This window comes from Azospirillum sp. UENF 111221, assembly GCF_058780625.1.
Window position 1 is genome coordinate 54,192 of the sequence record NZ_JBSNCH010000005.1, and the last position, 57,239, is coordinate 111,430.

A 57,239-nucleotide genomic window follows, 5' to 3' on the forward strand; every position below is an offset into this window, starting at 1 on the left:
GGTACAGAGGGCAACAGGACGGGGCCGCATGACAGTTTCTGTGATGGCGGGTTCTGGGTAGATACATGGTCTGGGGGTGGGGCGGACGGGCCGGGGAACCGGGACCGGGCGCTCCTTTCGTCTTTATTCACTGGGGTAATGCGGGGGCACCGATCGCATGGCCACGAAAGCTGCGAACAGCGTGGAAGTTTCCGAAACGCGGGAGGAATCCGCAGACGGTCCTCTGATGGACGGCATGGGTTTGGCCGTCAAGAAGATGATCGCCCGCGGCAAGGAGCGCGGGTATGTCACCTATGACGAGCTGAACGCAGCGCTGCCACAGGATTCGTCCTCGTCCGAGCAGATCGAAGACACGATGGCGATGCTGTCCGAGATGGGCATCAACATCGTCGAATCGGAAGAGCAGGATTCGGAGAACAGCGGCGAGGGTGCGGGCGAGGGCGAAGGCCGCTCGTCGGGCAACCTCGACGACGACGACATCGGCCGCACCGATGACCCCGTGCGCATGTATCTGCGCGAGATGGGATCGGTGGAGCTGCTGTCGCGCGAGGGCGAAATCGCCATCGCCAAGCGGATCGAAGCCGGCCGCGAGATGATGATCGGCGCGATCTGCGAATCGCCCCTGACCATCCGCGCCATCCTGGAGTGGCATGATTCCCTGATGGAAGGGAAGATGCTGCTGCGCGACATCATCGATCTGGACGCCACCTATGGCGGCGGCCCGGATGGCGAGGAGTTGCCGGAAGGGCTGGCCGACGTTGTTGACGCCACCGGCGCCCCCGGCGCCCCCGGCGCAGGCGCTTCCGCCGTTGCCGCGCCCGCCGCCGACGCTCCGCCGGCCGAAGAGGACGGCGACGAGCCGCGCCCGCCGCGCGCCGAAGGCGAGGGCGAAGAGGGCGAGGAAGGCGACGAGGGCGAAAACAGCCTGTCGCTGTCCGCGATGGAAGCCGCGCTGAAGCCGCAGGTCATCGAGACCTTCGAGAACATCAAGGCGACCTACGACAAGCTGCACAAGCTGCATGAGGCCCGCATGGGCGCGATGCAGCGCGGCGAGGACGTCGGCAAGCAGACGGACAAGAAGTACGACAAGCTGAAGCTCGAGATGGTCGAGCTGATGAACACCGTCCGCCTGAACAACCAGCGCATCGAGCAGCTGGTCGAGCAGCTCTATGGCCTGAACCGCAAGCTGACCGGCTTCGAGGGCCGCCTGCTGCGCATGGCCACCGAGTGCCGGGTGAAGCGCGAGGACTTCCTGAACCAGTATTTCGGCCACGAGCTGGACCCGAACTGGCTGGAGCGCATCCGCGGCCTGAACCCCAAGACCTGGGGCAAGTTCGCGGAGAAGTACGACGGCGAAATCCGCAAGACGCGCGAGTCGATCTCGAACGTCGCCGAGGAAGCGCGTCTGCCGATCAACGAGTTCCGCCGCATCGTCTCCACCGTCCAGAAGGGCGAGAAGGAAGCGAGCCGGGCCAAGAAGGAGATGGTCGAGGCCAACCTGCGTCTCGTCATCTCCATCGCCAAGAAGTACACGAACCGCGGCCTGCAGTTCCTAGACCTGATCCAGGAGGGCAACATCGGCCTGATGAAGGCGGTGGACAAGTTCGAGTACCGGCGCGGCTACAAGTTCTCGACCTACGCCACCTGGTGGATTCGCCAGGCCATCACCCGCTCCATCGCGGACCAGGCGCGGACCATCCGCATCCCGGTCCACATGATCGAGACGATCAACAAGCTGGTCCGCACCAGCCGCCAGATGCTGCACGAGATCGGCCGCGAGCCGACCCCGGAAGAGCTGGCCGAGCGGCTGATGATGCCGCTGGAGAAGGTCCGCAAGGTCCTGAAGATCGCCAAGGAGCCGATCTCCCTCGAGACGCCGATCGGCGACGAGGAGGATTCGCATCTCGGCGATTTCATCGAGGACAAGAACGCCGTCCTGCCGCTTGACGCCGCCATCCAGGCGAACCTGCGCGAGACGACGACCCGCGTCCTGGCCTCGCTGACTCCGCGCGAGGAGCGCGTGCTGCGCATGCGCTTCGGCATCGGCATGAACACCGACCACACGCTGGAAGAGGTCGGCCAGCAGTTCAACGTGACCCGCGAGCGTATCCGCCAGATCGAGGCGAAGGCGCTGCGCAAGCTGAAGCACCCGTCGCGGTCGCGCAAGCTGCGCAGCTTCCTGGATACCTGATTGGGATACCTGATCGGGAAGCGCATCGTTCGAGACGAAGCGGGGGCCTTTCGGCCCCCGTTTTCGTTTTCGGGTTTCCGCGTCGGAGCGGTGAACGAGGGGTTGCAATTCCCCAAAGCTTTGTCGCAAAGTGCGGCCCGCGGTAGGGCCTGTAGTTCAGCGGTTAGAACGCGCCGCTCATAACGGTGTTGTCGTCGGTTCAAATCCGGCCGGGCCCACCACGCCTCCCCGACCGACCCAACACTCTCCTTGGGGGCATGGCGGGGGGGCATATTCGTGGGCGACGTTCTCCAACTCATTCAATCGGCGGCGGCCGCTTTGCAGCGGCGGGAACCGGCAGCGGCGCGCAGGGCGCTGCGGCAGGCGCTGGCGCTCGATCCGGGGCGCGGCGACGGCTGGAGCATCCTCGGCGTCGCGGCCATCGGCAGCGGCGATGCGGTGGGTGCGCTGGCGCCGTTCAGGCGGTCGCTGTGCAGCGCGCCGGGCAATCCCGCCTATGCGCGCAACCTCGCGGCCTGCATGAAACGGCTGGGGCGGGTGGAAGAGGCCGCCGCCGTCCTGCATCGGGCGGCGCTTGCCGGTGCGCTCGCTCCCGACCTGTTCTGCGATCTCGCCGATCTGCGGCTGGGGAGCGGCGACGCATCGGCGGCGCTGCCGCTTTACCGGCTGGCGCTGCTGCTGGCGCCCGACCATGGGCGCAGCCTGAACAATCTGGCGGAGACCCTGCGCCGGCAGGCCATGCCGGAGGCGGCGACCGAACTGGGCCGGCTGGCCCGGCTTCGCGGCACGGCGCCGGCCTGGGCCTCGGCAGGGGCGGAACTGGTCGAGGCGGGGCGGATCGAGGAGGCGCAGCCGGCGCTCTGCCGGGCGCTGGCGCTCGATCCGGCCGATCCGGCAAGCTGGAGCAATCTCGGATTCGCGCATCTGCAACGGCACCGGGCGGAAGCGTCGGTGGCGGCCTTCGCCCAGGCCCGCCGCCTCGATCCGGCGCTGGCGGAGGCGGCGGTCGGGCAGGGCAGCGCGCTGATGCTGATGGGGCGCTTGCGCGAGGGGGCGGCGCTCTATGAGGAAAGGCTGCGGCTGCCGCTGTTCCAGCCGCCGCGGCGTTTCGACCGGCCGGATTGGGACGGCAGCATCCGGCCGGGGGCGACCCTGCTGATCCATGCCGACCGTGGCATTGGCGATGCGATCCAGTTCATCCGCTATGCGCCGATCCTGCGGGCGCAGGGGATGCGGGTGCTGTTCTGCGGCCAGGAGAACCTGCTGGGGCTGCTGCGGTCCTCAGGCATCGTCGATGCCGCCTTCGGCTATGACGAGGACTTGCCGCCCTACGACATGCACGCCCATGTGATGAGCCTGGTCCACCGGATGGGAACCGAACTGGACAGCATTCCCGCGGACACTCCCTATCTGCACGCTTCGCAGGCGGCGAGGGATCTCCTGGGCCGGGAGGGCCGCGGGTCTGGCGGGGCTGAGGATCGGCATCGTCTGGGCCGGGTCCGTGCATTTCCGCTATGACCGCGTCCGCTCGCCCCGGCTGGAGCCGCTGCTGCCGCTGTTCGGCATTCCGGGAACGACCGCGGTGGTGCTCCAGTTCGGGCAGGGGCGCGACGACATGGCCAAATTCCCGCTGCCCGCCGGCACCGTCGATTGGGGCTGCTCGTTGCAGGGCATGGACAACACCGCGGCGGCCCTGGGGGAGCTGGATGTGGTGGTCAGTTCCTGCACCTTCATGGCCCATCTGGCCGGCGCGCTGGGCCGGCCGGTGTCGGTGCTGCTGCATGCCGGGTCGGAATGGCGCTGGCTGAGCGGGCGAGAGGAGTCGCCCTGGTATCCGACGGCGCGGCTCTACCGCCAGGCGGCTCCCGGCGACTGGTCGGGGCCGGTGGAGCGGCTGCGGGCCGATCTGGCGGCGTTGGCGGAGCGGCGGATTGCCCTGGCCGGCAACTGACGGGGCCGCTCTGAAGCCTTTTCGGCACAAGCGTGGCCGTGCCGCACAAATTTTGCTGCAAGCCTCATAAAGTCTGGAATAAAGGATGCGCGGCGCGCGTTCGCACCCATATGCATCGGGTCTCCCATTCGGCCGCAAGGTCGAAGGAGCCGGCCCGGCCTCTGGAGTTGCGGCGCCCTCGTCGTCCCGTCCGCCTTGTCGGCAGAAGGGGAGGCCATGGCGTGAGCCGTGGCGTGATCGGTTAAGGATCGGGTGCGCGGTTGAGCAAATTCGGGGTCGATCTGGAAGTCCACATCGCGTCCTTGCGGCGCTACGCGCGTGCGCTGATGCGCAACAGCGCGGATGCGGAGGATCTGGTGCAGGAGGCGCTGACGCGCGCGGTGGCGCGTGCCGACAGCTTCCAGGCGGGGACGAACCTGCGGGCATGGCTTTTCACCATCCTGCACAACGTCCACGTCAATCAGGTCCGTTCCAAGGCGGCCCGGCCGCAGGAGGTCGATGTCGATGACGTCGAATCCAAGCTGGTCAGTCCGCCCCGGCAGGAAGAGCGTGTCGAGCTGCGCGAGATGATGCGCGCGGTCGACGAGTTGCCGGAGGAACAGCGCAAGGTGCTGCTTCTGGTGGCGCTGGAGGGCCTGAAATACGACGAGGTCGCCGACATGCTCGGCGTGCCGATCGGGACCGTCATGTCGCGCCTGTCCAGGGCGCGCGAGGCGGTACGGGCGAAACTGGCGAACGAGGGTGGCGTTACCCTCCGGCGGGTGAAGTGATGAACGCGCATCAGGGACTGGGACGGGTCACGGAGGATGAGCTCCACGCCTATGTCGACGGGCAGCTGGACGGCAACCGCCGTCTGGCGGTGGAGCGATGGCTGGCCGAGGATCCGGAGGCGGCACGCCGGGCGGAGGATTACCGCGCCCAGGCGATCCTGCTGCACGAGATGTTCGACACCGTCCTGCGCGAGCCGCCGAGCGACAAGGTCCAGGAACTGTCCGACCGGCTGAAGGGGCGTGTCGCCTTCAACGACAATCGTCCGGCCTGGCATGCCCGTCCGCTGGTGCGTTTCGCCGCGGCGGTGATGCTGGTGGTCGCCGGCGCCGCCGGCGGCTGGATGGGCCGTGGCGTCGACCAGCAGGCCGCCGTCCCCGTCGCCCAGCAGCGCCAGACGCTCGCCACCTTCGCCCAGGAAGCCACCCAGGCGCACCGCTTCTACACCTCGGACGAACGCTTCCAGGTGGAGCTCGGCGCCGACAATCAGGACGAGCTGAACGGCTGGCTGTCCAAGCGGATGGGACGCGACGTGTTCGGGCCGGACCTTGGCCGCGTCGGCTATCGCCTGATCGGCGGCCGCTCGCTGCCGACCGATCTCGGCGCCGGCGCGCAGTACATGTATGCCAACGATGGCAACAAGCGGATCACCCTGTTCGTCGGCGCCCCGCAGAGCGGCAACCAGTCGAACTTCAGCTTCACCCAGAACGGCGACGTGGCGACCTTCTACTGGGTCGAAGGGCCGCTGGCCTACGCGCTGGCCGGCCGCCTGTCGAAGGAGGAGCTGCTGGAGATCGCCAAGGCGGTCTATCAGGACGTGAAGGCCGGCCCGCCGCGGCGCGAGGCCCCGCCGGAGCAGCCCCAGCAGCAGCCCCAACAGCAGCAGCAGGAGCAGCCGGCGGGCGTGCAGCCGATCAGTGACACGCACAAGGCCAAGGAAAGCTGAGAGGCTGTTCAAGGCAGATCGAGGGGGGCGCCGGTGGCGCCCCTTGTCGTTTCGGCAGAGCTTATCGTTTCGGCATGCCTTAAGTTTCTAGGCCTCATCGCTCCAGCAGATAGGTCTTCAGCCAGTCGCGCACCTCGCGGCAGACCGCCTCCGACGCCTCTTCCAGCGCGTGGCCGGTGCCGGGGACCAGAACCAGCTTCTTCGGCTCGCCCGCCTTGCGGTGGACATGAATAGAGCAGCTGGCCGGCAGAATCTCGTCCGCCTCGCCGTGGATCAGCAGGATGGGACAGGACAGGTCGCCGACCGGATCGGTGCCGTAGCCCTGGGTCGCCAGCGTCACCACGGTGCAGACCGCACCCCGGTTCGACGCCGCCGCCTGGATGACCACCGCGCCGCCGAAGGAATGGCCGACCAGCGCCACATGGTGGATGCCCTGCTGGCCCAGGAAGCTGAGCCCGCACAGCACGTCGTTCACCGCCTCCTCCAGGTCGCGCGGATCGCGGAAGCGCAGGCGCAGCGAGGCGACCCGGTCGGCGGTGAAATCCGCGGACAGGCGCGGATAAAGCCCGCGTGCCGGGCTGTCGAACCCGCCGCCGACCCCGCCGACCCACAGCACCGCCAGTTCGCCGTCCGGCACCGGGTAAAAGCGGGCCTGGACCGGGCCGCGGTCGGTTTCGAGTGTCACCGGCCGAAAGCCCTCGGCGTCGACGATGCCCATGGTGGCGTCCAGAAGCGGCACGGCCATCCTCCCATCCGATCTTTGCTGTAGGGACTAACAACGCAGACGCCCTGCGGTTGCCGCTTACCACAGCAGGTGAGGCAACGAAGCCGCAACCCGGCTGTTCTCTGTCCATGGTCTTTGCACAGACGGGAAAGGAGCGGCGATGGCGTCGAACAGTTTGACCGGGTGGGGTGGCCGCCGGCCGCAGCCGGACTCTCTCCTCTCTGGCCTGGGGTCCGGCCTTGCGGGGGTGGGATCGGGCGATGCCGCGACCGGCGGTCGCTGGCTTGCCATGGTCGGCGGTACGGCACTCGGCGTCCTGGGATTGCAGCGGCCGGGCTGGGGCGGGGCGATGATGGCGTTGGGCGGCGCCGGCCTGTTCGCCGCTGCTGCCCTCGGGCTGCGCCCTTTCGGCGAGCGGTCGCTGGGCACGGCACCGAACCCCGGCGCGTGGCGCCACCAGGGTCCGGCCACCCGCCGCCGCTCGCTGACGCCGGAACGCACGCAGGCGGTGGTCACCATCGCGTCGGATGCCGGGACGATCTTCCGCTTCTGGCGCAACTTCGCCAACCTGCCCAAGCTGATGCCGCAGCTTGAGCGGGTCGATGTGCTGTCGGCGACCGAAAGCCGCTGGATCGGCAAATCCGCGACAGCGTCCACCGGGGGGACAGCAGGCGAGGCGCCGAACTGGCGCTGCGTGCTGGACCGCGTCGACGAGGACCGGCTGCTGACTTGGCATACGGTGGGCGAGACGGCCCTGCCGCACCGCGCCTCGCTGATGCTGAGCCCGGCGCCGGGCGACCGCGGGACTGAGGTGCGGCTGACGCTGGTCTACCGCGTGCCGGCGACCGAGGTGGCGGCGCTGCTGGGCACCACGCCGGCTGCCCAGGCGGAGGAGGCGCTGCGCCGGCTGAAGCAGCGGGTGGAGACGGGCGAAGCTGTCCACCATCGAGCGGCAGCCGCGCGGCGGAACCTCCGGTCCCTTCCGGGAGGCGACGGAATGAAGGCGCTCTGCTGGAACGGAACCAACGACCTGCGGGTGGAGCGGGTGCCCGACCCGGTGCTGGTCAATCCGCATGACGTGATCGTCAAGGTGGCGCTGTCGTCGGTCTGCGGGTCGGACCTGCACCTGCTCGACGGCTATGTACCGACCATGCGGCCCGGCGACATCATCGGCCACGAGTTCCTGGGCGAGATTGTCGAGAAGGGGCCGGAGGTCCGCTATCTCAACCGCGGCGACCGGGTCATCACGGTGTCGATCATCGGCTGCGGCCAGTGCGGGCACTGCCGGCACGGCGAAAGCTCGCTGTGCGACAACTCCAACCCGAATCCGGACTATGCCCGCACCGCCTACGGCCATTGCGGCGCCGGCATCTTCGGCTACAGCCATGCCTTCGGCGGCTATGCCGGCAGCCATGCCGAGTACATCCGCGTGCCCTATGCCGACTTCAACGCATTCCGCGTGCCCGACGGGGTGAGCGACGAGAAGGCGGTCTTCGTCTCCGACGCGGTGCCGACCGGCTACATGGCCGCCGACATGGCGGGCATCAAGCCGGGCGACGTGGTGGCGGTGTGGGGCTGCGGCGGCGTCGGCCAGATGGCGATCCGCAGCGCCTTCCTGCTGGGGGCGGAGCGGGTGATCGGCATCGACCGCGTACCCGACCGGCTGCGCGCCGCCCAGATGAAGGCAGGGGCGGAAACGCTGGATTACAGCCGGGTCGACATCTTCGACGCGCTTCAGGCGATGACCGGCGGGCGCGGTCCCGACGTCTGCGTCGACGCCGTCGGCATGGAGGCCGACAGCGGATCGAACGCGGTGGAGGATTTCTATGACCGCGCCAGGCAGGCGGTGGGGCTGCAGACCGACCGGCCGGCGGTGCTGCGCCAGATGATCGAGAGCTGCCGCAAGGGCGGCACCCTGTCCATCGTCGGCGTCTATGGCGGGCTGATCGACAAGTTCCCGATGGGGGCGGCGATGAACAAGGGCCTGACCTTCCGCATGGGCCAGCAGAATGGCCAGCGCTATGCCGAGCGGCTGTTCGAGCACATCCGCAACGGCGAGTTGGACCCCTCCTACCTGATGACGCACCGGCTGCCGCTGGACGACGGCCCGCAGGCCTACCGCATGTTCAAGGAGAAGGCCGACGACTGCCTGCGCGTCGTCTTCGCGCCGCAGGGGTGAAGCGACAAGGAGAGACAGATGGAACTGGTCTATGCCTATCCCGCGGAGCGTGGCCGGGGGGTGGAGGCCGAGATCGTCGGCAGCCTGCGCGACCGCTTCGGCACTGTCGTGCAGCGGGGGCGGGAGGAGCGGGACGCCGAGCGCGGCGACCGGTCCGACGTGGTGGTGACGCTGGAGGTCGGCGACGACAAGGCCGAGGCGGCGCTGACCGCGCTCCGCGCCCACCCGCTGGTGATCGATGCCGCCGCCCGGAGCTTCGGCGAGCGGGTGTGAGGAGGCTTTGACGCCGGAAGCGATACCTCCATCGGGTCTCTTTCCAGCGAGACCGGTCTGTCGTCCGCTCTCCGTCCTCGTGTCTCGAAAAAGGAAGGTCGGATGAGGAGGTTTCTGAGCGTCATGGCCCTGGCCGTCGCGCTGGGCGGGAGCGACGCGGCCGCCCAGCAGTCGATCATCGACGGCTGGGCGTGGAGCACCCTCGTGCCGTCGATTGCCCAGACCGACATACTGGGCACCCATCTGCGCGAACTGAGAAACGAGCAGGAACGGCGCAACACGCCGCCGCCGGATATCTCGCGGCTGGGATTCACGCCGTCGAAGGCGCGGCGCAGCGCCAATCTCGCCGCCTTCGTCGAAAAGACGCGGGCGGTCGATCCGAACGGCGCCGCCGATCTGCAAAGGCTGTTCGCCGAGGGCGACATCATCGAGCGGATCGGGGCGGCGATCGCCCCCGTCGGCCTGCGGACCGACAATCTCGCGGATGCCTATGCGCTGTGGTGGATCACCGCGTGGCAGGCGACGCGCGGCGACAACGACACGCTGGGCCGCGACATGTACGCCGTCGTCCGCGCCCAGTCGGCACGTGCGCTGAACGCCGCCGGCAGTCCGGGCAAGGCCTCCGATGCCGAGAAGCAGGAGCTTGCCGAGGCTCTGCTGGTCCAGACCATGCTGATCGACGTCGCGGTGGATCGGGCCAAGGGCAATCCCGCGCTCATGCGGCAGGTCCGCGCCGCCGTTGCCAAAGGCGCGCAGGGCATGGGGCTCGACATGGCCGGGATGGAGATCACCGGCGGCGGCTTCGTTCCCAATGGCAAGCGGTGAGGCGGCAAACGGTGAGGCGGCAAACGGTGAGGCGGCAAGAGGTGAGAAGTAGCAGGCGGTGAGGAGCCGCGGCATCGCCCGGCCGCTCATCCGGTCGTCGAACCCACCGCTAGATCCATAGTTTTCGAAACAATTCTCCACCTCCGGCGTGATCACACCGCCTCGCTCCTGTTTAGCGTAGGCACAGCGGAAATCCGCATCACTCACCGGGGGGCCGTTGCCGTGACGATTTCCGCCGCAATTCCGCTTGTCGAGCAGGCGCAGGCCACTGTCGAACGCCGCTGGCCCATCGGGGTGGAGGTGCTGCCCGGAGGCGCCCATGCCAGGGTCTGGGCGCCCGATGCCGAGCGGGTGGAACTGGTCGCCGAACCGGAGGGGCGGGCAACGGTACTGGGCGACGAGGGGAACGGCTATTTCTCCGGGGCGGTTCCGGAGTTGGAGGCTGGCGGACTCTACCGCTTCCGGCTGGACGGGAAGGAGATGCTCTATCCCGACCCGATATCGCGCTTTCAGCCGGAGGGGTCGCATGGGGCCTCGCAATTGGTCGATCCACACCGCTTCGCCTGGACCGACCAGGGCTGGCAGGGCCGCGCTATCAAGGGGCAGGTGATCTACGAGATGCACATCGGCACCTTCACACCCGAAGGGACCTGGGATGCCGCGCTGGCGGAGCTGCCGAGGCTGGCCGATCTGGGCGTGACGGTGCTGGAGCTGATGCCGGTGTCGGAGTTTCCCGGCCGCTTCGGCTGGGGCTATGACGGGGTGAACCTGTTCGCGCCGACGCGGCTCTATGGCGATGACGATGCCATGCGGCGCTTCGTGAATGAGGCCCATCGGCTGGGGCTCGCCGTCATTCTCGACGTCGTCTACAACCATTTCGGGCCGGACGGCAATTATTTGAAGTGCTTCGCCAAGGACTACTTCACCGACCGCTACAAGAACGACTGGGGCGAGGCGATCAACTTCGACGGCCCCAATTCGGAGCCGGTGCGGGAGTTCTTCCTGACCAACGCCGCCTTCTGGATCGAGGAATACCACCTGGATGGGTTGCGGTTGGACGCCACCCAGTCGATCAATGACGGCAGCGAAGCCCAGGGCAAGCCGCACATTCTGACTGAAATCTCGCGTGCCGTGCGCCAGGCCGCCGGCGGGCGCGCCACCATTGTCGTGGGGGAGAACGAGCCGCAGCATGTCAGCATGGTGAAGCCGGCCGAAGAGGGTGGCTGCGGGCTGTGCGCCATCTGGAACGACGACCTGCACCATTCGGCGATGGTGGCGCTGACCGGCCGGATGGAGGCCTACTACACCGATTATCGCGGCACACCGCAGGAGTTCGTGTCGGCGATGAAGTACGGCTTCCTTTACCAGGGACAGTGGTATCGCTGGCAGCGCAAGCGGCGCGGCATGCCGGCCTTTGGCGTGCCAAGCCCGGCCTTCGTCAGCTTCCTGCAGAATCACGACCAGATCGCCAACTCCGCGCGCGGGCTGCGGTTGCATGCCCTGACCACGCCGGGCCGACTGCGGGCGATGACGGCATTGTTCCTGCTGGGACCCGGCACGCCGATGCTGTTCCAGGGCCAGGAATTCGCCGCCAGCGCCCCCTTCCTCTATTTCGCCGACCACAAGCCGGATCTGGCGGGACTGGTCGAGAAGGGCAGGGCGGAGTTCCTGGCCCAGTTCCCCAGCATCGTTGGGCCGGCGATGCAGGCGGCCCTGCCGAAGCCGCATGCCGAGGACAGCTTCACCCGCTGCAAGCTCGACCATCGCGAGCGGGAAAGCAATGCCGCGGTCTGGGCGCTGCACCGCGACCTGCTGCGCCTGCGCCGCGAGGACCCGGTCTTCGCCGCCCAGTGCACCGGCGGACTGGACGGCGCCGTGTTGGGGGAGGAGGCTTTCGTCCTGCGCTTCTTCGGGGAAGAGGGCGACGACCGGCTGCTGCTGGTCAACCTCGGCCGCGACCTCACCTTGACTGTGCTGGCCGAGCCGCTGCTGGCGCCACCCCTCGACGGCGCCTGGACGGTGCTGTGGTCCAGCGAGGAGCCCGCCTATGGCGGTTGCGGCACGGCGGCGGTGGAGCAGCCGGACGGAGCGTGGCGGCTGCCCGGCCATGCGGCGCTGGTTTTGGGACCGGCACATGGCTTTTCGACGGAAAGCGACGATGAGGGAGGCAACACAACCCCGGTCATCGTGGTTTCCCAAGGATAGGAAACCGATAGCTGAGCATAGGTCCACCATGGCTGATTTCGTCCGCACCCTGTCACGCGAGGTCCTGAACACCGGTCCGAAAGGTGCCGAAACCCGTGAATGGCTGGTTGCCAACGGTCTTGGCGGCTACGCCTCCGGGTCGGTGTCGGGGGCGGTGACACGGCGTTATCACGGGCTGCTGATCGCCGCACTGCCGGCCCCGCTCGGCCGCGTGCTGATGCTGAGCCAGTTGAGCGACGTGGTCATCGACTCCGACGGTCACCGCTACCGGCTGAGTTCCCGCGACACTGGCGGTGATCCAGGCGGCGGTGATCCAGGCGGTGGCGATCCGGCCGGCGGCGAAGCGGGGGAGGAGGGGCAGACCGCCGCCCTGCAGGAATTCCGCATGGAGACCGGGCTGCCGGTCTGGCGCTTCCGTGCCGGCGGGGCGGTGATCGAGAAGCAGGTCGTCCTGCCGCACGGCCAGAACATCGTCCACGTCACCTACCGGGTGATGGAAGCGAAGGCACCGGTGCAGCTGCGGCTGAGGCCGGTGCTGGCCTTCCGCACGCTGGAATCGGCGGTGGACCGCCCGCTGGCCGGGGCCTATCAAATCACCGCGTCGGGGCAGCAATATGAGGTCTCGGCCGGGCCCGACCTGCCGGTGCTGCGCATGGCCATCGAAGGCGGCGATTTCCCGATGACGCTCGACGGCGGTATCCGCCGCGACGTCTATTACCGGGTGGAGGATGAACGCGGCTACCAGTCGCGCGGGTCGCTGTGGACGCCGGGCTATTTCAGCGGCGAGGTCGGGGCAGGCCAGAGCATCACCTTCGCCGCCGCGACCGAAGACTGGTGGCGGCTGGAGGCCCTGCCGCCGGCCGACGTGCTGGGCTTCGAGGCGGAACGCCGCCGCCGCATCATCCAGAACGCCCACCCCAGCTTGCGCGACGGCGCGATGGCGGAACTGGTGCTGTCGGCCGACAGCTTCCTGTTCGTGCCGGCCGGCCGGGTCGCCGACCAGATGCGGGCGCGGGCGGAGGGTGACGAGGTGCGGACGGTGATCGCCGGCTACCACTGGTTCACCGATTGGGGCCGCGACACCATGATCGCGCTGGAGGGGCTGACGCTCGCCACCGGACGCCATCTGGAGGCGGGGTGGATCCTGCACACCTTCGGCCATTACATCCGCGACGGCCTGATCCCCAACATGTTCCCCGACGGCAAGGACCGCGGGCTGTACCACACCGCCGACGCCACGCTGTGGTTCTTCCACGCGCTTCACCGCTATCTCGGCGTCACCGGCGACCGCGACACGCTGCGCCTGCTGCTGCCCAAGCTGCGCGAGGTGATCGACTTCCACCGCCGCGGCACCCGCTTCGGCATCGGCGTCGATCCCCGGGACGGGCTGCTGCGCCAGGGGCAGGAGGGCTACCAGCTGACCTGGATGGACGCCAAGGTCGATGACTGGGTGGTCACGCCGCGCCGCGGCAAGGCGGTGGAGATCAACGCGCTGTGGCACAACGCCCTGCGGCTGACGGCCGGCTGGCTGCGCGAGGAGGACGGCGAGGCCGCCGCCCGCCCGCTGGAGGAATTGGCCGATCAGGCGCGCGCCTCGTTCAACGCGCGCTTCTGGTGCCCGTCCGCCGGGCACCTGTTCGATGTGGTGGATGGCGAGCATGGCGACGACATCGCCTGCCGGCCCAACCAGATCTTCGCCGTCTCGCTCGACCATCCGGTTCTGGAGCGCGAGCGCTGGGAGCCGGTGGTGGAGACGGTGCGCAAGCACCTGCTGACCCCGTTGGGGCTGCGGTCGCTGGCGCCGGGCTGCCGCGACTACAAGGCGAAATATTTCGGCGACCTGCGGGCGCGTGACGCCGCCTACCACCAGGGCACCGTCTGGGGCTGGCTGATCGGCCCCTATGTCGATGCCTGGCTGAAGCTGCATCCGGAGGACAAGGAAGGCGGGCGCCGGCTGCTTGAGGGGTTCCTGCCCCATCTGGACGAGGCCGGCATCGGCACCATCAGCGAAATCTTCGATGCGGAGGCCCCGTTCACCCCGCGCGGCTGCATCTCGCAGGCCTGGAGCGTGGCCGAAGTGCTGCGCTGCTGGGTGAAGACGGAAAGCTAGGCGGCGCCGGGGGTTGCGGACGTCACCCACCCGAAGGTCATAGGGCGGCCGATGGGGGCCGCCTTACCCGCATCGATGGTGCAATGCCCTTGGGAGCAGTTGTCAACAGGGCACAACAGGGTGTGAAATCGCAGGGTCCGGTGAAATGTGACAGATTTCAGTTGACACGCCCCTGGGGCCCCGACAGCCGGAAAAACGTGATTATTCTTATAAATCAGGTGGTTGCGTAGATTGCCTGATTTTTGGGCAAACACAGCAGGCCCCTTGAATCGCCTTGCGCGAATCGGGACTGCCCACGGCTTGCCCACACAGTTATCCACAGCCTCTGTGGAGACCGCAGGCGAGGCCGGCGGCCAAGCCCTTCGTCGTGCCTATCCAATGAACCTGTCCATAAGATGCCTTTACTTTGGGCAGGGATCGGTCCGGCGCTCAGCGTAAGGGGGTAACCGTATTGGATTTTGGCCAGACCGGAGAAAGCACCCTATAGTTCCCAAACCGGTTCCTTCGGCAATCCGAAGGGGCCAAGCGAATGAGACCGTACGGGGTGCGGGGAGAACAGCCAGAGCGGAGGTGCCAATGCGGAGCGTTGTGCGAGGCGTCGCCGGCTTGCCATACCCGGCAGTCCGGCCTGGGCTGGTCCCGACTGGGCTGATCCGGCCTGGGCCGGGCCGGGCCGGATGGGCGGACGGCGATGCCGTCGCCAAGCCGACCGAAGCGCCGGCACGGGGCCTCCTGGGCGGGCTGCCCGCCCTGGTCGGTCCGCTGCTGGGCGCGTCGGTGCTGGGGGCGCTGATCCTCCATCTCATGGCCAGCCTGGTTGCGCAGCTTCCGGCCACCGATGCGCTGGGGGCCCTGTCGGTGATTGTCGGCATGGCGGTTGTCCTCGTCACCCTGCTGCCCTTCACCTTGCTGTCCTTCAGGCGGGCGCAGCGGGCATGGGCGGCAATGCAGGGCTTCGGGCAGGAGACCGGGCAGGGCAGCGGCCGTCCCTGAGGCATCAGGCTTTTCCCTGACGGAAACCCGGCAGGATTTCGTTGCTACGCGAAGCGTGCCCGCGTTTAATCGCGGGCGGGGGCGGCATTCGCCCTTCCGTCCGTCGCAAGCGGGGGCGGCTTTCCGGGGGCAGGGTATGGGGCTTTTCGATTTTCTGAAGGTCTCGGTGGCCGACAAGAAGGCGGCCAAGCCGGCGGCCCGCATGCCGGTCAGCGTCATCCAGTGCGACGGAAAAAGCTATCCCATCGTGTCGCTGACGCCCAAGGGCTTCGTCGCCCGCGGTTTCGACGGGTCGCTGGTGGTCGGGCAGAACGCCAAGGTTGCGGTGCGCGTCGACGATGCCGCCGGCAAATTCACCTTCAACGCGACCGTTTCGGTGGTCGAGGTGAAGGGCGACAATGTCGGTGCGACCTGGAGCATCCTGCCGACGGAAGTCGATGCGGTGATCCGCCAATACGCCCAGAACCGCAAGAAGCAGGACGGCAAGGGCGCCCGCTGAAACACGGGCTTACAGGCGGTCGTTACTGGCGGCCGTTCGCCTCGTCCCCGCCCGCCGAGGGCATGCCGGCATTGACGATCTTCGGCAGCGCCAGGATGCGCGCCCGTTCCAGCCATTCCGACAGGGTGACGAACTCGCAGCCCTTGGCTTTCAGTTCGGCGATGACGCGGGGCAATGCCTGCGCCGTGCTGGGATAGGTGGAGTGCATCAGGAAGACGTTGCCCGGCAGCCCGCCCAGCTTGATCTGGCTGACGATCTTGTCGGCGTTGCGCACCTGCCAGTCGCGCGTGTCCACCGACCACAGGACGGATCCCATGCGCTCGTCCCGCGCGATGGTCAGCAGCTCTTCCGAATAGCGGCCGTAGGGAGGGCGGAACAGCACCGGATTGGCGCCGAAGCTGCGCAGGATGCGGTTGGTCTCCGCGATCTCGTAGCGGGCGCCGGTGGCGTCCATCTTGCGCAGGTCGGAATGGGTCAGGCTGTGGTTGCCGATCTCGTGCCCGGCGGCGACGAAATCATGGATCAGGTCGCCCTGCCGCTCGGCGATGCGGCCCACCGGGAAGTAGGTGGCGCGCACGCCTTCCTGGTTCAGGATGTCCAAGATCTGGCGGGTGACCGTGCGGTGCGGCCCGTCGTCGAAGGTCAGGGCGCAGAGGTTCCAGTTCTCCCGCTTCAGCGTCGCCGGCATCACGTCATAGCGCGAATCCGGCATCACCGAGCGCAGCCGGCCCTTGCGGCGGCTGTGCTGCTCGATGTCCGCCATGGTGCGGGCGTCTTCCTCGTTGTAGATGATCAGCCCGTCGGCTGGCGGCGTGGCGTTGGCCACCGACGGCGGCGGCGGAGCCAGCGGAGCGGCGACAGCCGAACCGATCGGCGCCAGCACGGAAGAGGTGGTTGTCGTCACCGTCTCGCGGTTGCCGGCCGGCTGCGGCGGCTTGGCCTCGGCGGCTGCGGCAGCCGGCATGGGGGCCGGGGCGACCGCCAGGGTCACGGCCGGCGGCTTTGCCGTTGCAGGGGCCGACGCAGCAGGCATAGCAGGGGCCAATCCCGGGATTGCCGAGGCGCCGCCCGCCGCCGGCGCGGACGGAGCAACGACAGTGGCAGTAGCGGCTGTCGCCGCCTTCTCTGCCGGCTTTTCGGCCACGGCCGGCCGGTCCACGAGGAGACAGCCGAAGCCGGCGCCGACGATCCGCCGGCACAGCGCCCGCGCGTCCGTGCCCTTGCCGACCTGGGCGTAGAGCGCCACGCCGGCACCGCTCTTCCCGTCCAGCGGCAGGACCGAAGCGGTCAGACCCGCGGTCAGGTCCCGCTCGCGCTGCTGCAAATTCTTCCAGCTCAGCCACGCATCGCCGTCGCGGGAATAGATGCCCAGCTGTAGAATCGGACCATCGGGCGCCGGGGCCGCCGCGGGCGTGGCGGCCTGCACCGGGACAGCAGGCTTCGCCTCCACCTTTACGGCGGACGGGCGCTTCGCGGCGGGCTCGGCAGCGGCTGCGGGCAGGGCGGGCAGGCCGAGCACGCAGGCCAGCAAAGCGACCTTGAGCAGGCCGGCGCGGTCACGCGGGGCCAGGGCGCCGCCTTGGCTTCGGACGGCATCGGCCGCCCGGGTCCGGGTGCTGGTTGAGGCGGGATTCGGCCAGAAAATGCGCAACATATCGGTCCCGTCGCTTGGCCCAGCCACTGTCTGCGGACCGCCGGTTGATGGCGGTGCAATATCATCACGATGGGGTTAATTCAAACGACAAGCGGCGGAATTGTGGCGGCTTCGCCGCTTTTCACAGGGGCGTTGCCGTTCGGAAACGGTAGCGGATGCGGGCAGTACGAAAGCATAGGGCGGAAGCGCGCCGGAACCGCCGGGGGAGCGGCGGGGTTCACTACAGGACCGGCGGGATGGGCCTGGGCGGCGACTGCCGCCGGGCGCCGTTCCCGCCTCCCCCCGCAAGCCCCACCCGTGAAGGAGACGACCCGTATGGCCGAGGATTTGGAAAGCCGCATCCGTCGGCGCGCGCACGAGATCTGGGTCAATGAAGGCCGGCCGGAGGGTCGTTCCGAGGCCCATTGGGAACTGGCCAGCGAAGAGATTGCCATCCAGGACAATTATCGTGACACGCTGAAGCCCAACCCCGCCGGCGGTCCGGAAGCGACCGCGATGCGAACCGAACCGGTCGAGCCGGTGCTGAGCATCGCCAATCAGGGCGAACAGCCCGGCCTCGCCGACCAGGGCGAGGAGATGGGCATCCCGATGCGCGGCGACCGCGACGTCTGGCCGACGCCGGAAGAGGCCGCATCGACCGCCGTGCCGCCCAACCGCAGCAAGAAGACGCGGCGCCGGGCCTGACCCTATAGGCAGGCGCCGCGCGGTCCGGCCTTCCTCAGACGCTGGACCTGCCTGCCGACTGTTCCGCCGTGCCGCTCTTGTCCAGCGGCATGGCGGCGCGGCCCGCGTCGGGCTGCCCGCCGCCGGGCGGCAGGGCAGCCGGAGCCGGCGCGGGGGCCGCGGCGGGCGTGGTGCCCGGAAGCGCACCGGGCAGCGGCGCCGGAACGGACACCGCGGCCGGCGCGTCGTCCAGCCGGTCATAGATGTCCGGATGCAGGCGGACCGCCCCATCGGCCTCAACGGTCGCGATCCAGTAGACGAACTGCACCGGCATCGGCGTCGCCAGCTTGACCCATTGCGGCTGCTGCCTGCTCAGCAGGCGGTCGATCCGCTCCGGCGTCACGCTGGTGCCCTGCAACAGCAGTTCGGCCAGCTTGCGCGGATCCTCCAGACGGACGCAGCCGGAGCTGATCGAGCGCAGCTCGCGGGCGAACAGCCGCGGCTCGTTGGTGCCGTGCAGATAGATGTCGTACGGGTTGGTCAGGTTGAAGCGGAAGCGGCCGAGCGCATTGTGGTCGCCCGGCTGCTGGACGATGCGGACGCGGCCCGGCGTGACGTCGTGCCAGTCGACCGTTTCCGGCGCCACCTCCTGCCCGTCGAGATAGACGATGGCGTTCTGGATGCCGGGCGTGCCCTTGGCGCGCAGGTTCGGCAGCTTGTCTTCCTTCAGGACGGTGGGCGGCACCGTCCAGGTGGGGTTGACGATGACGTGGGTGATGCGGTCGGTCAGCAGCGGCGTCTCGCGCGACGGCCGGCCGACGATGGCGCGCATCGTCAGCTCCTCCTCCCCGCCGCGGACCAGGGTGGTGGTCTGGTTGGTCAGGTTCACCACCAGGATATTGTCCGGGGCGGTGTCGCGGAAGCTGCGCATCGCGACGGCGCTCTGCCGCATCAGCGCCGCGGCCTCGGCCGGCGTGCGGTCGAGCGCCGCCCTCGTGCCGGCGCCGATCAGCCCGTCGGGCTTCATCCGCTGGGCGAGCTGGAAGGCCTTCACCGCGCGGTCGACGTCGACGGTGAACACCTCCGACACCTTGTCGGCCGGCAGCAGGCCGAGTTCGGCCAGACGCTGAGCCAGCCGGCCGACACGCTCGCCGCTGCTGCCCAGCTTCATCAGTCCGCCTTCCCCGATCCGGGTGGAGGTCTGCACGGGCGCGCTGTCCAACTCCACCGCGGCGGCGTCCAACCGGTCGGCCCACTGGGTCAACGTGTCGCGGTAGGGCAGGGCGTCCGCCGGCCCGGCCCCGAGCAGCGCCATCGCCGATGCGGCGGTCAGCGCCAGCAGGGCCAGCTTGCGGGACATGCGGAGGTCGGCGGAAGCGATCATGGCGGCACCTTCTGTCACTGTGGTCCAGCGCAGCATCGGAATGGATGCACCGCTGCCCTTCTGATCAATTTATGCAACGCAATAATGGAAGGCGAGGCGCGCGGCGAGAAATCCGGTCGATCATTCTTCCGGTGTGATCTTCCTGCCGCCGTCCTATGACCCGCCTATGCAAGAAGGTCACACTGCAAAATTTTTTAATTGCCTCAGCCGATGACCTTCCTTATACGAATATCCGTCCGGAGACGATTCACACCAGACGGGACGCTTCGGATCAGCGTTGGTCCTAAGGCTGATACTATACACCGCGGGCGCCGCGCGACCCGCCAAACGCCGAACGGCCACAGCGTAGAACGGCAAAAACGTAAGACGACGAGGTTCGGGGATGCATTTGGGGGATGATGAGCGTGCCGCACCGGCAATCGGGCGGCGCGGGTTCCTTGGTTTTGCCGCGGCGGCGGTATCTGCGGCTCTTCCGGCCGCATCGGGGATGATGACGGGGGTCGCCACCAGCGTGGTGACTGGTGTGGCGACGGCGCCGGTCCTTCTGGGATCGGGCTCTGTGGAAGCCGCTCCCCTGGCCGGCAGTGTCCGGCGCCTCAGCCTGCACAACATCAACACGCAGGAACGGTTCGACGGCGTCTATTGGGCTGACGGCAACTACAAGCCGGACGCGCTGCGCAAGCTTGACGTACTTCTGCGCGACCATCGCGCCAAGCAGGTCTGCCACTACGACCCGCGCCTGTTCGACCTGCTCGCCCGCGTTCACCAGAGCGTCGGATCCGACGATCCGTTCGAGGTGATCTGCGGCTACCGCTCCCGCCGCACCAATGCGATGGCCCGGCGCCGGTCGCGTGGCGTCGCGAAGGAGAGCTATCACACCCGCGGCATGGCCATCGACATCCGCCTTCCCGACACCCAGCTTCGCGCCATTTCCGAGACGGCGAAGGGGATGCAGTCCGGTGGCGTCGGCTTCTATCCGCGCAGCGGCTTCGTCCATCTCGACGTCGGTCCTGTCCGCAGCTGGTAAGGTCGGCAGCTGGCAAGGCCACGGGCAACCGTGCCCGTCCTGGTTTGAAAAAGGCTCCGCATCGGCCGATGCGGAGCCTTTTCCCATGGTGGCGCTTCGATGTGCTGTTGCTTCCGATCTGTTGGCGGTGAAGCGCTGCATTCTGGAATGCCGGACCGGATTCCGGTCCTGGATCAGCTTCTCGGCGACGGCTTGGACGCGCGCAGGATGTCGGTCGGGTCCCACACCGCGCCATGACGCCGGCGCGACTTGCTCTGGCTGGCGGCATCGGCCGACTTCACCGGCTTGACCCGCGGTGCATCGCTGCGCACCGGACGGCCGGCCTTGCGGACGCTTTCCCCCTCCGGACCGGTGGCGACGATCTCGGTGCCGGCGAGGCGGCTTCCGCCGTTGACCGGCGATTGCGAGCTGCCCGATCGGGGGGAGGCATCCGGTTCGCCGTCCTCACCCTCGCCGGGGCCTTCCGGCGGCTCCCTGATTTCGGGAGAGAGGGCGGAGAGCAGCGACAGCATCTCGTCCGACACATGGGAGGGGGCGGCGCGCCACAGGCGCAGCAACCGCGCCTCCCGCCGGCTGATCTGGCTGTCGCTGTCGTCAGAACTCCTCGAAACCGCTGCGTGGGCGGCGTGGGCTGTCGGCATCGTTGTAGGTATCGAAAAAGAAACTGACGGGAACGTCCAGAACCTGGCTCAGCCGGTACAGGGTACCCGCCGAAATACGGTTGGAGCCGCGTTCGTATTTCTGGACCTGCTGAAAGGTCAGGCCGATCGCTTCGCCCAGTTTTTCCTGGCTCATTCCCAGCAGGGTTCGGCGCATCCGCACGCGCTGCCCGACATGGGCGTCCACAGACCAGGATTCCGGCGATCCGCGTCGTCCTCTTTTGCGCGCCGTCGGTTCACTCATGTCCATCGGTCTCCGCTGCCCAGTCTTCCGCGGCTTGTCTTTGCGAGAATGAAAATATTGTTTACACATTCGTTGAAGCGATTCAAGAGAAAACTTCTGAATATTGGTGTGTGTTTGCCATATGCCGATAGGCGCTGGTGGTGGTGCAGCATTCGCAGGGGTTGTCATATTACAGCTTTGTATTATTTCAGCCGCCGGTGAGAATCAATTGCGCCGAGGCTCTGCCGGAACCCTGTGCTCATCCCTTTGCGGAAATCACCGAGTCTTTGGGATCATCCATTGGTTGGGTCGATAGCTTTTCGATTATAGAAATTCCGTGATCGGGAACCGATAAGATTTGTACCGCCACAAATGGTGGTGGAAGGCCTTCTGGTTGTAATAAATAAACCGAAGGACAGAGAGAAACTTTCCTCTCCCAAGGCCGATACGGTCCGTCACGCTGCATGTCGACCCGGCCGGTCGGGCCGCATGGTTGGCCAGACAAGCGTTAATACTTAATTAACCTTATTAAGTCGCCGTTAACCATGGCCGAGAACCGGCGATTCAGGGGCGCGGGGGCCGTGGTGCGTGACTATCCGTATCGGCCTTCCGCGGGTTCCTCGTCCGGGCAATGCCGGACGGGTGGGAGGCCTCCATGGCCCAGGGGCCGCCGGCCATGGCGAAGCCTTCCACATGGTCGCGCAGCTTCTGGACCTGGGACGGCGTGACGGTGCGGCCGAAGCGGGACTTCAGCAGGGCGGCCAGCGCCCCGCGGGTCGGCCGGACGCCGCCGGTCGACAGAACGCGGTAGGCGACGAAGGCCTCGGCATAGAGCCGGATACGGTCCGGCCGTCCGCGCAGCTGCGCCGCCTGGGCGGACGGGTTGCCGTCCAGATGGTCGGCGAGCAGCGCCTCCGCCCGCGCCACGGTCAGATCCGGCAGGTCGGCGGCGACCGGCTCCGGCGGTTCGGGCCGGCCGATGGAATCGCGCCGCCGCCGCCGGCGCTGGCGCTCGCGGTCGCCGGCCCGCAGCCGCTCGGCATAGGCCGGGTCCGCCGCCCGCCGTTCGGTGCGGCTGCGGTTGGACTTCGCGGCACGCTCCGCCTCCCGCGCCCGCAGCATCGGGTCGCGCAGCAGGAAGGCCAGCTCGTCCGCGGTCAGCCGATGCGCCTGATCGGCGCCCGCCGGCAGGGGCCCGCCGTCGCGGCTTTCCCCGAGGCCGCCATCCTTGCCTCCGCTCTGGCCGTCGTCCTGATGGTCGCTGTCGTCCATCGCCGGGAAACGCGCGTCCGCCCGGTCCTGTTCCCGCGGCATTTCGCCCGGCCCCGTCCGGATTCCGCGCCCCGGCTCCCTGCCCGGATAATCCCGGACGGAAGATGAGGGAGATTTCATGTCCGGTGCCGGTCCCGCCCGTGCTAGAGAGGGGCCGTTCTTTTCGGCCCGTGCAACAGTGGAATTCGCCCGCCATGACCCCCCGGCAAGCCCTTCAGCAGCGCCTTGCGGCTTTGGATGCCCATCTGCGGGCGGAAAATCCCAACCTGCTGCCGGTCCTCCCGACCTTCCGCGCCTTCGACCGCATCCTGGCCGGGCTGGGGTTGATCGACCGCCATGAATCGCTGACCACCCGCATTCCCTGGTGGCCGATGGTCGCGGTGCTCGGCACCTTCTCCGCCGGCAAGTCGACCTTCCTCAACGGTTATCTGGGCGAGGTGCTGCAGAACACCGGCAATCAGGCGGTGGACGACAAGTTCACCGTCATCTGCCACGGTCCGGAAACCCGCAAGGAGGCATTGCCCGGCACCGCGCTGAACGCCGACCCTCGTTTCCCCTTCTATCGCATCGCCGACGAGATCGAGAAGGTCGCCGCTGGCGAGGGCAAGCGGATCGACAATTACCTGCAATTGAAGACGCTGGCCGGGCCGCGGACCAAGGGCAAGATCTTCATCGATTCGCCGGGCTTCGACGCCGACGACCAGCGCCGTTCGGTCCTGCGGCTGGTCGACCACATCGTCGAGCTGTCGGACCTCGTGCTCGTCTTCTTCGATGCCCGCCATCCGGAACCGGGCGCCATGCAGGACACGCTGCGCCATCTGGTCGCCAAGACGGTCAACCGCGCCGACGCCCGCAAGGTCTGCTACATCCTCAACCAGGTCGACACCACCGCCAAGGAGGACAATCTCGAGGCGGTGTTCGGCGCCTGGCAGCGCGCCATCGCCCAGGCCGGGCTGGTGTCGGGCCGCTTCTATGCCATCTACGACCAGCGCTCCGCCGTCGACATCGAGGATGACGGCCGCCGCGCCCGCTACCAGGCGCGCCGCGACCATGATCTGGCCGAACTCCAGACCCGCATCAACGAGGTCGAGGTCGCCCGCGCCTATCGCATCATCGGCTCCATCGACAGCCTGACCAAGGAGGTCGAGGGCGAGGTGCTGCCCAAGCTGCGCGAGGCGATGGCGAAGTGGCGCCGCCGCGTGCTGATCGGCGACGCGGTGTGGGGCGTGCTGCTGCTGGGGCTGCTGGGCACCGTGGTGCAGACGCTGGGCGGCGGTTTCGGCGCCTTCCTCGGCTGGCTGTCCGAGTCCGGCGACAGCGGGCTTCCGCTGCACCTGATCGGCACCGCCCTGCTGCTGGGCGGGCTGTTCCTGGCCGGGCATTTCAAGCTGCGCCAGTTCTTCGCCCGCCGCATCGCCGCCACCTTGAGCGACCGTTTCGGCGACGTCGACCTGAACCTGCGGCAGGCCTTCCTGCGGAACACCCGCTTCTTCCGCTCGATCTTCGCCACGCAGCCGGCCGGCTGGGGCGGGCGGGCGCGCAAGGCGATCTTCGCCATCCGCGAGGCGACGGCGGTGCATGTCCAGCGCATCAACGACCTCTACACCGATCCCGCCGGCCGCCGTGCGCGGGACGCCGCCGCCGGCCCGGCTGCCGCGGCCGAGTGACCGCAAGCCGGCGGCGAGTATCGGCGGCTCTTTACAGTGCGGCGTCCAGGCCGTTAGATCTTGGCCGTTAGATCTCAGCGCTTAGATCTTGGCCGGCGCCGTGCGACCACGGCGCCGGACCCACCAGCGGATGGCCAACGGACTTGCGGGATTCGGCAAACGGAGCGATCGGTACGGTGGAGATCCTCGGCCGCGGGCGCCGCCCTGGCCGGGCTGCTGCTGTGCGTCGCCCCGGTCCAGCCGCAGGCGCAGGTGCCCGGCGCGGAGGCCGGCGGCACGGCTCCCGCTCCGGCTCCCTATACCGGCCTGGATCTGGTGACCGGCGGCGACTATGCCCCCTACACCGGCGACGACCTGCCGGGGGGCGGGCTGGTGACCGATCTGGTCCGCCGCGCCTTCGCGGTCGGCGGGCGCCGCTACGATGTGCGCTTCATGCCGTGGAAGCGGGGCTACGACGGCGTGGTGGCCGGCCGTTTCCTTGCCACCTTTCCCTATATCCGCACGCCGGAGCGCGAGCGGGAGGTGCTGTTCTCCGACCCGGTGATGGAGGTGCGGCAGTTCGTCTATCTCTCGAACCGGTCCGGGATGGAGTTCAACGGCCGGACCGGCGGCGGCGACTCCGGCGGCCTGGAGGATTTCCAGGGACGGACGATCTGCCAGCCGGTGGGCTATGCCCTGCCGGCCGGGCTGGAGGCGATGGTCGGCCAGGGCCGACTGACCCGGCAGACCCCGTCGGACCTGGGTGCCTGCGTGCGGATGGTGGCGACCGGGCGGGCCGACGTCCTGGTGATCGACGAGTTCAGCGGCGCCGCGGCGATTTCAGCGCTCCGGTCTGGCCGACGACATCCGGGTGGCGGACCGGCCCTTCGCCGTGGTCACGCTGCATCTGGTGGTCGGGCGCGGCACGCCGGGGGCGGAGACGGCGGTCGCGGTCTTCAACGACGGGCTGAACGCCCTGAAGCGGCAGGGCGTCTACGACCAGCTTCTCGTCAGCCACACGCTTCAGCCTGCTCCCTGATATTGCTGGGGTTTTCCCCGGGGGTCCGCGCGGTCTTCCGGCCCAGCCGCGGCGATATTCCGGATTCCGGCGCGCTTTTCCGCGCGGAAGGCCCCCGTCGCCATGGACAGGACGGTGCTTCGTGATATAAACGCGCGGTTTCGATCATGGAAAAGGGGCGCGGGCTGTGGCCATCGACGCGTCGATTCTGGTCCTCAACGGGCCGAACCTCAACATGCTGGGTGTGCGGGAGCCGCAAATCTACGGGTCGATGACCCTGGACGAGCTGGAGGCCGCCTGCCACGAGCGTGCCGACACGCTGGGTCTGACCGTGGATTTCCGGCAGTCGAATCACGAAGGCGAACTGGTTTCGTGGATTCAGCAGGCCCGCACGGAGAATGACGGCATCGTCATCAACGCCGGCGCCTACACCCACACCTCGGTCGCGATCATGGACAGCCTGATCCTGTCGGATCTGCCGGTGATCGAGGTCCATCTGTCGAACATCTTCAAGCGCGAGCCGGTCCGCCATCACTCCTACATCTCGCCGGTGGCGAGGGGGATGATCTGCGGGTTCGGGCCGCACGGGTATCTTCTGGCGCTGGACGCCATCGCGAACATCATCGACCGCGATTAAGGAAACGGGAACGACTGACATCATGGCGAGCTTCGACATCGACGGCGATCTGGTCCGCAAGCTGGCGGACCTCCTGCGTGAGACGGGCTTGAGCGAGATCGAGTTCGCCGAGGGCGAAAAGCGTATCCGCGTCACCCGCCCGACCGCCGCCCAGACGGTCGCCGTCCAGGCAGCCCCGGTCCTGGCGGCCGCTCCGGTCGCCGTGGCGGCGCCGGCCGCCGCAAAGCCGGCCAGCCATCCGGGTGCGGTGACCTCGCCGATGGTCGGCACCGCCTATCTGGCGGCCGAGCCGGGCGGCACCCCCTTCGTCCGTCCGGGCGACGTGGTCAAGGCCGGCCAGACCATCATGATCATCGAGGCGATGAAGGTCATGAACCCGATCAAGGCCCCGCGCGGCGGCACCGTCGCCGAGGTGCTGGTGTCCGACGCCCAGCCGGTCGAATTCGGCGAAGTTCTCCTCATCATCGAGTAAGCGGGGCATTCCCTTGGCGATGTTCGAAAAGGTCCTGATCGCGAACCGTGGTGAGATTGCGCTCCGCATCCACCGCGCCTGCCGCGAGATGGGGATCCAGACCGTGGCGGTGCATTCCACCGCCGACGCCGACGCCATGCACGTCCGCCTCGCCGACGAAAGCGTGTGCATCGGTCCGGCGTCCGCGCGCGACAGCTACCTCAACATTCCGGCCATCCTGTCGGCGGCGTCGATCACCAATGTCGACGCCATCCATCCCGGCATCGGCTTCCTGTCGGAGAACGCCCAGTTCGCCGAGATGGTGGAGGAGCACGGCTTCACCTTCATCGGCCCGACGCCGGAGCATATCCGGATCATGGGCGACAAGGTAACCGCCAAGAAGACGGTGATGGAGCAGGGGCTGCCGGTGGTGCCCGGCTCCGACGGTCCGGTGACGTCGCTGGAGGAGGCCGAGAAGGTCGCCCACGAGACCGGCTACCCGGTGCTGATCAAGGCGGCGGCGGGCGGCGGCGGCAAGGGCATGAAGGTCGCCCGCAACCCCGACCAGCTGAAGGAAGCCTATCAGCTGGCCCGTGGCGAGGCGCGCGCCGCCTTCGGCAACGACGAGGTCTATCTGGAGAAGTATCTCGGCCATCCGCGGCACATCGAGATCCAGCTCCTGGGCGACACCCACGGCACCTGCGTGCATTTCGGCGAGCGCGACTGCTCGGTCCAGCGCCGGCACCAGAAGGTCATCGAGGAGGCGCCGAGCCCGGCGCTGAACGCCGAGCAGCGCGCCTTCATCGGCGATCTGGCGGCCAGGACGGCGGCGGCCATCGGCTACCGCGGCGTCGGCACGATGGAGTTCCTCTACGAGGACGGGCAGTTCTATTTCATCGAAATGAACACCCGCCTTCAGGTCGAGCACACCATCACCGAGATGATCACCGGCATCGATCTGGTCCGCGAGCAGATCCGCGTCGCCGCCGGTGCGCCGCTGGGCTATGGCCAGTCGGACATCCGCTTCGAAGGCCATGCCATCGAATGCCGCGTGAACGCCGAGAACCCGGAGACCTTCATCCCGTCGCCGGGCAAGATCGACGGCTATCACGCGCCGGGCGGGCTGGGCGTTCGCGTCGATTCCGCGCTGTATGACGGCTACCGCGTGCCGTCGCATTACGACAGCCTGATCGCCAAGCTGGTCGTCCACGGCACCACCCGGAACGAGTGCCTGATGCGCCTGCGCCGCTCCATCGAGGAGTATGTGATCGGCGGCATCCAGACCACGCTGCCGCTGCATGACCGCATCATCGCGCAGCAGGCCTTCATCGACGGCAATTACGACATCCATTGGCTCGAACAGCTGATGGCGAAGTCCTGACCTGACCGTTCGCGGCATTTTCACATGCGCGGAAATGCTGCGGCGGAATGTCGCAGTCATGAGGCCCCTCTCTCCAAGTCGAGAGAGGGGCTTTTTCTTTATTAATGTTTTCTGATGTTGTGATTGACGCTTCCCGCGGGGACTCTGTTCTTTTGCAATTTGATAATTTCTCGGATGACTCGCGTTTTCATTCGCAAATTGCGACTCCGGACGTGACGAATCCCGGTGGAAGCGCCTGCCCGGTCATCAGGGTTTTACCGGAACGGCGGTTTGCGAAGAATTCAGTGTGCATGGCACGCCCCTTGCTGACTTGATCTGTGTCAGTGCGGACATGGGCTACCCAGAGTAGATGAAACGCCATTCCGTTAGCTGTGCCGAACCATCGCTTTTTCCAGGCGGTGCGCTGGCCTCTGTCTGTCCACCGGTCGCGACCCGTCGTGCCGGCCTGCCTGCCCGAACCTGCCCTTTGTCTGACGAGGCCCCGTCCCATGCGTCTCAACGAACCGATCACCGACCGTGAAATCGTGATGGAAGACGGTGTCCTGCTGGTGTCGCGTACCGACACGGGCGGGCGCATCACCTTCGTCAACAAGGCATTCGTCGACATCAGCGGCTATGCTGAATCCGAGCTGATCGGGGCTCCGCACAATCTGATCCGGCATCCCCACATGCCGAAGGAGGCCTTCGCCGACCTGTGGGCGACCATCAAGGACGGGCGGCCGTGGGAAGGGCTGGTGAAGAACCGGACCAGGGACGGCGACTTCTATTGGGTCCGCGCCAATGTCACGCCGGTGATCGAGGACGGGACGGTGACCGGCTTCATCTCGATCCGCACCAAGCCGTCGCGCGATCAGGTGGCGGCGGCGGAACGGCTTTACGCCGATATCCGTGAGGGCAGGGCTCGCCATCTGACGGTGCGCGACGGGCAGGCGGTCGGGCGCGGCGCCGGGGCGGGGTTCCGCCGCTGGATGGCGACGGTGACCGGGCGGCTGACCCTGATCTTCGCCTTCATGATCCTGTCGATGCTGGCGGTCGGCGGCGTCACGCTGCGCGGCATGTCCGACAGCAACGCGTCGCTGAAGATGGTGTACGAGCACCGCACGGTGCCGGCGGTCCAGATCGGCGAGATTCTGGACCACATGCGCGACAATGTGCAGACCTTGCAGCGCCTGATCATCGACACCCGCGACGGCACCGATCCCAAGGCGATGGCGCAGCGCGAGGACCGCATCGCCAGGAACGCCGCCACCATCGACCGGCTGTGGGCGGACTATCTCACCACCTTCATGACGCCGGAGGAGACCACGCTGGCGGACCGCTTCGCCAAGCAGCGCGCCGCCTTCCTGAACGAGGGGCTGAAGCCGGCGGTGGAACTGGCGCGCCAGGGCGATTCGCTGCGGCTGGAGGTGCTGGTCCGCGACCGCATCGACCCGCTGTTCCAGGCGGCGTTCCAGACCAACAAGGACCTTCTGCAATTGCAGCTGACGGTCGCCAAGGGCGAGTATGAAGGGGCGCTGGAGGATTTCCGCTGGCATCTGGTGTTCGCCGTGGCCGCCGGGCTGGCCGTCCTGCTGGGGGCGGTGTTCTGCGGGCTCCTGCTGCTGCGCACCGTCCGCCGCCCGCTGGCCGCTTTCTCGGTCGATTTCGACGCCATCGCCCGCAACGACCAGACCCACATCATCGACCTGCCGGCCGCGGCTGAATTCCATCTTATCGCCGGCCAGCTGCGCGGCTTGAAAGCGCGCCTGTGCTATGCCGTGCAGGAGCGTGTCGAGCGGGCCCGCCATGCCGACGAGGAACGGCGCCGGGCCCTGGAAAACATGGCCTCGACGGTGGAGCGGGAGGCCGGCCGCGCGGTGGAGGAGGTCGCCCAGCGCACCGGCGCCATGGCCGACGATGCCGAGGGCATGTCCGGCTCGGCCGAGCGGGTCAGCATCAACGCCCAGACCGTGGCGTCCGCCGCCGGGCAGGCGCTGGCGAACGCCCAGACCGTCGCCGCCGCCAGCGAGGAGCTGGCCGCCTCGATCCGCGAGATTTCCTCGCAGGTCGCCCATTCCAGCGCGGTGACCCGCCGCGCGGTGGAGAGCGGCCACCACACCCAGGCCACCATCCGCTCGCTGTCGGAAACGGTGGCGAAGGTGGGCGAGGTGGTCAACCTGATCCAGTCCATCGCCGGCCAGACCAATCTGCTGGCGCTGAACGCGACCATCGAGGCGGCGCGGGCGGGAGAGGCCGGCAAGGGCTTCGCCGTGGTGGCGCAGGAGGTGAAGAACCTCGCCAACCAGACCGCGTCCTCGACCGAGGAGATCACCCGCCAGATCACCGCGATCCAGGCGGTGACCGACGAGGCGGTGCAGGCGGTGGAGGAAATCGGCCGGACCATCGCCGAGATCGACCACATCGCCGGGTCCATCGCCGCGGCGATGGAGCAGCAGGCGGCCGCCACCCAGGAGATCAGCCGCAACGTGGTGGAGACCTCCACGGCGGCGCAGGAGGTGTCGCACCGCATCGCCGCGGTGTCGGAGGAGGCCGACCGCACCGGCGAACAGGCCACCCATGTCAAGAACGGGTCCGGCGATGTCGCCCGGTCCATCGAGAGCCTGCGGCAGGTTCTGGTCCGCATCGTCCGCACCTCCACCGGCGATGCCGACCGCCGGCGCAAGCCGCGTTTCCAGGTGGACGAGACGGGAACCCTGCTGATCGGCGGCGACCGGCTGGCGGTGACCGTGCGCAACCTGTCCATCGGCGGGGCCATGATCGATCCGGTGACGGCGACCGACGGCCGCTCGCTGGCTGGGGCAATCGGACATCTGCGGCTCGACCGCTACGCAGCGGAGGTGGCGGTGGCGGTGAAGGCGGTGGAGCACAGCCGCATCCATCTGGCCTTCGACGCGGAGAAGATGGCGGGCGATTTCGCGCGGGCCGTGGAAATCGCCACCAAGGACCGTCCGCCGGTCGACGTGGCGGCCTGACCGTATGCCGGATAAGCCCCGCGGATAAAGCTGCCGCTCCGTCATCGATCCGCCGCGCCGAACGTCACGCATCTTCTTCATCCTCCAGATTGAGGACTTATCCCCTGTGACACTTTCACAGGGGAATCCTTGCTGGGTGAACGGATATGATTGCGGTCACCACCGGCGGTGCATGCGGCTTGAAGCATCCCGTCCCCTGTACGGAACCCTTCGACGGAAAAGAGGCCGGGACGCAGTGATGGCCGACACCACACCCTTGTCTTGCTCGTCGTCCTGGCGGTCGTCCCGCTGGCCGGGATGTTTCCAATCGCGTCCCTGGGGCGGCCTGTGCCATCTGGTCCTGCCGGCCCCGGATGGCGGGATGGGGCGGGCCGGGGCAGGGCAGGTCAGGACAGGGCAGGCCGGATTTGCACACCCTTGGGAGGCCCGGATCCGATCATGACGGTGCAGCCATTGACCGCGCCGCGCCATCCGGTCCCGGCCATCCTGCGCCGCCTGCTGGCCGGCGGACTGCGCATCTGGAAGCCCGCCGCCGTCCAGGCGGTGGTGACGCTGGTGCTGCTGGTCGGCTATGTCTGGATGGCCGACGTCTATGTCCGCGTCCTGACGGCCGAACATCGCGCCACCGCGGCGCTGACCGCCTCGTCGCTCGCCAGCACCCTGTCGAGCGCGCTGAACGAGCGCATCGCCCTGGTCAGCGGCCTGACCGCCTTCGTCGAGGTCGCGTCCGGCACCGGCAGCCTTGCCGACCAGTTCCCGCGCTATGCGGAGGGGCTGCGGCGGTCGGTGGTGGGGGTGCGCACCATCTCCGCCGCGCCCGAGTTCGTCGTCCGCATCGTCTATCCGATGGAGGGCAACGGGAAGCTGCTGGGCAACGACCTGCTGCGGGACGCGCGGCCGGGCTTCGCCGATACGGTGCAGCGCGCCATCGTCAGCCGCGACGTGACCGTCCATGGTCCGGTCAACCTGTTGCAGGGCGGGCAGGGACTGATCGCCCGCCAGATCGTCCATGCACCGGGCAAGCCCTGGGGAGCCGTCGGGATGGTGTTCGACGTCGGTGCCATCCTGAACGAGGTGCGGTTCGACCGGGTTCCGGCGCATCTGGGATTCGCCGTGGTGACCGACGGCGGCCAGCAGGTGGCCGGCGACGCTCTGGCGTTGAAGGGCGACCCGCTGGTCGAGCGGATCAACCTGCCCGACGGTTACTGGCACCTCGCGCTGGCCCCGCGCACCAGCTGGGAGGGGCTGGCCCATGGCGACCCGACCTTCCGCGGCTTCCAGCTGGCCTTCCTCCTGCTGTCGCTGCTGATCGAAATGGTGACCGTCATGGCGATCGGCCGCCGCCACACGCTGGAGCGTCGGGTCGACCTGCGCACCGCCGAGCTTGGCCGCGCCAAGAACGAGCTGGAGCAGTTCGCCTATGCCACCGCCCACGATCTGCAGGAGCCGCTGCGCGCCATCTCCAGCTACGCCCAGCTGCTGGAGCACCAGCAGAAGGGCCGGCTGGACGAGGAGAGCGAGGGATTCATCCGCGAGATCGTCGACGGCGCCGGGCGGCTGAAGATGTTGCTGCGCGACGTGCAGCTTTTTCTGGCGGAGGACCGGGTGCCGCTCGGCTGCGGCGTCATTCCGGCCGGCGATCCGTTGAAGGCGGCGCTGGCGGCGCTGGAGCGGCGCATCGCCGATGCCGGCGCTGCCGTGACCGTGGCGGACCTGCCGGCGGTGCAGGCCGACGAGCGCCGGCTGCGCGAGATCTTCATCGTGCTGATTGCCAACGCCATCGACTACCGCCATCCCTACCGGGCGGCGGAGGTGCGGATTTCCCACCGGCGGGTCGACGGCTATGACGTGATCGACGTGCGCGACAACGGCATCGGCATCGAACCGCGCCACCGCGACCAGATTTTCGAGGTGTTCCGGCGCCTGCATCCGCGCGACGAGCATCCCGGCACCGGCATGGGGCTCGCCATCGCCCGCAAGATGGCGGACCGGCTGGGCGGCCGTCTCACCGTCCTGTCCAGCCCCGGCATCGGCAGCACCTTCTCCATCCATCTGCCGCCTCCCTCCTTCCGAGGGTTCCCCTGATGCAGGATCCGACGGCCCCCTTCGAGATCCTGTCGGCAGAGGACGAGGACAAGGACGAGGATGCTTGGCCGCGCCGACCGCGCGCTGTATGAGGCGAAGGCGGCGGGCCGCAACCGGGTGGTGATCGGCGACGGCCATCCCGGTCCTGCCCGTCGCCGCGGCCTCCGTTTCCACATCCATCGCCGGCTGGCGGTTCGTTCGAGGGAAAATGGCAGAAGAACTTAAGGCCCAACCCATGATCCGACCCAGCTTGGCGGAAAATGATGCGGTGCTTCTGGTGTCCCGGGCGATGGCGCTCGCCGGGGGGCTCGCCCCGTTCTTCCCGGAGCTGGTGCGGGTGGATACGGTGGCTGCCGCCCTGGACCGGCTGGGCGGCGGCGGTGCGGCGGCGGGGGAATCGGTGGTGCTGCTCGACGCTCCCGCGGTGGCGGCGGTCGAGGCGCTGGCCCGGCTGGAGCCGGCCCCGGCGGTGGTGGTTCTGCTGGCGGAGGGGCAGGACAGTGCGGGCTTCATCGCGGCGGGCGCGCAGGATGCGCTGCCGGCCGGTGACGGCGATGCCCTGCGCAGCGCGGTGTCGGCCGCCCGCCGGCGCCAGATGCGGGAGAACCGGTTGCGGACGGCGTTGGCCGAGGCGCAGCGGAACCGGGCCGAGGCTGCATCGCTGCTCGACGCGGCGGGGGCTGCGGTTGCGGCGGCGCTCGATCCGATGATGGCGCTGACGGCCGCCGCGCTGGAATCGCCGCTGCTGCCGCGCCAGCAGGACCGGCTGCTCGCCGTCCAGGCTGCGGGCGCCGCCCTGCGGACCACAGTGGCGGCCTTGCGCCCGGTCGGGCCGGGCGCCGCGGTGGAGGACAGCCTGACGCTGGCGGCGCTGGCCGCCGATGCTGAAGCGGCGACGGCAAGGGTGGTGACGGCAAGGGTGGTGACGGTCGAAGGCGGGGCGGACGAGGAGTTCACCGGCGATGCCGCCGGCCTGCGGGGTCTGCTGACTCTGCTGGCCGCGGAGGGGGGCGCGTCCCTGTCGCTGTCCCTGTCGCTGCGGCCGGCGGGCGAGGCCGCCGAGCTGACGCTGCGGCGCCGGGGGACGGCGCGCCTGCGCCCGTTGGTGCTGGCGGCGGTCCAGCCGCTGCTGCGGCGACTGGGCGGGCATCTGCTGACCGACGGGCCGGATGGCGCGGCGGGGGAGGGGCTGACCGTCCGCATCCCGGTGCGGGCGGTGCTGCGCCCCGCCGCCCTGTCGGTCCTGCTGGTGGAGGACAACCCCATCGGCCGTCTGGTGGCCGCCGGCTTCTTCAAGGCGCTGGGCCACACGGTGACGACGGCGGAGGACGGGGCGCAGGGGCTGGCCGCCGCGACGGACAGGCGGTTCGACCTGATCGCGATGGACGTGCAGATGCCGGTGATGGACGGCCACGAGGCCACCCGCGCCATCCGCGCCCTGCCGGGGGAAGCCGGCCGCGTGCCCATCGTGGCGTTGACCGCCGGGACCGATGCCGAGGACGACGCGCGGTGCCGCGCCGCCGGGATGGACGATTGCCTGCACAAGCCGCTGACCATGGACCGTCTGCGCACGGTTCTGGAGCGCCTGTTTCCCGGCCGGGTCCAGGCCGGCGGATGACGGCTCCGGCACTACAAATTGTCGGAAAATTTACAGAACCAAAATCATATTCCATCCGCCGGTAACCGACCTTCGATTGCCCGCCACCGGTTCGGACGGTATCAGTGGGATGCGGCGTATTGGCTGGAGACATGGGAGTGGATATGCAGGCGATCGACTATTCCCAGTTTCGGATCCTGGTCGTGGAGGATCAGCCCTTCGTCCGCCGCACCATCGTCCAGATTTTGGGCCAGATCGGCTTCCGCGACGTGACCGAGGCCGACAACGGCGAGTCGGCGATGTACGAGTGCATCCGCGTCAATCCCGACCTGATCGTCTGCGACATCGACATGAAGCCGGTCTCCGGCCTGCAATTCCTGGCCCGCCTGCGCGCCAGCGCCGAGGCCGCCAATCCCCGCGCCCCGGTTGTGTTCCTGACCAACCACACCGAATCCGAGATCGTGAAGCAGGCGATGGCGCTGGGCGTCAACGGCTTCGTGGTCAAGCCGCCCTCCTTCGCCGCGCTGAAGGAGCGGGTCGACCGGCTGCTGGGCGGGCGGTGAGGCGCCTCGTTCTTCTCGCCGCGCTGCTGCTCGCCGCCTGTTCGGGCGAGCCGTCGGAGGGCGACATGCGCAAGCTGGTGGAGGCGCACACCCGCCGCGCGCTGGAGCGCCAGGGCAATGCCGCCTTCCGCGCCTTCGACAATTTCCGCAAGCAGGGCTGTGTCGAGGCGAAGCCGAAGGGCGGACCAAGCGGCGGCCCAACCGGCGGCAGCCAGGACGGCAGCGGCCAGTATGACTGCTACTACGCCGCCACCTTCGTGCCGCAGCCGGGCCAGCCGCCGCTGACCGTCAACGGCAAGGGCCGCTTCCGCCGCACCGACAAAGGCATGGCCTTCGAGGATCTGGGCGCCCAGCCGCGCTGAGCCTCCTTACCCGTTGCGCGCGAGGCGGGAGAGGGTGGACAGCGGGTCCCCGGCCTCCTCGCCGAAGCAGACCTCCACGTCGTCGCACACCTCGCAGTTCGGCGACTTGCAGAGCATCAGCCCCTCGCGCTCGCAAAGCTGGCGGTAGAAGAACTTCTTCCATTTCATGTCGCCGGAATTCAGCGCCACCAGCGCCGGAAAATGCCGACGGAACATGGCGTTGAGTTCGCCGCGGTCGTGGAAGCCCATGTCCTGCCACAGATGGTTGGGCTCCAGCGACCGGCGGGCCAGGATGGCGGCCAGCCAACGCTCCTCGTCGGCCCCCGAGGCGCCATGCTCGACAAGGAAGGCCCGCAGATCGGCCTCTTCGATGGCGTCCTCGCCGGCCTCGTCCCCGCCGGCCTCGCCCTTATCGGGGAGCGCGGCGACGGCATCGGCGAAGTGGGGGGCGTATCTTGCGGCAAGCTCGGTCAAGTCGGCCTTGGTCAGTGCCAGCGATCCGGTCATCGTCCGCGCCGGATCGGCGGCGGCAAGCGCCAGGATGCGGCCGAAGATCATGCGGTCGGCGTCCGCAGCGGGATTCTGGTCAAGGCTGTGGGCAGTGGGCTGAGACAGGACCACTCGGCATCTCCACCGGCAAAGAGCACCCGCGACGCCTGCTATCCTGACCCATGATGCTGCACCTGCGAAAGCCACTCTCCGGTCCCATGACCTGCGGCATTGCGCCGCAGCGACTGTCCCATCCCCTGTCCGGTCATTCCGGGCGGCCGTCGACCTCCTCCGCGAAGCGCTCGAAGAAGCCGGCGAGCACGCGGTCGGTCTTGGCCTGGACCAGCTTCACCGCCAGCCGGCCGACCGCACCGCCGAGCGCCACCGACAGGCTGTAGGTCAGCCGGGTCTGCCCCTCCTCCTCCTCCAGCACCACGACCGCCTCGCCCTTCACCGCGCCGGCCAGCCCGCCACTGCCCTGGGCGACCAGCCGGTAGCGGTGGGCGCCATCCTCCGGCTCCAGCCGCAGCCGGCCGGAGAAGCGCGCCTTCATCGGCCCGAGCGTGGTGCGGACCCGGGCCGCATAGTCGGTGGCCGACAGCCGCTCCATCTCTTCCAGCACGGGGATGCAGCGCATCAGCACCGCCGGGTCGCAGAGCGCCGCGAACACGCGGTCGCGCGGTCCGGGAACGCTGTGGGTGCCGGTGATGTCCATGCGCCGTCTTCCTCCTTGGCCTTCCGACAGAAACAGGGCGCCCTTCGATTTCATTCGGGCGACACCGTTGGGGTAGAGACATCTGGTATTGCCTGTCGCCGGAACCAAGCCGGCGAAAACCGAAGGAGACCGCAAGCCATGCGACAAGCCGTCACGACGCTGACCGTTCCCACCCGCGGCGCCGGGCTGGTCGAGGTGACCGCCCAGATCCGGCGCTGGGTGGCGGAGCAGGGGATGGACACCGGGCTGCTGACGGTGTTCTGCCGCCACACCTCGGCCTCCCTGACCATCCAGGAGAATGCCGACCCTGACGTGCAGGCGGACCTGTTGCGCTTCTTCCGCCGTCTGGTGGCCGAGGATCCGTCGCTTTACGCCCACACCACCGAGGGGCCGGACGACATGCCAGCCCACATCCGCTCCGCCCTGACCGGCGTCAGCCTGTCGATACCGGTGATGGCGGGGGAGCCGGCGCTGGGCACCTGGCAGGGCGTCTACCTGTTCGAGCACCGCGCCCGGCCGCACCGGCGAGAGATCGCGCTGCATCTGATCGGGGAGTAGGCCCGCAAGACCGATCCGGCCGATCCGGCCGGCCAGCCTGAAATTTCTTTCATCCGGTCGCAAGGCGGCGGTCAAGGGCGGGTTCCTATGTTGGAGACAACAGCGGTGAGGTGCCGCGGCGGTCGGACCGCCGGTGCCACCTCCCCACAGTCGGAATCGCCTGATCGGAGTGTCGCCGTCATGACCACCCTTCCTCCCGCCAATTCCCAGTCGAAGCCCCAGCGTGAGATCGGGCGTGCGGGCCGCCTGCGCCGGACCGTCGCCGCCCTGCTGCTGGGCACCACGGTGCTGACGGCTCCGGCGCTGGCCGGCTGGGCGGCATCGCAGGCCCAGCAGAACGCCACCCCGCCGGCCGTCGCCATGGTGCAGGACACGCCGGCCAGCTTCGCCGACCTCGCCGCCAAGGTCAGCCCGGCCGTGGTCAACATCGCTGCCACCCAGGAGGCAAAGGCCGAAACCCGGGCACAGCGCGGCCCGGCGATCCCCGGCGTCCCCCCCGGCACGCCGTTCGAGGAGTTCTTCCGCCAGTTCCAGGACCAGATGAACCGGAATGGCGGCCCCAATGGCGGTCCTGACGGCGACCAGGATCAGGACCAGGGTCCGCGCGGCAGAGACCGGGGCGCTGGGGTCCGGCTTCATCATCGACCCGGCCGGCTATGTCGTGACCAACAACCACGTCATCGACGGCGCCAGCGAGATCACCGTCACCCTGCAGGACGGCACCGCCATGCCGGCCAAGCTGATCGGCCGCGACGCCAAGACCGACCTCGCGCTCCTGAAGGTGAAGTCGGACAAGCCGCTGCCGTCGGTCGACTGGGCGGACAGCGACAAGACCCGCGTCGGCGACTGGGTGATGGCGGTCGGCAACCCGTTCGGGCTGGGCGGCACCGTCACCAAGGGCATCGTGTCGGCGCGCGGCCGCGACATCCACAGCGGCCCCTACGACGATTACTTCCAGCTCGACGCCGCCATCAACCGCGGCAACTCGGGCGGCCCGACCTTCGACCTCAGCGGCCGGGTGATCGGCATCAACACCGCCATCTACTCGCCCAACGGCGGGTCGGTCGGCATCGGCTTCGCCATCCCCTCCAACCTCGCCAAGGAGGTGGTCGCCCAGCTGAAGGACAGCGGCAAGGTCGAGCGCGGCTGGCTCGGCGTGAAGATCCAGGAGGTGACGCCGGACATCGCCGACAGCGTCGGGCTGCCCAGCGCCAAGGGCGCCCTGGTGGCCGAGGTGACCGCCGACAGCCCGGCCCAGCGCGCCGGCTTGCATCAGGGCGACGTTGTGCTGTCCTATGCCGGCAAGCCGGTCAACAACCTGCGCGACCTGACCCGCCATGTCGCGGATACCAAGGCCGGCGACACGGTGGACCTGAAGATCCTGCGCGAGGGCCGCGAGAAGACGGTGCCGGTGCGCATCGACCGCCTGTCCGAACAGCAGCAGATGGCCGCCGCCGAGACCGACTCCGGCAAGGGCTCCGCCGAGCATGAGGATGTGGCGCCGGTGAAGGGGCTGAAGCTGGCCCCGCTGGACCGGGCGGCGCGCAAGCGGCTGGGCATCGGCGAGGATATCCAGGGCGTCGTGGTGACCGGCCTGTCCTCCAGCGTCGATGTGCCGATCCGTCCCGGCGACGTGATCGAGCGGGTCGGCGACACCCTGGTGAAGAGCCCGGCCGACGTCCGCCATCAGGTGAGCGAAGCGGAGAAGGCTGGACAGAAGGCGCTGCTGATGCTGATCAACCGGCAGGGCAACGAGTCCTTCGTCGCGCTGAAGCTGAAGGCGTGAGGCAACGCGCTCTCTGAGTGACGGAAAGTCCGGCCGGGCATGACACCCTCGTGCTTGGCCGGGCTGTTTTGGGAGGCTACACTCGTGCTCATGAAGATTCTCGTCATAGAAGATGATCGCCAGGCCGCCAGCTACCTTGCCAAGGGGCTGAAGGAGGCCGGCCATGTGGTGGACGTCGCCAACGACGGGAAGGAAGGCCTGTTCCTGGCCGGGGCCGAGCATTACGACGTGATGGTCGTCGACCGCATGTTGCCCGGCCGCGACGGCCTGTCGCTGGTCCAGGTGCTGCGGGCAGCCGGCAACGACACGCCCGTCCTGTTCCTGTCGGCTCTCGGCAGCGTCGACGACCGGGTGAAGGGGCTGAAGGCCGGCGGCGACGACTACCTGACCAAGCCCTTCGCCTTTTCCGAGCTGCTGGCGCGGATCGAGGTGCTGGTCCGCCGGCGGGGTGCGGCCCAGCCGCAGACCCGCCTGTCGGTCGGCGATCTGGAACTCGACCTGCTGTCGCGCAGCGTCAGGCGTGCCGGCAAGGCCATCGAGCTGCTGCCGCGCGAGTTCTCGCTGCTGGAATATCTGATGCGCAATGCCGGCAGCGTGGTGACCCGCACCATGATGCTGGAGAATGTGTGGGACTATCACTTCGATCCGCAGACCAACGTGATCGACGTGCACATCGCCCGTCTGCGCCAGAAGATCGACAAGGATTTCCCCACCCCGCTGATCCACACCGTGCGCGGCGCCGGCTACAGCCTGCGCGCGGCGGAGGCGTAAGGGTCTCGATGGAATTGCGTGACGCATGAAGCATGAGGGCGCGGCCGCCGCCGGCCTGCACGGCTTCGTCGCCGCCGGGCTGCGGCTGGTGCGGACCACGGCCTTCCGGCTGGCGCTGCTCTATCTGGCGATGTTCGTCCTATCGGTCGGGCTGATCCTGGGCGTCGTCTACCGCACCACCGCGGGCTTCCTGGAGCAGGAGATCGGCGAGACCATCGCGCTGGAGGTCGCCGGCCTGCAGGATCATTACCGCAACTATGGGCTGCCCGGCCTCGTCGATGTGGTGCGGACGCGCAGCGCGGTTGCCAACAACAACTCCATCTATCTGCTGACCACGGCGGCCGGGGTGATCCTGGCCGGCAACCTGTCGGGCTGGCCGGCGGCGGTGCCCAACGCCAGCGGCTGGACCCATTTCAAGGTCGCCGACTATGGCGGGGTGACCGACCGGCCCTCCACCGCCCAGGCGGTGACCTTCACGCTGCCGGGGCAGTTCCGTCTGCTGGTCGGCCGCGACATGAGCGAGATCGACCAGCTGCGCACCCGGATGTTCCGCTCGCTCGGCTGGATCCTGGGCGCGACCGCCCTGCTCGGGCTGGGCGGCGGGCTGCTGATGAGCCGCGGCGCCATGCGGCGGATCGAGGCGATCAATCGCACCACCCGCCAGATCATGAGCGGCGATCTGACCGACCGGGTGCCGCGATTCGGCGGCGGCGACGAAATGGACCGGCTGGCCGGCAACCTCAACGCCATGCTGGACCGCATCGAACGGCTGATGACCGGCATGAAGCAGGTGACCGACAGCGTCGCCCATGACCTGCGCACGCCGCTGACCCGGCTGCGCTCCCGCATCGAACTGGCACTGCTGCACGAGACGGAGGACCCGGAGGTCTATCGTTCCGTGTTGCAGGACACCATCGTCGAGGCCGACCGGCTGCTCGCCACCTTCACCGCCCTGCTGTCCATCGCCGAGGCGGAATCGGGCGCCAAGCGGCAGGACTTCGTGCCGGTCGATCTGGCGGAGGTGGTGGAACTGGCCGCCGACCTCTACGAGCCGGTGGCGGACGAGCGCGGTCAGCGCCTGTCCGTCGACATCCGCGGCAGGCCGGTCGTCCATGGCAACGGGCAGCTTCTGGCCCAGGTGGTGTCGAACCTGCTCGACAACGCCATCAAATACACGCCGGACGGCGGCAGCATCACGCTGGTCCTCGACGGTCCGGCTCCCGGCCGCGCCGCCTGCATCGAGGTCGCCGACAGCGGCCCCGGTATTCCGCCGGACATGCGCGACAAGGTTCTGCAACGCTTCGTCCGGCTCGACACCGCCCGCGCCTCGCCCGGCAACGGGCTGGGGCTGAGCCTCGTCGATGCGGTGGCGACGCTGCATGGCGCGAAGCTGGAGCTGAGCGACAACCAGCCCGGCCTGAAGGTCAGCCTGCTGTTCCCGCCGGAAGCCCGCCGCTAAAAGGGGGCCGCCAAGGGAGCCGGTATCGGCCCAAAAAAAAAGCCCGCTGTGAGGCGGGCTCTTAAAGTGACATCAGCGAGAATGACTCCTTGGCGTCCCTGCTGATATGGGGCGGTTCGGGGCAGCTTCCATACCGATCTTCGGACTACCGCCGACGGCCTAGCCTGCCGAAATTGCGCAACGTCTGCCGACTCCGCGCGTTCTTCCCGCGAGGCTGCCCCTCCGGCGGCCGCGAGTGCGGGAGTTTGAACAGATGGCGACACCCAGCCGGCCCACCGCCTATCAAGCGACACCCCCCGGCGGCGGGGCGGCGCAGACCGAGCCGCCGGCGCGGGCCGGGCGCGGCGAACTGGCCGTCTTCACCTGGAAGGTGCTGATTGTCGCCGGGGTGGCGGCGCTCAGCATCTTCCTGTGGCGGATCTCCGGCACGCTTCTGCTGATCTTCACCGGCGTGCTGTTCGCCATCCTGTTGCAGCGGCTGACCGGCTATGTGCAGCGGGCGACCGGGCTCGGCCATGGCTGGTCGCTTGCCATCGTGCTGCTGACGCTGGTCCTGCTAGTCGGCGGCGGCGGCTGGCTGATGGGCACCTCGATGGCGGCCCAGCTCGGCCAGTTGCAGGAGCAGGTGACCAAGGCGATGGGCATGCTGCCCGACGGCTGGCGCGACCGCATCATGGAGCAGGGCAAGGAATGGCCCTGGATGAACCAGCTGAGCAGCTTCGCCTCCGGCCTCGTCTATGTCGTCGGCGACGCGGTGGTGGTGATGTTCGCAGCGCTTTATCTGGCGGCATCGCCCGGCCTATATCAGCGTGGCGTCGTTCTGCTGGTGCCGCCGCGCGGCCAGAAGCGGGCCTGCGAGGTGATGGATGTGGCCGGCGACAGCCTGTGGAAGTGGCTGATCGGGCAGCTGGTGGCGATGGCGGCGGTCGGCACGATGATCGCGGTCGGGCTTTGGCTGCTCGGGATCCCTTCGGCGCTGGCGCTGGGTATGGTCGCTGGGCTGATGGAGTTCATCCCGCTGGTCGGTCCCTTCCTGGCGGCGGTGCCGGCCCTGCTGATCGGCTTCGCCCAGTCGCCGCAGGATGCGCTTTGGGTCGCCGGGCTCTATCTGGTCATCCAGCAGATCGAAGGGAATGTGATCACGCCGCTGTTGCAGAAGCGGGTGGTCGATTTGCCGCCGGTGGTCACCATCGGCGCGATTGCCGCCGGCGGCGTGCTGTTCGGCATCATGGGCATGTTCCTGGCGACGCCGCTCGCCGTCGTCGTGCTGGTGCTGGTCAACCTGCTCTACATCGAGGACAAGCTGGGGCAGCCCAGGCACTTCCCCAGCGATCATTCCTGACCGGCCGCAGACTGTTCCGGCCGGTCAGCCCGACCCGTCAGCCTTCCGTGGCCGGGGCGGTCTCCGCCCGGCCGGGGTGGGCGGAGCGCAGCGGCAGTTCCTTCAGGAACAGCGTCATGGCGAAGGAGACGACCGCCAGCGCGGCGGCCAGCAGGAACAGGGTGGCGAAGCCGTGCTCCAGCGTCGCCACCACCCCGCTGCGGGCGGCGGCGGGCAGGCCGGCGAGGGCGGCGGCGCCGTGCTCCAGAACCGCGCGGCCGGACAGGCCGGCCCCCTCCAGCCGTTCGGAGACCACGGCGTTGAAGACGGCGCCGAACACCGCCACGCCGACCGACCCGCCGAGCGAACGGAAGAAGCCGACCGCGGCGGTGGCGGCGCCCAGGTCGCGATGCTCCACCGCATTCTGCACGGCGACCGTCATCACCGGCATCACCAGCCCCAGCCCCATGCCCAGCGGCACCAGGATCAGCGTCGACCACAGCCCGTCCGCCGCCAGCGCCGGCAGGCTGCCCAGCAGGGCGTACATCGCGCCCGACAGGGCCAGGCCGGCCAGCGGGAAGGCCTTGTAGCGCCCGGTCTTGGCGATCAGCCGTCCGCCGCCGACCGACCCGACGGTCATGCCCAGCACCAGCGGCAGGAGCAGCAGGCCCGACACGGTGGCGCTGGTCCCCTGCACCAGCTGGAGATGCAGCGGCAGATAGACGATGCCGGCGAACAGCACCATCGCCGACACGGCGACCACCGGCGTCGCCACCGCCACCACCGGGCGGCGGAACAGGTGCAGCGGCAGGATCGGCTCCTCGATCCGGCGCTCGTGCCACAGGAAGACCGCCAGCATGACGAGGCCGGCCGCCAGCAGGGCCAGCGCACCCGGGCTGCTCCAGCCCATGGCGTCGCCGCGGGTGGCGACGACCAGCAGGCTGGTCACCGCCCCGGTCAGCAGCGCCGCCCCGGCCAGATCGATGCGCGGCCGGGCGCGGCCGGCGGGCAGGCGCGACAGGGTGCTGCGGGTCATGGCGAGCGCGGCGACGCCCAGCGGCAGGTTGATCAGGAAGATCCAGTGCCAGCCGATGGTCTCGGTGAAGATGCCGCCCAGCAGCGGCCCGGCGACGCTGGCCAGCGCGAAGACGCCGCCGATCATGCCCTGGTACCGCCCGCGCTCGCGCGGGGCGACGACATCGCCGATGATGGTGAAGGCCAGCGACATCAGCCCGCCGCCGCCCAGGCCCTGCAACCCTCGGAACAGGATCAACTGGGTCATGCTCTGCGCCGCCGCGCACAGCACCGAGCCGACCAGGAACAGCAGGATCGCCGTCTGCAGCACGCGCTTGCGGCCATAGAGGTCCGACAGCTTGCCGTAGATCGGCGTCGTCGTGGTGGAGGTCAGCAGATAGGCGGTGACCACCCAGGGCAGCATCTCCAGCCCGCCGAACTGGCTCGCCATCGTCGGCAGCGCGGTGGCGACGATGGTCTGGTCCATCGCCGCCATCAGCATCGCCAGCGCAACCCCGCTGAACACCCGCAGGATTTCCTGGTGGGTGAAGACGGGATGGGCCGGATCGAGCTTTGAGGCATCGGGCTCTGCGGCGCGGGTGGCGGTCTCGGTCATGGTCAGGCGTCTCGGACGTGGAGATCTTCGAGCGGTGAAGCAGGGAGTTGGGTCGGGCCGGCGCTGTTCACCGCCCCAGCGACATCGGCGGCATGCGGGCCTGCACGCCGTCGCCCTGGGTGGCGGCCAGCAGCGGGCGGAGCTGTGCCAGCAGCGGCCGCAGTTCGGCAACGGCAGCGAGCGCGCCGACCAGCTCGCCCTTGCGGGACACCAGATCGAGGATCTGGTCGGTCACCGACTTAGGCGGCGGGTAGGGGACCAGACTCACCGGGGCGTCGGCGGAGAGGCCGGCGGCGGTGCGGGCCAGCGTCAGCGCCTGCTCCTGGCCGCCCAGATCGTCGACAAGGCCGAGTTCGCGGGCCTGGGCGCCGGTCCAGACGCGGCCCTTGGCGATGCCGCGCGCCTGTTCCGGCGTCATCCGCCGGGCCTCCGCCACCCGTTGCAGGAAGTTGGCGTAGGTGTCCTCGATGATGGCGTTCAGCCGCTCGGATTCGCCGCCTTCGAAGGGATGCAGCGGCGACCACATGCCGGCATTCTTCGCGCCCTGCACCCGGTCCCAATGGATGCCGAGCTTGTCGGACAGGCCGCCGATGGCGAACTTGCCGGCGACGACGCCGATGGAGCCGGTGACGGTGGCGGGGGAGGCGACGATGCGGTCGGCGGCCAGAGCGATCCAGTAGCCGCCCGACGCGGCGGTGTCGCCCATGCTGGCGATCACCGGCTTGCCGCTCTGGCGCGCCTTGACCAGGGCCCGCCGGATCGCCTCCGACGCGGAAACCGCGCCGCCGCCGCTGTCGATGCGGAACAGGATGGCGCGCACCTCCGGATCGTCGGCCGCCTCCTCGATGGCCTTGACGATGGTGTCCGACCCGGCTGACATCCCGCCCAGCGTCGGCTTGCCGCTCTCGCCGCCGGTGATGGTGCCGACGGCATGGATCAGGGCGATGGTCGGCCCCTCGCCGTTGGGGCTGCCGGCGACCGACAGGTAATCGGCCGGGCTCAACGTCTCCGCCCCGGCCCCGGCCCGCTTCAGCGCCTCGTCCCGCGCCTCGTCGGCATAGCCGAGCCGGTCGACGAACTTCTGGTCGAGCGCCTCCTTGCTCAGCAGCGGCGCCTTGTCCATGGCGGTCCGCACCGCGGCGGGGGCGAGGCGCCGGCTCTTGGCGATGCCGTCGACCAGCTGGTTGCCGAGGTCGCCGACCAGCGCCTCCATCATCTCGCGGTTGGCCGGGGTCATGCCGGACTTGGTGAAGGTCTCGGCGAAGCTCTTGTATTCCTCGCGCTGGGCGAAGCTCGGCTGCACGCCCAGCTGGTCGAAGGCGTCGCGGGCGAAGGGCAGCTCCGCCGACAGGCCGGTGATGCCCAGCGTGCCCAGCGGTTGCAGCCAAACCTCGTCGAAGGCACTCGCCAGCAGGTAGGAGCGGTTGCCCGCCCCGGCCCCGCCATACTCCTCGGCGAAGGCGACGGCGAAACGGCCCGAGGCGCGGAACCGCTCGATGGCGGTCCGCAGCTCCTGGGTCTGGGCGAAGCCGATGCTGTCGTCGCCGAAGCGGGCCAGCACGCCCTTCACCTTCGGATCGCGCCGGCCGCCGTCGAGCGCGTCCAGCACCTCGCGCAGCGTGGTCTGGTGCTCGAACAGGCTGCCGAACTTGCCGTCGTCGCTTTCGGCCAGCGGCTTGGTCAGGTCGAGTTCCAGCACCACGGCGGCGGGCAGGGTGGGCTCGTGACGGACCGCCAGCACCACCACCGCCACCGCGCCGACCACCAGCAGCAGGCCGATGAGCGCGAACAGACGGACGAAGAAACGGACGATCGCCATGATACCTACCCTGTGTGGCCATGAAGACTATCGATAAGGCTGCCGATTGCGATGCCGGCGGAAGCCTGCGGCTTTCCGGGCCTTAACGGTCCTGGCTGTGGTACTCGCGGTTCGGGATCATGTCCACCGCGGTCGCCACGCGGTTGGACATGTTGTAGAAGCCGACCGTGTCGGCAATGTCGAAGATGTCCTCGGCGCTGAATCCGGCGGCGCGCAGCGCCTCGCGGTCGGGCTCGCCGACCGACATCGGCTCCTTGGTCAGCTTCCAGGCGAAGTCGAGCATGGCGCGCTGGCGCGGCTCCAGCGGGGCGACACGGTAGTTGGCGACCAGCATCTCGCCCAGCTCCGGATCGCCCGACAGCTTGCGCACCGCCTGCCCATGGGCGACCAGGCAGTAATAGCAATGGTTGGCGGAAGAGACGACCACCGCGATCATCTCGCGCTCAAGCTTGCTGAGGCCGCTCTCGCCCAGCATCAGCTCGTTGTAGACCATCGCGAAGTTGCGCAGCTTCTTCGGCCGCAGGGCGTAGGCCTGGAGCACGTTTGGCACGAAGCCCAGCTTTTCCACGCACTTGTCGAACAGGGCCTGCATGTCGGGGTCGAGGTCCGGCTTTTCCGGCAGGGGCAGGGCCATGACGTGATCGGGTTGCGGCATCGGGCGAGTCCTCTCTTTTGATTGCTGGGCCTTTTCGGCCGGGGGAGGGTAACCGCGGCCGCGCGCTTTGTCTTCCGTTCCGCTTGTCGCTCGCCAATCGGGCCTGGTTGTGCCAGAAGTGGAAACTGAATGCGGGAATATGTCCCGGTTGGCGAAACAGAAGGCGATGACCCAGCCGAAGCTCGATCTTCTTTCGGTCCTGGTGGTGGAGGACAGCAGCTTCATCCGCACGGTGCTGACGGCGACCCTGCGCACCATCGGCATCGGCCGGGTGGAGGGGGTGGCGAGCGGCGCCGACGCCATCCGCTGGCTGGAGGAGCGCCGCGCGGCCTTGCCGCCGGGCACCGCGCCGGTCGACCTGATCCTGTCCGATCTGGTGATGCCCGAGGTCAACGGGCTGATGCTGCTGCGCTGGATCCGCTACAGCCCGAAAAGCCCCGACAAGTTCCTGCCGGTGCTGATGCTGTCCGGGGCCGCCGACCGGCATTATGTCGAGCAGGCCCGCGATCTCGGGGCGACCGACTTCATCGCCAAGCCCTTTTCCGCCCAGACCATCGCCAGCCGGCTGCTGTTCGCCATCGCCCGGCCGCGCCGCTTCGTCCTGGCCAAGGGCTATTTCGGCCCCGACCGCCGCCGCGCCGACAAGCCGGTGGCGATGGATTGCCGGATGACCGCGCCGTCGGAGATCCTGATGGTGCACAGCGCGTCGAAGGCGCGCGGCATCGACCGCTTCCCCGTCATCTATTTCGACCTGCCCAACCGGCTGGGCGCCAAGGCCGGCCTTGCCCCGCGCGACCCGGTGCCGACCCTGCCGCCGGAGGTGCTGGCCGCCGCGGAGGAGGAGATCCTGAACCGCGCCGGCGACTATGCCGTCTGGATCGGCGCGGAGGTGGACGAGATGGGCCGCCGTGTCGAGCGCCTGCCGCGCGAGCCCGAGGCGGTGGCCGGCCTGCTGGCCCAGGTCAACCGCTCGGCCCACGAGATGCGCGGGCAGGGCGGCATCTTCGGCTATCCGCTGATCACCCACATCGCCAAGTCGCTCTACGAGGCCACCCGCAGCGGCCTGACCACGGTGACCGCCAACGAGCATCTGCTATTCAAGGCCCATGTCGACGCGATCAGGGCAGTGATGACCGGCCGCGTCAGCGGCGACGGCGGCGCCACCGGCCAGCAGCTGCTGGCTTCGCTGGAGGTGGCGAAGCGGAAATACGCGAAGGCGACCGGGGTGGGGTGAGGGGGCGCTAGGTCCTGTCTGACGGCCTACTGACGCGCAGGCATCGCTGGATCATGGCGAGCCTGATGAAGGTCATGTAGTTGACGGCAAGCTTGTCATGTCGCGTGGCAACGGATCGGCATCCTTTGAGCCATCCGATGCCACGCTCGACGACGTTTCGTCGCCGGTATGCCTCCCGATCGAACCGAGGCGGCCTGCCGCGGTGGGTTCGCCTGCGTTCGTCCTTGCGCATGGCAATGACCGGTTCGATGTGGCGGCGTCGCAGGTACTGACGAAAGCGATTGGCGCTGTAGCCCTTGTCGCCAGCCAGCTTTCGAGGCTTGGTGCGTCGGCGCCCTCGGCGGGTGGGCAAGCTGACCGCCTCCAAGGCGGCGACGGCGAAGGAGATTTCCTGAAGCTGACCTGCGCTCAGCACGGCGGCCAGCGGCAGGCCGTTGCCATCGGTCACCAAATGGATTTTGGTCCCGAAGCCCCCGCGGGAGCGGCCGAGTGCGTGGTCGGCCGGCTCGTCCGAGCCCCCCTTTTTCCGCCCCCAGCCGCCGAGCGACTGGCCCGGATGCTGGTGCCGTCGATGCACCAGAGGTCCACATCGATCCGACCATCCGCATCAAGCTGCAAGCGCAGCCGGTCGAGGATCCGCTCGAACAGCCCGTCGCAACGCCATCGCACAAAGCGTTCGTAGATCATCTGCCAGGGGCCGTAGCGTTCGGGAATGTCCCGCCATTGGGCGCCGGTGTTCAGCTTCCACATCAGCCCATCAACCACTTGACGGTGATCCCGCCACACACCGCCACCTCGCGGATTCGACCGCGGCATCAAATCCGCGATCCGATCCCACTGCGCATCGCTCAGTTCGTAGCGTCGCAGCCCTGTCGCATCGTAAGCCATCAAACTGACCTTGGGCTCTAAACCACAACGTCAATAGGCTCGTCAGACAGGACCTAGTCTCGCATCACGTGCGGCAGGTCGCGGGCGCCTTGGCATATTTGGCGATCAGACGCTCGAACAGCATCTCGCCGTCCGTCGTCCGCCCTGCGTCCGCGTCCTCCAGCCCGACAGCAACGTCATCCATCAACGACTGTCGGCGTTCCTCTTCGCTCTCATCGGCCGGTTCGATGGTCACCCGGAAGCGGGTTCCGGCCGGCGGGCGGACGGGGAGGGCGGCGGTGATCGCTCGCGGCAGTTCCTCCGCCGGAATTGTGGCCGTCACTTTGGAGGGGCGTGCCGGCGGGGTCGGCGAAACGGGCATCGCGGGAGCCTCCGGGAGAAAATCGCTACGCTCTCAGGATACATGCCTCCCTCTTGGGTGGAAAGCGGCGACCGCCACGCCGCTCCCCGCCCCCCTCACGCCGCCCGGATTTTCCCGATGAAGTCGGCGACGTCGCTGCGCAGCCCGTCGGCGTTGCGCTTCAGCGCGTCGGCCATCGACAGCACCTCCTTCGCCATGGCGCCGGCCCGGCTGGCCTCGGTGCCGACCAGGGAGGCGTTGTGCGACACCCGGTCGGTGCCGTCGGCGGCCTGCCGGACGTTGCGGCCGATCTCCGCGGTGGCGGCGTTCTGCTCCTCCACGGCGGCGGCGACCGCGGAGATGTTTTCCTCGATGTGGGTGACAATGCCGCCGATGTCGTCGATGGCGCTGACGGTGTGGCCGGTCGCCGCCTGGATTTCGGCCACCTTGGCGGTGATGTCCTCGGTCGCCTTCGCCGTCTGGTTGGCGAGGTTCTTCACCTCCTGCGCCACCACCGCGAAGCCCTTGCCGGCCCCGCCCGCGCGGGCGGCCTCGATGGTGGCGTTGAGGGCGAGAAGGTTGGTCTGGCTGGCGATGTCGGTGATCATCCGCACGATCTCGCCCACCTGCTGGGCGGCGCCGCTGAGATCGGCGATGACGTCGGCGGTGCGCCGGACGTCGCCGACCGCCCGCTCCGCCATCTCGGTCGAGCCCGCCATCTGGCGTCCGATCTCGGCGATGGAGGCGGTCAGCTCCTCCGCCGCGGCGGCGACGGCCTGGACATTGTCGGATGCCCCTTCGGACGCGCGGGCGACGGAGAGGACATGGACTTCGGTCTCCGAGGCGATGTGGCTCATCTGCTGGGCATTGCCGCGCAGGCCGGTGGCAGCACCCGCCAGTTGCTCCGCGACCATTTCGATGTGGCGGTCGAACGCATCGACCAGCTGCTCCAGCCGCTCGGCCTCGCGCAGCCGGTCCTCCTGGTGCTGCCGCTGCTCCGCGGCGAGCCGGTCGGCTTCGGCGAGGCTGAGGCGGAACTGGTCGAGGCTGCGCGCCATGGCGCCCAGCTCGTCGGCGCGTCCGGCACCGTGGATGGTCAGTTCGCGCTCGCCGGCTTCCAGCCGCGCCATGTCGCCGTTCAGGCGGGCGATGGGCCGGGTGATGTTGCGGGCGACCAGGACGGCGATCAGCGTCATGGTCACCAGCAGGATCGCCAGACCGGCGGCCATGCCGACCAGCCGGTTCATCGACTCCTGCGCATCGAGGGTGGCAAGCCCGATCAGGTCGTCGGCCACCCGGGTCTCGACGCTGCGCAGCATGTCGATGGCGATGGTGATGGTGTCGAACCATTTCCCGGCATCGATCCGCTCGCCCGCGGCGCCATAGGCCGAGGCGATGCCGGTCCGCCGCATCCGCTCCACCTCCGCGATGGCCGGTCCGGCGACGGTCCGGTCGAAATAGCCGGCCTGCTCGGCGGTCAGCTTGTTCTTCAGCCCGCCCATCAGCGCCTTGTATTCGCCCGACAGCTCGATGAAGCGTTCATGCGCGTCGATGGGGAAACGGTCCTTGCGGAAGGCGCCGCCGCCGACCGCACGCTGCTGGCCCAGCCGCTCCTTCGCCTCCGACAGGGAGACCAGGGCATCGGCGGCGCGCAGCTGGTCGCTGCCGTCGGACAGGGACCGGGCCTGCCCGGCGGCGTCGAGCAGCCTGCGGATCACGGCGGTGTAGCTCGCCACCACCTCCATCGAGGATTGCGCCATGCCGTCGACGCCGGTGCGCAGGCCGGACAGCTGCGACAGTGCGTCGCGGGCGCCGCCGATCGCCGCGGCTACCCGGGAATCGCGGACCCGGGCCCCGGCGATGTCCTGGGCCAGCTCGGCCATCCGGGCGTCGGCGGCGGTCCGCACCGTCTCCAGGCGCTTGCGGTCTTCGGCGAGCTTGCCGGCGAGGAAGATGGAGGAGGAGCCGCGTTCCTTCTGAAGCTCGTGCACGAGGCTGGTCATGCCGACCGACAGGCGGGTTACGGAGGCGAGATCGGACGCCCGGCGGCTCGCTTCGACCTGTTCCCACACCAGCAGCGACGACAGCACGACCACGCCCGCAATCGGGACCGACAGGGCAAGCGCCATCTTGCGTGAAAAGCGCATGTCGCCGAGCAGCCGATCTGCGACCTTCAAAAGCGAAACCATCTTACGACTCCAACAGCCTTCACCGATGCGGCATGGCTACGAAAGTGCCAAGCCGAAGGTATGAAATCTAATGGGTTAAAGCACAGTTAGGTTTAACCACGACGTTGGTAGGGAGATTGTTAAGTCACTCCATCACCGCGTCTCACGGGGCCGTCGCGGCCAAAGCGCCGTGCCGGACGGTCCGAACACGAAATTTGCCTCGCTTCCGTCGCGTCAGGGCGGTAGAACGTCAGTCCCGGTCCGCAGGTCTCTTGGGTTCGTGGCGTGACCGGAGCGGTCTTCCGGAGCGTCCATGTCCAACACCGAATTCCATCGCATCAAGCGCCTGCCGCCCTACGTCTTCGCCGAAGTGAACGCGATGAAGGCGCGAGCTAGGGCCAACGGCGCCGACATCATCGACCTCGGCATGGGCAATCCCGACCAGGCGACCCCGCAGCACATCGTCGACAAGCTGGTCGAGGCCGTGCGCGATCCGAAGACGCACCGCTACTCGAACTCCCGCGGCATCCCCGGCCTGCGCAAGGCCCATGCCGCCTATTACAAGCGCCGCTTCAACGTCGACGTCGATCCCGAGACCGAGTGCATCGTCACCATCGGCTCGAAGGAAGGTCTGGCGAACCTCGCCCAGGCGATCACCAGCCCCGGCGACATCATCCTGGTGCCGAATCCCTCATACCCGATCCATCCGTTCGGCTTCATCCTGGCCGGCGCCTCGGTGCGCCACCTGCCGGTGGGCATGGAGAACGGGGCGTCGACCGACATCGACAGCTTCATGATCATGCTGGAGCGCGCCGTGCGCCACAGCGTGCCGAAGCCGCTGGCGCTGGTGCTGAACTACCCGTCGAACCCGACGGCCGAGGTGGTCGGGCTGGACTTCTACCGTCCGATCGTCGAGTTCTGCCGCAAGCACGGCATCTACATCCTGTCCGATCTGGCCTATGCCGAGATCTTCTTCGACAACGACCCGCCGCCCTCGATCCTCGAGATCCCGGAAGCGCGCGAGATCGCCGTCGAGTTCACCTCGATGTCGAAGACCTATTCGATGGCCGGCTGGCGCATCGGCTTCGCCACCGGCAACAAGACGCTGATCACGGCGCTGGCCCGCATCAAGTCGTACCTCGACTACGGTGCCTTCACGCCGATCCAGGTCGCCGCTGCCGCCGCGCTGAACGGTCCGCAGGACTGCGTGCAGCAGGTGCGCGACATGTACAAGCAGCGCCGCGACGTGATGATCGAGGGGCTGGCCGCCGCCGGCTGGGAGGTTCCCAGCCCGAAGGCGTCGATGTTCGCCTGGGCGCCGATCCCGCCGCAGTTCGCCCATCTGGGCTCGCTGGAATTCTCCAAGCTGCTGCTGCAGCAGGCGGAGGTCGCGGTGGCGCCCGGCATCGGCTTCGGCGAATACGGCGACGGCCATGTCCGTCTGGCGATGGTGGAGAACGTCCACCGCATCCGCCAGGCGACCCGCAACATCAAGGAGTTCTTCCGCTCCAACGCCGGCGGCGTTGCGGCGAGCAAGGACCCGGTGGCCCGCGCCGCCCTTCTGGAATCCGAGAAAGCGAAAGCCTGATGCCGAACGCCCAGCAAGCCCCCCTGAAAATCGCCGTCGCCGGCCTAGGTACGGTCGGTGCCGGCGTCCTGAAGCTGCTGGAAACGCAAGGCTCGCTGATCGAACAGCGCTGCGGCCGCCGGATCGAGGTGGTCGCGGTCAGCGCGCGCTCGAAGGGCAAGGACCGCGGCGTCGATCTGTCGCGCGTCCAGTGGTTCGACGATCCCGTCGCGATGGCCGCCGAGGCCGGCGCCGATCTGGTGGTGGAGCTGATCGGCGGGTCGGAAGGCCCGGCGCGCGACACCGTCGCCACGGCGCTGGAGACCGGCAAGCATGTGGTCACCGCCAACAAGGCGCTGCTGGCCGTCCACGGCACCGAGATCGCCCGGAAGGCCGAATCGCGCGGCCTGACCGTCGCCTTCGAGGCGGCGGTCGCCGGCGGCATCCCGATCATCAAGGGGCTGCGCGAGGGTCTTGCCGGCAACGCCGTGTCGGAAATCCACGGCATCCTCAACGGCACCTGCAACTACATCCTGACGGAGATGCGGACCACCGGCCGCGACTTCGCCGATGTGCTGGCCGATGCCCAGGCTCTGGGATATGCCGAGGCCGACCCCAGCTTCGACATCGACGGCATCGACGCCGCGCACAAGCTGGCGATCCTGGCGTCGGTCGCCTTCGGCACGCCGGTCGATTTCTCCTCGGTCTATGTCGAGGGCATCCGGCAGGTGTCGGCGGTCGATTTCGACTATGCCGACCAGCTGGGCTTCCGCATCAAGCTGCTGGGCATCGCGCGGCGCACCGAAGCGGGCGTCGAGCAGCGCGTCCATCCCTGCATGGTGCCGGTGGCCGCCCCCATCGCGTCGGTGGACGGCGTGTTCAACGCCGTGGTGGCTCAGGCCGACTTCGCCGACCGGGTGCTGTTCGTCGGCCGCGGCGCCGGCGCCGGCCCGACCGCCTCGGCGGTGGTCGCCGACCTGATCGACATCGCCCGCGGGCGGTCTACGCCCACCTTCGGCGTTCCGGCCGATCGGCTGGGTGCGGCAACCCCCTCGCCGATGGAAGCGCGCCGCGGGTCGTACTACGTCCGCCTGATGGTCGTGGACCGTCCCGGTGTGATAGCGGATATCGCAGCGGCGATGCGCGACCAGAACGTCTCCATGGAGCAGTTCCTGCAGCGCGGCCGCTCGCCGGGCGAAGGCGTTCCGGTGGTCCTGACCACCCATGACACCGACGAGGCGGCCATGCAGCGCGCGCTTGCGACCATCGCGGCCAGCGACAGCGTGCTGGAGCCGCCGCGGATGATCCGGATCGAGCAGTTCTGACCAGGGCAGTTCTGATCGGGACCGTTTCCCACAATAACCAAGCACAGCCTGACCAAACACAGCCTGATACGACCGAAGAGTCGGGGGAGCACACGATGTCTACGCCGTCTACGCATGTCGACCTGTCCCACATGGACCGCAACCTCGCGCTGGAGGCCGTCCGCGTGACCGAGGCCGCCGCTCTGTCGGCCTCGCTGCTGATGGGTCGCGGCGACGAGAAGCTGGCCGACCAGGCCGCGGTCGACGCCATGCGCCAGGCGCTCAACACGCTCTACATCGACGGCACCGTCGTGATCGGCGAGGGTGAGCGCGACGAGGCCCCGATGCTGTACATCGGCGAGAAGGTCGGTGCCGGCATCGGCTCCGGCCCGAAGGTCGACATCGCGCTCGACCCGCTGGAAGGCACCACCATCTGCGCCACCGGCGGCCCGAACTCGCTGGCCGTGATCGCCATGGCGGAGGAGGGCGGCTTCCTGAACGCCCCCGACGTCTACATGGACAAGATCGCCGTCGGTGCCGGCCTGCCGGACAATGTCGTCGACCTGGACGAGACCCCGGCCAACAACCTGAAGGCGCTGGCCGCCGCCAAGGGCACCGAGGTGCAGGAGCTGCTGGTCTGCATCCTGAACCGTCCGCGCCACGCCGAGCTGATCGCCCGCGTCCGTGAAGCCGGCGCCCGCATCATGCTGATCAACGACGGCGACGTGTCGGGCGTCATCGCCACCAGCCAGGCCGGCACCGGCGTCGACATGTATGTCGGCTCCGGCGGTGCGCCGGAAGGCGTGCTGGCCGCTGCCGCGCTGCGCTGCATCGGCGGCCAGTTCCAGGGCCGTCTGCTGTTCCGCAACGACGACGAGAAGGCCCGCGCCGCCAAGTGGGGCGTCACCGACCTCGACAAGAAGTACAGCCTGCACGAGCTGGCGCGCGGCAACGTCATGTTCGCCGCCACCGGCGTGACCGACGGCGCCATGCTGAAGGGTGTCCGCCGCGTTCCGGGCGGTGCCTACACCCACTCGGTCATCATGCGCTCCAAGTCGGGCACCGTCCGCTACATCGAGGCGCACCACAACCTGTCGCGCAAGGTCAGCGTGAAGTAAGGTTTTTGCCGCCGGTCCCTTGCGGGGCCGGATGCTGTGGGAAAGGGCGCGCGGGATTGTCTCCCGCGCGCCCTTCTCTTTGCCGCCTTCCGAAAGGACGGTTACGGCTTGTTGCTGGCGGTCGTCTGCGCCGCGGCCGGATAGACGCCCAGTGTGTTCCACAGAGCCGAGCAGTTGCCGGCCTGATCCATGCCGGAGATCGGCGTCGTCTTCGCAGACGTCCGGCTGTTGAAGAGGTTCAAGACGCCGGTGGGGGTATAGGCGGTCAGTCCGGCCGGGGCCGCCGGGTTCTTGGCGAAGCTTGCCCAGGTCGAGGTCATCGTGCCGGCCAGCGCGGCGTCCGCCTGGGGCGGGTTGGCGAACAGGATGCCCAGCGTGCTGAACACGTAGGGCAGCTCGTTGGCATGGCAGACATTGCCGTTGCTCGGCGCGCAGGCCGCGACCGGCTGGCCCGACGCCGTCTTGTAGAGGTCGAAGATCGGCTGCTGACTGAACAGGTAGCCATAGATCGGCGAGGTGCCCTTGGTGTTGGCGATCTGGCCATAGGCCTGTCCGGCCATCCACAGGTTCGCGCAGTGGAAGGCGAAGTCGTCTATCAGCAGATCGGTCGTCTGCGCCGTTCCGTTGGTGATCTTGTCCAGGCCGTAATAGGTCGGCGGGTTGGCGGCCGGCGCCACATAGGGCTTCTGGCCGGCACTGTTCTGGTAAGCGGCGATTGCGGTCCGCGCGGTGGTGTCCGGGATCGCCTTGGCCAGGATCTTGTTGTATTCCGCCGGCAGATAGGGGCCGGGGATTGCGGCGGCGATCATCGCGGCGAAGACGGCGCCTTCATCGGCATTGACGCCGAACAGGAAGGGCTTCTGCGGCATGCCGGTGGCGAAGCCGGCGATCGGCTGGGCGACGACGTCCTTGCCGTCGACGGTCGGCGCCCAGGGCAGGGAGTCGGCCAGCGCCCCGGCCGCCGGAACGGGGCCTCCGCCGCCGTTGCCGTTGCCGATTCCCAGATTGAGGAAGTCGGCCTGCGCCTTCTGGATGGTGTCGGGCGACAGGCTCTGCAACCATTCCATGTTGCCCGGACAGCTCAGCAGATGGAGCGTCTTGGTGCACAGCCAGCGGATGAAGTTGGTGCCCTGGCTCTGGGTGTCGGCCAGGGTGCGATACAGCGATCCGATGGGGTTGCTTTCCATGATCGCCGCCTGGAACAGCGGGGCGCTGGCCGGAGAGGCGAAGAGATGCAGCCCGGTGGACATCGCGCCGGCGCTCTCTCCGAACAGCGTGACCTGCGTCGGATCGCCGCCGAAGCGGGCGATGTTGGACTGGACCCAGAGCAGGGCGTTGCGCTGGTCGTCGAGACCGAAATTGCCGTTGATGTCGACGGTCGGCGCATCCTTCTTGCCGGTCGCCGGCACTTGTGCGGCCATGAAGCCCAGCGCACCCAGCCGGTAGTTCAGCGTGACCACGATGACGCCGTTCTGCGCCAGTGCCGATCCGTTGTAGACCGGCGCGCCGCCCGAGCCGGCGATGAAGGCGCCGCCATGGATGAAGACCATCACCGGCAGCTTGGCCGCCGGGTTGTTCAGCGAGGCCGTGGGCGCCCAGACATTCAGATACAGGCAGTCCTCGCCGGTCGCCGGCGGCTGGGCGTCCCAGGCCGGCAGCTTCTGGATGCATTGATTCTGCACGTTCACCGCCTGCATGGCGGGCGCGGGCGGCCAGCTTGCCGGCGCGCTGGGCATCCAGCGGTTCGGCGGCACCGGCTGGTTCGCCACATAGGGAATGCCGAGATAGGAGGCGATACCCCCCGTCCCCTGGCTGCCGCAGAGTGCCGCGGTCGATTTCGCATTGTCGGCCCAGACCGTCGTCGGGTCGGACGAGGTGCAGGCGGGGGCGGCCGGCGGTTGGGGGTTCGGCGTTGCCGGCTTGGGGGAAGCCGCCCAGGCCGACCCCGTGACCGATGCGGCAAGGAGGGGAAGGGCAAGCATGCCGGCGAAAAATGCACTCAAAGGTTTCTTATTGCGGACCATCTGCATTGAGCTAATCCTCTAAAGTAGAAATAATGACGCTATACTATCGGTAATTTCGGATGATTTCTATCCGATGGGAGGATTGCGGGAACATTTTCCCGCAGTTTGTCCATGAATTGCCGGATCGCGGCGCGG

General features: G+C 68.5%; 49 protein-coding genes, 1 tRNA gene and 2 pseudogenes (1 of these 52 only partly in view). 36 read left to right on the forward strand and 16 right to left on the reverse strand.

Going from position 1 to position 57,239, the window contains the following annotated elements; all coding sequences use genetic code 11:
• Positions 1-157 precede the first annotated feature (157 nt).
• The 6 genes from rpoD (at position 158) to ACWPN3_RS14655 (ending at position 5,856) form a co-directional block, all read left to right on the forward strand.
• A complete protein-coding gene (gene rpoD, locus ACWPN3_RS14630; RefSeq protein WP_109095489.1) occupies positions 158-2,191 on the forward strand; it encodes an RNA polymerase sigma factor RpoD in 2,034 nt (677 codons plus the stop codon).
• A gap of 145 nt (positions 2,192-2,336) precedes the next feature.
• A tRNA-Ile gene (locus tag ACWPN3_RS14635) sits at positions 2,337-2,412 on the forward strand.
• Between the two features lie 55 nt (positions 2,413-2,467).
• Positions 2,468-3,709, forward strand: a complete 1,242-nt coding sequence (locus ACWPN3_RS14640; protein ID WP_492261531.1) for a tetratricopeptide repeat protein — start codon at positions 2,468-2,470, stop codon at positions 3,707-3,709.
• Positions 3,693-4,142: a hypothetical protein gene (locus tag ACWPN3_RS14645; protein WP_492261532.1), complete on the forward strand. Its 450-nt coding sequence runs from the start codon at positions 3,693-3,695 to the stop codon at positions 4,140-4,142. Before ACWPN3_RS14640 ends, ACWPN3_RS14645 begins: the two co-directional genes overlap by 17 nt.
• Positions 4,143-4,402: 260 nt before the next feature.
• A complete protein-coding gene (locus ACWPN3_RS14650; protein ID WP_042703142.1) occupies positions 4,403-4,912 on the forward strand; it encodes a sigma-70 family RNA polymerase sigma factor in 510 nt (169 codons plus the stop codon).
• Positions 4,912-5,856 (forward strand): anti-sigma factor family protein, encoded by a 945-nt coding sequence (locus ACWPN3_RS14655; RefSeq protein ID WP_492240292.1) that lies wholly within the window; start codon positions 4,912-4,914, stop codon positions 5,854-5,856. Before ACWPN3_RS14650 ends, ACWPN3_RS14655 begins: the two co-directional genes overlap by 1 nt.
• 94 nt (positions 5,857-5,950) lie before the next feature.
• Here ACWPN3_RS14655 and ACWPN3_RS14660 read toward each other — a convergent pair whose 3' ends face one another.
• Positions 5,951-6,601: an alpha/beta hydrolase gene (locus tag ACWPN3_RS14660; RefSeq protein WP_492240293.1), complete on the reverse strand. Its 651-nt coding sequence runs from the start codon at positions 6,599-6,601 to the stop codon at positions 5,951-5,953.
• Positions 6,602-6,932: 331 nt separating this feature from the next.
• On the opposite strand from ACWPN3_RS14660, the pseudogene ACWPN3_RS14665 reads away from it, so the two are divergent.
• The 8 genes and pseudogenes from ACWPN3_RS14665 to ACWPN3_RS14700 all read left to right on the forward strand — a co-directional run.
• Positions 6,933-7,445: pseudogene (locus ACWPN3_RS14665) on the forward strand (SRPBCC family protein); the annotation flags it as partial.
• Positions 7,446-7,577: 132 nt separating this feature from the next.
• Positions 7,578-8,759: a zinc-dependent alcohol dehydrogenase gene (locus tag ACWPN3_RS14670; RefSeq protein WP_492240295.1), complete on the forward strand. Its 1,182-nt coding sequence runs from the start codon at positions 7,578-7,580 to the stop codon at positions 8,757-8,759.
• A gap of 18 nt (positions 8,760-8,777) precedes the next feature.
• Positions 8,778-9,032 carry a hypothetical protein gene (locus tag ACWPN3_RS14675; RefSeq protein WP_492240296.1) on the forward strand — a complete coding sequence of 85 codons (255 nt, stop codon included), beginning with the start codon at positions 8,778-8,780 and terminating at the stop codon, positions 9,030-9,032.
• 102 nt (positions 9,033-9,134) lie between these two features.
• Positions 9,135-9,857: a DUF6683 family protein gene (locus tag ACWPN3_RS14680; protein ID WP_492240297.1), complete on the forward strand. Its 723-nt coding sequence runs from the start codon at positions 9,135-9,137 to the stop codon at positions 9,855-9,857.
• 222 nt (positions 9,858-10,079) lie between these two features.
• A complete protein-coding gene (treZ, locus tag ACWPN3_RS14685; protein WP_492240298.1) occupies positions 10,080-12,062 on the forward strand; it encodes a malto-oligosyltrehalose trehalohydrolase in 1,983 nt (660 codons plus the stop codon).
• 28 nt (positions 12,063-12,090) lie between these two features.
• Positions 12,091-14,172 carry an amylo-alpha-1,6-glucosidase gene (locus tag ACWPN3_RS14690; RefSeq protein ID WP_492261533.1) on the forward strand — a complete coding sequence of 694 codons (2,082 nt, stop codon included), beginning with the start codon at positions 12,091-12,093 and terminating at the stop codon, positions 14,170-14,172.
• A 576-nt stretch (positions 14,173-14,748) separates the two neighbouring features.
• On the forward strand, positions 14,749-15,165 hold the full coding sequence (locus ACWPN3_RS14695) for a hypothetical protein (RefSeq protein WP_492240300.1): 417 nt from the start codon (positions 14,749-14,751) through the stop codon (positions 15,163-15,165).
• A gap of 136 nt (positions 15,166-15,301) precedes the next feature.
• The gene (locus tag ACWPN3_RS14700; protein WP_492240301.1) at positions 15,302-15,664 is read left to right on the forward strand and encodes a hypothetical protein; all 363 of its coding nucleotides are present in this window, start codon (positions 15,302-15,304) and stop codon (positions 15,662-15,664) included.
• A 22-nt stretch (positions 15,665-15,686) separates the two neighbouring features.
• On the opposite strand, the gene ACWPN3_RS14705 is transcribed toward ACWPN3_RS14700, so the two are convergent.
• Positions 15,687-17,318, reverse strand: a complete 1,632-nt coding sequence (locus tag ACWPN3_RS14705; RefSeq protein ID WP_492240302.1) for a polysaccharide deacetylase family protein — start codon at positions 17,316-17,318, stop codon at positions 15,687-15,689.
• A 315-nt stretch (positions 17,319-17,633) separates the two neighbouring features.
• Here ACWPN3_RS14705 and ACWPN3_RS14710 point away from each other — a divergent pair, with 315 nt between their 5' ends.
• Positions 17,634-18,002, forward strand: a complete 369-nt coding sequence (locus tag ACWPN3_RS14710; RefSeq protein WP_109095500.1) for a DUF2934 domain-containing protein — start codon at positions 17,634-17,636, stop codon at positions 18,000-18,002.
• Positions 18,003-18,036: 34 nt separating this feature from the next.
• On the opposite strand, the gene ACWPN3_RS14715 is transcribed toward ACWPN3_RS14710, so the two are convergent.
• Positions 18,037-19,365: a L,D-transpeptidase family protein gene (locus ACWPN3_RS14715; protein ID WP_247872714.1), complete on the reverse strand. Its 1,329-nt coding sequence runs from the start codon at positions 19,363-19,365 to the stop codon at positions 18,037-18,039.
• 487 nt (positions 19,366-19,852) lie between these two features.
• Between ACWPN3_RS14715 and mepK the strand changes: the two genes are divergently transcribed.
• Positions 19,853-20,392 (forward strand): peptidoglycan L,D-endopeptidase MepK, encoded by a 540-nt coding sequence (gene mepK / locus ACWPN3_RS14720; RefSeq protein ID WP_492240303.1) that lies wholly within the window; start codon positions 19,853-19,855, stop codon positions 20,390-20,392.
• Between the two features lie 173 nt (positions 20,393-20,565).
• Here the strand turns inward: mepK and ACWPN3_RS14725 are convergent, their stop codons facing one another.
• The 3 genes and pseudogenes from ACWPN3_RS14725 to ACWPN3_RS14735 form a co-directional block, all read right to left on the reverse strand.
• Positions 20,566-21,033 carry a hypothetical protein gene (locus ACWPN3_RS14725; protein ID WP_492261534.1) on the reverse strand — a complete coding sequence of 156 codons (468 nt, stop codon included), beginning with the start codon at positions 21,031-21,033 and terminating at the stop codon, positions 20,566-20,568.
• Positions 21,032-21,295: pseudogene (locus tag ACWPN3_RS14730) on the reverse strand (helix-turn-helix domain-containing protein); the annotation flags it as partial. The gene ACWPN3_RS14725 and the pseudogene ACWPN3_RS14730, both read right to left, overlap by 2 nt.
• A gap of 543 nt (positions 21,296-21,838) precedes the next feature.
• Complete coding sequence (locus ACWPN3_RS14735) at positions 21,839-22,588, reverse strand: hypothetical protein (protein WP_492240304.1); 750 nt, start codon at positions 22,586-22,588, stop codon at positions 21,839-21,841.
• A gap of 152 nt (positions 22,589-22,740) precedes the next feature.
• Here ACWPN3_RS14735 and ACWPN3_RS14740 point away from each other — a divergent pair, with 152 nt between their 5' ends.
• From ACWPN3_RS14740 to ACWPN3_RS14790, 11 genes are all read left to right on the forward strand, one after another.
• Positions 22,741-24,213: a dynamin family protein gene (locus ACWPN3_RS14740; protein WP_492240305.1), complete on the forward strand. Its 1,473-nt coding sequence runs from the start codon at positions 22,741-22,743 to the stop codon at positions 24,211-24,213.
• A 252-nt stretch (positions 24,214-24,465) separates the two neighbouring features.
• Complete coding sequence (locus ACWPN3_RS14745) at positions 24,466-25,356, forward strand: substrate-binding periplasmic protein (protein ID WP_492261535.1); 891 nt, start codon at positions 24,466-24,468, stop codon at positions 25,354-25,356.
• Between the two features lie 41 nt (positions 25,357-25,397).
• A complete protein-coding gene (gene aroQ, locus ACWPN3_RS14750) occupies positions 25,398-25,847 on the forward strand; it encodes a type II 3-dehydroquinate dehydratase (RefSeq protein WP_098740164.1) in 450 nt (149 codons plus the stop codon).
• Positions 25,848-25,869: 22 nt separating this feature from the next.
• Complete coding sequence (gene accB, locus ACWPN3_RS14755; RefSeq protein WP_098740163.1) at positions 25,870-26,319, forward strand: acetyl-CoA carboxylase biotin carboxyl carrier protein; 450 nt, start codon at positions 25,870-25,872, stop codon at positions 26,317-26,319.
• 19 nt (positions 26,320-26,338) lie between these two features.
• Positions 26,339-27,679, forward strand: coding sequence for an acetyl-CoA carboxylase biotin carboxylase subunit (accC, locus tag ACWPN3_RS14760; protein WP_109452067.1), 1,341 nt, complete (start codon positions 26,339-26,341; stop codon positions 27,677-27,679).
• A gap of 488 nt (positions 27,680-28,167) precedes the next feature.
• Entirely contained in the window at positions 28,168-30,651 is a 2,484-nt protein-coding gene (locus ACWPN3_RS14765; RefSeq protein ID WP_492240307.1) for a methyl-accepting chemotaxis protein, read from the forward strand.
• Between the two features lie 438 nt (positions 30,652-31,089).
• A complete protein-coding gene (locus ACWPN3_RS14770; protein WP_492240308.1) occupies positions 31,090-32,736 on the forward strand; it encodes a sensor histidine kinase in 1,647 nt (548 codons plus the stop codon).
• 60 nt (positions 32,737-32,796) lie between these two features.
• Positions 32,797-32,961 carry a hypothetical protein gene (locus ACWPN3_RS14775; protein ID WP_492261536.1) on the forward strand — a complete coding sequence of 55 codons (165 nt, stop codon included), beginning with the start codon at positions 32,797-32,799 and terminating at the stop codon, positions 32,959-32,961.
• Between the two features lie 43 nt (positions 32,962-33,004).
• Complete coding sequence (locus ACWPN3_RS14780) at positions 33,005-34,354, forward strand: response regulator (protein WP_492240309.1); 1,350 nt, start codon at positions 33,005-33,007, stop codon at positions 34,352-34,354.
• 143 nt (positions 34,355-34,497) lie between these two features.
• Positions 34,498-34,896, forward strand: a complete 399-nt coding sequence (locus tag ACWPN3_RS14785) for a response regulator (protein ID WP_492261537.1) — start codon at positions 34,498-34,500, stop codon at positions 34,894-34,896.
• Entirely contained in the window at positions 34,893-35,258 is a 366-nt protein-coding gene (locus ACWPN3_RS14790; RefSeq protein WP_109452056.1) for a hypothetical protein, read from the forward strand. The genes ACWPN3_RS14785 and ACWPN3_RS14790 overlap by 4 nt, the downstream gene beginning before the upstream one ends.
• Before the next feature lie 6 nt (positions 35,259-35,264).
• Here ACWPN3_RS14790 and ACWPN3_RS14795 read toward each other — a convergent pair whose 3' ends face one another.
• Entirely contained in the window at positions 35,265-35,879 is a 615-nt protein-coding gene (locus ACWPN3_RS14795) for a nitrogen fixation protein NifQ (RefSeq protein ID WP_492240310.1), read from the reverse strand.
• Positions 35,880-36,012: 133 nt separating this feature from the next.
• On the reverse strand, positions 36,013-36,462 hold the full coding sequence (locus ACWPN3_RS14800; protein ID WP_109452054.1) for an SRPBCC family protein: 450 nt from the start codon (positions 36,460-36,462) through the stop codon (positions 36,013-36,015).
• 138 nt (positions 36,463-36,600) lie between these two features.
• On the opposite strand from ACWPN3_RS14800, the gene ACWPN3_RS14805 reads away from it, so the two are divergent.
• From ACWPN3_RS14805 to ACWPN3_RS14825, 5 genes are all read left to right on the forward strand, one after another.
• On the forward strand, positions 36,601-37,020 hold the full coding sequence (locus ACWPN3_RS14805; RefSeq protein WP_109452052.1) for a secondary thiamine-phosphate synthase enzyme YjbQ: 420 nt from the start codon (positions 36,601-36,603) through the stop codon (positions 37,018-37,020).
• Between the two features lie 562 nt (positions 37,021-37,582).
• Positions 37,583-38,806, forward strand: coding sequence for a Do family serine endopeptidase (locus ACWPN3_RS14810; RefSeq protein WP_492261538.1), 1,224 nt, complete (start codon positions 37,583-37,585; stop codon positions 38,804-38,806).
• A 90-nt stretch (positions 38,807-38,896) separates the two neighbouring features.
• Positions 38,897-39,577, forward strand: coding sequence for a winged helix-turn-helix domain-containing protein (locus tag ACWPN3_RS14815; RefSeq protein ID WP_109452048.1), 681 nt, complete (start codon positions 38,897-38,899; stop codon positions 39,575-39,577).
• Between the two features lie 25 nt (positions 39,578-39,602).
• Complete coding sequence (locus tag ACWPN3_RS14820; protein ID WP_492240312.1) at positions 39,603-41,036, forward strand: sensor histidine kinase; 1,434 nt, start codon at positions 39,603-39,605, stop codon at positions 41,034-41,036.
• Between the two features lie 253 nt (positions 41,037-41,289).
• A complete protein-coding gene (locus ACWPN3_RS14825; protein WP_492240313.1) occupies positions 41,290-42,378 on the forward strand; it encodes an AI-2E family transporter in 1,089 nt (362 codons plus the stop codon).
• A 37-nt stretch (positions 42,379-42,415) separates the two neighbouring features.
• On the opposite strand, the gene ACWPN3_RS14830 is transcribed toward ACWPN3_RS14825, so the two are convergent.
• The 3 genes from ACWPN3_RS14830 to ACWPN3_RS14840 all read right to left on the reverse strand — a co-directional run bounded on the left by ACWPN3_RS14830 (position 42,416) and on the right by ACWPN3_RS14840 (position 46,461).
• Positions 42,416-43,987 carry an MDR family MFS transporter gene (locus ACWPN3_RS14830; RefSeq protein WP_492240314.1) on the reverse strand — a complete coding sequence of 524 codons (1,572 nt, stop codon included), beginning with the start codon at positions 43,985-43,987 and terminating at the stop codon, positions 42,416-42,418.
• 67 nt (positions 43,988-44,054) lie between these two features.
• Complete coding sequence (gene sppA / locus ACWPN3_RS14835; RefSeq protein ID WP_492240315.1) at positions 44,055-45,806, reverse strand: signal peptide peptidase SppA; 1,752 nt, start codon at positions 45,804-45,806, stop codon at positions 44,055-44,057.
• A gap of 82 nt (positions 45,807-45,888) precedes the next feature.
• On the reverse strand, positions 45,889-46,461 hold the full coding sequence (locus tag ACWPN3_RS14840; RefSeq protein ID WP_492240316.1) for a peroxidase-related enzyme: 573 nt from the start codon (positions 46,459-46,461) through the stop codon (positions 45,889-45,891).
• 148 nt (positions 46,462-46,609) lie between these two features.
• On the opposite strand from ACWPN3_RS14840, the gene ACWPN3_RS14845 reads away from it, so the two are divergent.
• Positions 46,610-47,695: a response regulator gene (locus ACWPN3_RS14845; protein ID WP_247873335.1), complete on the forward strand. Its 1,086-nt coding sequence runs from the start codon at positions 46,610-46,612 to the stop codon at positions 47,693-47,695.
• A 7-nt stretch (positions 47,696-47,702) separates the two neighbouring features.
• On the opposite strand, the gene ACWPN3_RS14850 is transcribed toward ACWPN3_RS14845, so the two are convergent.
• From ACWPN3_RS14850 to ACWPN3_RS14860, 3 genes are all read right to left on the reverse strand, one after another.
• Positions 47,703-48,583, reverse strand: a protein-coding gene (locus ACWPN3_RS14850) for an IS5 family transposase (RefSeq protein ID WP_492240317.1) whose coding sequence is annotated in 2 segments (ribosomal slippage) — positions 47,703-48,206 and positions 48,209-48,583 — 879 coding nt in all. Because the reading frame shifts where the segments join, the coding sequence is not laid out codon by codon here.
• Positions 48,584-48,647: 64 nt separating this feature from the next.
• Positions 48,648-48,944, reverse strand: coding sequence for a hypothetical protein (locus ACWPN3_RS14855; RefSeq protein ID WP_492240318.1), 297 nt, complete (start codon positions 48,942-48,944; stop codon positions 48,648-48,650).
• A 95-nt stretch (positions 48,945-49,039) separates the two neighbouring features.
• Complete coding sequence (locus ACWPN3_RS14860) at positions 49,040-51,112, reverse strand: methyl-accepting chemotaxis protein (RefSeq protein WP_492261539.1); 2,073 nt, start codon at positions 51,110-51,112, stop codon at positions 49,040-49,042.
• A gap of 292 nt (positions 51,113-51,404) precedes the next feature.
• Between ACWPN3_RS14860 and ACWPN3_RS14865 the strand changes: the two genes are divergently transcribed.
• From ACWPN3_RS14865 to glpX, 3 genes are all read left to right on the forward strand, one after another.
• Positions 51,405-52,679 (forward strand): LL-diaminopimelate aminotransferase, encoded by a 1,275-nt coding sequence (locus ACWPN3_RS14865; protein ID WP_109086512.1) that lies wholly within the window; start codon positions 51,405-51,407, stop codon positions 52,677-52,679.
• The gene (locus ACWPN3_RS14870; protein WP_492240320.1) at positions 52,679-53,983 is read left to right on the forward strand and encodes a homoserine dehydrogenase; all 1,305 of its coding nucleotides are present in this window, start codon (positions 52,679-52,681) and stop codon (positions 53,981-53,983) included. The genes ACWPN3_RS14865 and ACWPN3_RS14870 overlap by 1 nt, the downstream gene beginning before the upstream one ends.
• Before the next feature lie 95 nt (positions 53,984-54,078).
• Positions 54,079-55,080, forward strand: coding sequence for a class II fructose-bisphosphatase (glpX, locus tag ACWPN3_RS14875; RefSeq protein ID WP_174471837.1), 1,002 nt, complete (start codon positions 54,079-54,081; stop codon positions 55,078-55,080).
• 101 nt (positions 55,081-55,181) lie between these two features.
• Here glpX and ACWPN3_RS14880 read toward each other — a convergent pair whose 3' ends face one another.
• Together ACWPN3_RS14880 and ACWPN3_RS14885 are read right to left on the reverse strand one after the other, a co-directional pair.
• Positions 55,182-57,062 carry a carboxylesterase family protein gene (locus tag ACWPN3_RS14880; protein ID WP_492240321.1) on the reverse strand — a complete coding sequence of 627 codons (1,881 nt, stop codon included), beginning with the start codon at positions 57,060-57,062 and terminating at the stop codon, positions 55,182-55,184.
• 85 nt (positions 57,063-57,147) lie between these two features.
• Positions 57,148-57,239, reverse strand: the end of a protein-coding gene (locus ACWPN3_RS14885; protein ID WP_492240322.1) for a hypothetical protein. Its footprint extends 373 nt past the window's final position; 92 of the gene's 465 nt are visible here — the last part of the coding sequence; its start codon lies beyond the right edge, outside the window; it ends in the stop codon at positions 57,148-57,150.

Bases quoted from the DNA above. Each gene is read 5' to 3' on its own strand.
- rpoD (WP_109095489.1), top strand. From the start codon at position 158: ATGGCCACGAAAGCTGCGAACAGCGTGGAAGTTTCCGAAACGCGGGAG.
- ACWPN3_RS14655 (WP_492240292.1), top strand. From the start codon at position 4,912: ATGAACGCGCATCAGGGACTGGGACGGGTCACGGAGGATGAGCTCCAC.
- ACWPN3_RS14660 (WP_492240293.1), bottom strand. From the start codon at position 6,601: ATGGCCGTGCCGCTTCTGGACGCCACCATGGGCATCGTCGACGCCGAG.
- ACWPN3_RS14670 (WP_492240295.1), top strand. From the start codon at position 7,578: ATGAAGGCGCTCTGCTGGAACGGAACCAACGACCTGCGGGTGGAGCGG.
- ACWPN3_RS14675 (WP_492240296.1), top strand. From the start codon at position 8,778: ATGGAACTGGTCTATGCCTATCCCGCGGAGCGTGGCCGGGGGGTGGAG.
- ACWPN3_RS14680 (WP_492240297.1), top strand. From the start codon at position 9,135: ATGAGGAGGTTTCTGAGCGTCATGGCCCTGGCCGTCGCGCTGGGCGGG.
- ACWPN3_RS14690 (WP_492261533.1), top strand. From the start codon at position 12,091: ATGGCTGATTTCGTCCGCACCCTGTCACGCGAGGTCCTGAACACCGGT.
- ACWPN3_RS14695 (WP_492240300.1), top strand. From the start codon at position 14,749: ATGCGGAGCGTTGTGCGAGGCGTCGCCGGCTTGCCATACCCGGCAGTC.
- ACWPN3_RS14700 (WP_492240301.1), top strand. From the start codon at position 15,302: ATGGGGCTTTTCGATTTTCTGAAGGTCTCGGTGGCCGACAAGAAGGCG.
- ACWPN3_RS14705 (WP_492240302.1), bottom strand. From the start codon at position 17,318: ATGTTGCGCATTTTCTGGCCGAATCCCGCCTCAACCAGCACCCGGACC.
- ACWPN3_RS14710 (WP_109095500.1), top strand. From the start codon at position 17,634: ATGGCCGAGGATTTGGAAAGCCGCATCCGTCGGCGCGCGCACGAGATC.
- ACWPN3_RS14715 (WP_247872714.1), bottom strand. From the start codon at position 19,365: ATGATCGCTTCCGCCGACCTCCGCATGTCCCGCAAGCTGGCCCTGCTG.
- mepK (WP_492240303.1), top strand. From the start codon at position 19,853: ATGATGACGGGGGTCGCCACCAGCGTGGTGACTGGTGTGGCGACGGCG.
- ACWPN3_RS14725 (WP_492261534.1), bottom strand. From the start codon at position 21,033: ATGCCGACAGCCCACGCCGCCCACGCAGCGGTTTCGAGGAGTTCTGAC.
- ACWPN3_RS14735 (WP_492240304.1), bottom strand. From the start codon at position 22,588: ATGCCGCGGGAACAGGACCGGGCGGACGCGCGTTTCCCGGCGATGGAC.
- ACWPN3_RS14740 (WP_492240305.1), top strand. From the start codon at position 22,741: ATGACCCCCCGGCAAGCCCTTCAGCAGCGCCTTGCGGCTTTGGATGCC.
- accB (WP_098740163.1), top strand. From the start codon at position 25,870: ATGGCGAGCTTCGACATCGACGGCGATCTGGTCCGCAAGCTGGCGGAC.
- accC (WP_109452067.1), top strand. From the start codon at position 26,339: ATGTTCGAAAAGGTCCTGATCGCGAACCGTGGTGAGATTGCGCTCCGC.
- ACWPN3_RS14765 (WP_492240307.1), top strand. From the start codon at position 28,168: ATGCGTCTCAACGAACCGATCACCGACCGTGAAATCGTGATGGAAGAC.
- ACWPN3_RS14770 (WP_492240308.1), top strand. From the start codon at position 31,090: ATGACGGTGCAGCCATTGACCGCGCCGCGCCATCCGGTCCCGGCCATC.
- ACWPN3_RS14775 (WP_492261536.1), top strand. From the start codon at position 32,797: ATGCTTGGCCGCGCCGACCGCGCGCTGTATGAGGCGAAGGCGGCGGGC.
- ACWPN3_RS14785 (WP_492261537.1), top strand. From the start codon at position 34,498: ATGCAGGCGATCGACTATTCCCAGTTTCGGATCCTGGTCGTGGAGGAT.
- ACWPN3_RS14800 (WP_109452054.1), bottom strand. From the start codon at position 36,462: ATGGACATCACCGGCACCCACAGCGTTCCCGGACCGCGCGACCGCGTG.
- ACWPN3_RS14805 (WP_109452052.1), top strand. From the start codon at position 36,601: ATGCGACAAGCCGTCACGACGCTGACCGTTCCCACCCGCGGCGCCGGG.
- ACWPN3_RS14810 (WP_492261538.1), top strand. From the start codon at position 37,583: ATGGCGGTCCTGACGGCGACCAGGATCAGGACCAGGGTCCGCGCGGCA.
- ACWPN3_RS14815 (WP_109452048.1), top strand. From the start codon at position 38,897: ATGAAGATTCTCGTCATAGAAGATGATCGCCAGGCCGCCAGCTACCTT.
- ACWPN3_RS14820 (WP_492240312.1), top strand. From the start codon at position 39,603: ATGAAGCATGAGGGCGCGGCCGCCGCCGGCCTGCACGGCTTCGTCGCC.
- ACWPN3_RS14825 (WP_492240313.1), top strand. From the start codon at position 41,290: ATGGCGACACCCAGCCGGCCCACCGCCTATCAAGCGACACCCCCCGGC.
- ACWPN3_RS14830 (WP_492240314.1), bottom strand. From the start codon at position 43,987: ATGACCGAGACCGCCACCCGCGCCGCAGAGCCCGATGCCTCAAAGCTC.
- sppA (WP_492240315.1), bottom strand. From the start codon at position 45,806: ATGGCGATCGTCCGTTTCTTCGTCCGTCTGTTCGCGCTCATCGGCCTG.
- ACWPN3_RS14840 (WP_492240316.1), bottom strand. From the start codon at position 46,461: ATGCCGCAACCCGATCACGTCATGGCCCTGCCCCTGCCGGAAAAGCCG.
- ACWPN3_RS14855 (WP_492240318.1), bottom strand. From the start codon at position 48,944: ATGCCCGTTTCGCCGACCCCGCCGGCACGCCCCTCCAAAGTGACGGCC.
- ACWPN3_RS14860 (WP_492261539.1), bottom strand. From the start codon at position 51,112: ATGGTTTCGCTTTTGAAGGTCGCAGATCGGCTGCTCGGCGACATGCGC.
- ACWPN3_RS14865 (WP_109086512.1), top strand. From the start codon at position 51,405: ATGTCCAACACCGAATTCCATCGCATCAAGCGCCTGCCGCCCTACGTC.
- ACWPN3_RS14870 (WP_492240320.1), top strand. From the start codon at position 52,679: ATGCCGAACGCCCAGCAAGCCCCCCTGAAAATCGCCGTCGCCGGCCTA.
- glpX (WP_174471837.1), top strand. From the start codon at position 54,079: ATGTCTACGCCGTCTACGCATGTCGACCTGTCCCACATGGACCGCAAC.
- ACWPN3_RS14880 (WP_492240321.1), bottom strand. From the start codon at position 57,062: ATGCTTGCCCTTCCCCTCCTTGCCGCATCGGTCACGGGGTCGGCCTGG.